Here is a 57,421-nt window from a genome sequence, read left to right as displayed (position 1 = left end):
TTGACTTCCGACTCCATCACTAAGCTGTCTTGCATTTTATTGCCTGTATAGATGATTACTCCAAAACGTTTTAGTAGTTTCATCACGTCATAAAACTCATTCATTCTTTTCACGTGCTTTCTGACAATCTATAATATGTTCTTCCGTATATATATAGGACACGGGAATATCATGTGCCTCTATATCTATATTATCGCGGATTTGGCAATCAAATGCCAGTGATATAGTTTCAAATGGAAAATTTATCAAATATCGATCGTAGTAACCGCCACCAAATCCAATGCGGTAACCAGTCTCTGAATAAACAACTCCCGGTACGATTTGCAAGTCTATTTCTTCCTGTTTTACAGATTCCGTCAATTCGTTTTTCGGTTCTTTTAAATCCATATAGACTACTTCTGTCTGGTCAAATGAATCAATCAAACGAAAATCCATTTCTCTTGTTGAAGCAATACAACGTGGAATCGCAATTCGTTTTCCAGCTTGCCAAGCGATTTCTATCAAATGATGCGTATCCACTTCCGGAAATCTTGATAACGTGATCCCGATTGTCTCTGCATACTTAAATTCATCCGAAGCAAGAACTTTTTCTACTATACTAGCTGATTTCCGTTCGTGATCAGATGGAGTTAATTGATGTAATTGCTGTATAACCTGTTTTCGAAGTTTCTGCTTTTCCACTGTACTACCTCCCGTAAGAAAAAAACCAAAACCGAAGCAGGTTTTGGTTTTACTAATTATTTTGTTTCACGGTGCAAAGTTTGCTTTTTTTCACGTGAGCAATATTTCATCATTTCAATACGTTCTGGATTGTTACGCTTGTTTTTCTTAGTAATATAATTACGCTCTGCACATTCTGTACAAGCGAGTGTTACGTTTACGCGCATTACTGTCCCTCCCACTCAATAGCTATAGATATAAGTAAAACATGAGCATGATCTATACGACTAATATATTGTACCATAGATTTACACTTTGTACAGCAGAAAGTTTCAAATATCATTCATCATTCGCTTATGGTATTATGAAGGAAACTCTAGTTATTTTGGAGGGAAAAGTATGGATATCCCCTTAATTTTACTCATAATTGGTGTATTGGCTGTCATTGCTTCCTTTTTTGTTGGGAATAGAAGACACGCGATGAATGATGAGCTGGAAAATGTTTCGATTAGTCTCCATCAAGAAACGAGTAATCTTAAAAAAAGAGTGCGGTTACTTGAAGAAGAATTGATGGTTGCGTCGCCAGCTCCAGAAACCATTGCACCTGCACCTCAAAAAACCGTTCATGCAATCATCGTCAATCAAATTACTTCACTTCACAAACAAGGCTATACAATACCGGAGATTGCAAAGCGCGCTTCACTTAGCGAACAGGAAGTAACGGAAGTACTGCATTCTAAAGGAGTGCGGTTGTCATGATCAAGGAAATATTGCGCGGCATTGGAATTGGTTGCTTACTAGCTGGTGGCATTTTGTATTTCGTACAGCAGCAAACAACTGACGGTGCTTTGCAAAAACAATTGGCCGACTCTAAAGAAGAGGTGTCGATTTTAAAAAGAGAATTGGCGATTTCTCAGACATTAACAGGAAAAGAATCGATGCGTAAACCGGAAGCTGAACAGGAAACAATTCCTGACGAAAATGAAGCAGATGAAATCGTTACAAAAAGCTTCACGGTTAAAGCCGGCATTACGCCCGCTAAGTTATCACGTGAATTAGAAAACGAAGGCTTAATAAAAGACGCTGAAGAATTCGAACTGTATATAATCGAAAATGACTATACACGGAAAATCAAAACAGGTACATATGAATTGCATTCCGATATGCGTTTTCCTGAAATCGCCAAGATATTTTTACACTTATAATAAAAAGACGAAAACCATTGGGTTTTCGTCTTTTTTTACATTCATTTCTCACTGTCATTTCTGTATTTTCACATCTGGAGTTGCACCGTCTGCTTGCGAGTTTCGCTGTCTTTTCTGTTCAAAGAATACATCCAGCGCTTCTTTCGCAAGTTCACTTGCGGTGGCAGACGGATAGCGTTTCGTATTTGTCGAAATGTACGGGACGATTACGGAATACGCGACTTCCGGCTTGTCTGCAGGAGCAAACCCTACATGGGACAAGTTGATCGTCGGAATAACGGGGTTGGATTTATTACCCGTATAGTAAAACGATTCTGCCGTTCCGGTCTTCCCTGCTCCCGTATAAGGTGCGCCTGCCAGTAATCCTGAAGCAGTACCATTTGCACCATAGTATACATAATGCATACCTTTCTTTACTTGATCAATTTCAACTTGAGAGTTTTTCAGGTGATTCAACACTTGAATAGGTGTTTCCTCGACCAACTCACCAAGTACTTCCCCATCTGGAGAAGGCTCACGGATTTCTTTCAGAATTTTTGGTGCTATTCTATTTCCGTCAGAAGCAATGGTTGCAACATATTGTGCCATTTGCAATGGCGTATACGTATCAAACTGCCCAATCGAAAAGTCGAGCAATTTTCCTGGGATGGTCTCCGTACCGGTTACCCCCGTATATTCTCCAGGTAAATCAATACCGGTCTTGACCCCCAAACCAAATGCCGCAAAGTTCTCACGGAATGTATCAAATGCTTTTACATCTATTGGCAGCCCCTGTCCTGGTCGGTAGTTTGCATTACCTAGCCCCATCGCAATGCGGAACATATAGACGTTGGAAGAACGACCAATAGCAGAGATATCATTTAGCGCCACTCGACCATTCGGATTAAATAGCGACCGCTTGTATCTACCACCAATATTGATCGGTTGGTCAATTTTTACTTCTCCGATTTTTGCAGCACCTTCATTATAGCCTGTCAGCATCGTTGCTAATTTCACTGTGGATCCCATTTCATACGCTGAAGTAAACGTTCCGAACGTGTAATCCTGTATTGCCCATTGTCCTGTCGACTCATCTTTTACAACTTTCTTACCTACCAGTGATAGAATCTCACCGTTATTCGGATCTAACATGACAAGAAACGCCGATTCCAACGCGCTTGTATTCGGACCTTGCTTCAAGCGCAATAATTTATTGGATACGACATCTTCAAGCGCTTTTTGTAAGTTGGTATCCGTAGTCAAGACTAGATCTTTTCCTGGTATTCCTTCTTTCACCGTCTTCGTCTCAACGACTTTTCCTGTACGGTCTTTGACATTTTTCACGATGGTCTTTTGACCTTTCAATAAATCTTCATAATACGACTCCAAATAACTTCTTCCTACACGATCATTACGCGAATAATCTCTTGCTAGGAAATAGTCTAAGTGGGTACGTGGAATTCCTTCTCCTGAGCTAGTCGTAGATCCGAGAATCGCACTGTCCGATTTCTTCACGCGATCCCAATCAGTGGTCGTATTGACACCGGGTAGTTGATCCAACCTTTCAGATACAACAGCAAACTCTTTATCAGTCACACCGTCACTTTTGATGATCTGAGGTGAATAAGCATACCCTGCCATCATTTCGCGATAAATTGCGAGAACTTCTAGATCTTCTGCAGATAACGCAGCTAGTTCCTCATCTGTGATTCGATCTCGTGTTAGCTGATTAATCTCTTGTTGAATTTCTTTTTGAGATTTCTTTTCATCTTTACTAAGTGCTGTTTGCTCTTCCTTAGGTACTTTGTCAGCCGCTTTTACAGGATTCAATAAAATCCAAAAATCTCGTTTGTCGCCTGTTGTTACCCGCCTAGTATCTTGATCGATCAGCTTAGAAAGTTTTCTTGCGAGCGCTAGCATCTCTTTAGTCGTCGTAGAGGATGTTTTCGTATAGGTGATGGCATTTTTAGCATCATTATCTATAAGTACTTTCCCCGTGCGGTCGAAGATTCTTCCGCGTGGTGTACTCGTATTGACCGCGATTTCCTCTGTCCGTTCAAGACTGCGCGTATAATCTTCGCCTTTAACGATTTGCATATAACCTAAACGGAATATAAGTAAGGAAAATAGGACAAAAATCGCTACAAATAAAAAATTCATTCGAAATGCAATATGTTGACGTTGACCGGTTTTTGGCGGCTCCGTCTTCTTCTGGTTTCTCTTCAACAGGAATCTCCTTTCTCAAGGTATATATGTAGTAGAATTATAGCACGAAAATAAAGAATGGCACACATCTAGACGAACTAGATGTGTGCCAGGTTTCAATTATTTATTGTCTTGGTAACGCTTTTCAACTTCATCCCAGTTTACTACGTTCCAGAATGCTGAAATGTAGTCAGGACGACGGTTTTGGTAGTTTAAGTAGTATGCATGCTCCCAAACGTCCAAACCTAGTAATGGTGTTTTACCATCCATATAAGGTGAGTCTTGGTTAGGAGTTGATGTTACTTCAATTTCACCGTTGTTCACAACAAGCCAAGCCCAACCTGAACCGAAGCGAGTTGTTGCAGCTTTAGCGAACTCTTCTTTGAAAGCGTCAAAGCTACCGAACTTCTTGTCGATTGCTTCTGCAACTTCTCCAGTTGGGTTGCCGCCACCGTTTGGTGAAAGGATTGTCCAGAACAATGAGTGGTTAGAGTGCCCACCACCGTTATTGCGGACTGCTGTACGCTTGTCCTCTGGAACTTTGTCCAAGTTTGCAACTAATTCGTCAACAGGCATGTTAAGAAGTTCTTCGTGCCCTTCTAGTGCGTTGTTCACGTTTGTTACATACGTGTTGTGGTGTTTTGTGTGATGGATGTTCATCGTTTCTTTGTCGATGTGTGGCTCCAACGCATCATATGCGTATGGTAGTTCCGGTAATGTATAAGCCATTTTCCATTCCTCCTCTAAATTATCTCTGTTTTGCCCTACCACTTCACATTATCAAAATATGAGTCAGCATTCAAAGAAAATGTACTGTTAACGGAGAAAATATAGAAAAATGACAATCATAACGACCATTAGTACGCCTTTTACTGCAACCGATGTCAAAAACCCAACAACCGAGCCGACTCCTGTTCGGAAAGCCTGTTTAATTCCCGATCGGGTGAAAATTAATTCCGCAATGATTGCACCAAGAAAAGGTCCAGCCAAAATACCAACGACCGGAATAACAAAAGGACCAACAAGCAATCCGATTGTACTTCCCCACATACCCGCCTTGCTGCCCCCGAAGCGCTTGACGCCCACTAAATTGGCGACTGTATCCGCTCCGAACAACAACACAACGAATAATATCTGAATTACCCAAAACAACCACGTTAACTCTTCAAATGAAACGAACGCGCCGTACAACAAGAAGCCTGCCAATATAAATACAACAGAAGGAATGACAGGGTAGATCAATCCGACAAACGCGATCGCGAACATAAGTATTGCCAATGTCCAACCGATCCATAACATAGCTGTCACTCCTCATTCATTATGCGTGCTTGCCTAAAATCGCTTCCGCAATATTTACTGCATGGTCACCAATTCGCTCGAGGTTCGAGACGATATCGACGAACACCATGCCGGCTTGTGCACTACAACTTCCTTCATTTAAACGAACAATATGATTTTTACGGAAGCGACGTTCCATATTATCAATTAAATCTTCTTTTTCAGAAACGACTCTCGCTAAATCTGTATCATCTTGATCCAGCGACTCAATCGCTTTTTGAACTGTTTCAATCGTCAATGTAAACATTTCTGCCAAATCGTCCATCGCATCATCTGTCAACTTTAATTTATTCGTTTCGCGTAAATCTATTAACTCGATGATGTTTTCGAAATGGTCACCGATTCGCTCGATATCCCGTACACTATCCATTAATAAAACGTGACGCCCAGATTCTGCTGGTGAAACGATAACTACGGATACTTCTACTAAATAGTCCGTAATTTTGCGATCAAGATTATTGATCGCATCTTCAATCTGATACGCAGTTTCCGCGTGTTTTTTCTGGCCAGTCTTCAAATACTCAAATGATTCTTGAAGACCTCGGACACTGAAGTCACCCATGCGGATAATTTCTTCCTTGGCTTGTCCAATCGCAACAGCTGATGATTGTGCGATAAAGCGACGGTCGAGGTGTTTCGGTTTGTACTCGATCGTGACGTCCTCGCCTGGGATCATCTTCGTAACGAGATAAGCCCAAGCACCGATGAATGGAAACTGTATAACTGTGTTCGCGATATTGAACGAACCGTGCGCAAATGCGATTTGCATCTTACTTTCGAGATTCAAGACCGACGCCATCCATTCGACGTAAGCCGTAAATGGTATGAGCAGGAGCATGAAAACGATAGTACCGACAATGTTGAATAATACGTGTACAGCTGCCGCGCGTCTCGCAGCAACAGATGCACCGAGTGCCGCAAGTACTGCAGTAATTGTCGTACCGATGTTGTCACCGAAAAGAATTGGTAGAGCGGCTTTCATTGTGACCAAATCTTCAGCGAAAAGACCTTGCAAAATTCCGACAGTCGCACTGGAACTTTGTACGATTAGTGTGAAAATTGTTCCTGCTACGACGCCGAGCAGTGAATGTTCACTCATTGCTAGTGTGAAATCAGCAAATGCTTCTAATGAACGTAGTGGCTTCATTCCGTCGCTCATTAATTCAAGTCCTAGGAACAATCCCCCGAAACCGAAGATCACTTCACCTAGGTTCTTGACTTTAGCTTTACGGACGAAGAAGATCAGGAAGGCACCGAATGCCATAATTGGTAACGCATATGCGCCGACATCCAGACCGATAATGAATGCGGTCACGGTCGTACCAATATTGGCGCCCATGATAACGCCGATCGCCTGACGGAGCGTCATGAATCCAGCACTTACCAGACCCACTGTAATAACCGTTGTTCCAGAACTTGACTGGATCAACACCGTTACGATTATACCGACAAGAACACCCATGAATGGATTGGTAGTAAAACGGTCTAGAATTGCACGAAGTCTATCCCCCGCAGCTTTCTGCAATCCGTCGCCCATGTACTTAATTGCGAATAGGAAAATTCCTAATCCCCCAAGAAATTGGAACACCACTTCTTGCCAGTTCACTTCCATTTAATTGTCAACCTCCATCAAACGTTTTATGTATGATTTCTAACTGCTCTTCACCCCTCGAAAGCTTCGTGAAGTTTCAACCTATTATGAGAGTTGTATACGTCAATTGTAAAGTACTCTACTGCAATCTTTACACCACCTTAACAAAGCGGTAATGAAATGTCATAAGAATGTCGAAATTTCTGCAAAGCCTTATGATTTAAATAAATGGTAGACTGTATGTAGAAAGGGAGGCCGGCTCCGTGAAATTCCATCAAATTTTCAAAGCTTCACTACATGAACCGAAAAAACTGGCGGCATTCCGCTTGTTATCAATCGGTAAAGTCATTCAATACATATTCGTGTTTATTTTTCTTTACACCGGCGTATCGTTTGTACAATTTGTTTTAGGAGATCACACACTATTCGAATCCTCTCCTGAGCTCGCAGAAATCGGCGAAACCATCGGCCTTTTGATCTATCCAATCGCTTTTATTCTGCAATTGGTCATTATCACGTCGTATTTATTTATTCGCATCAGTATTTTTGCTATCATAGGAGTATTGCTATTGAAACTATTGCACCGTCGTGGCGAATTCCGCTTTATGTGGCGAACAGCAGCGATTGCAGCCACATTGCCCATCTTGCTGACAATGGCTTTTGAATTTGTTCCTTCCATGCAATCATATAGCTTGTGGATCGCTTCTTTAGTACATCTACTGTATGTGTGGAGGGCCGCGGTCTATTATCCAAAACAACCGAGATGAATAGTTTACCTGTTGTCTGCATAGTGTAGAGCAGGAGGGATGTATGATGAGAATTATACTGCTTGCACTTGCTGTGTTTTGCACTGTTCACTTTGTTCGAATGGATTTAACGGAAGGGACAATCCCTCTTGCAGCCTTTTTTGAAGATGAATCGTCTTGTATAGAGGAAACGCCGAATCATTCAATTGTCATTCGAGTGGTTGAAGGTGATACAATAGAATCGTTATTCGCATTATACCCAGATCCATCTCAAAAATTTCTTGAGAGGTTGGAGCAATTTTACTCCATGAACCCTCATCTCGAACGCCAACAGTTTTTGGCTGGCGAACAAATTAAATTGCCTATCCGTGAACAAGTAGATCCTGTTTGCGAAGAAGGCGAAAAAGGATAATTCATATTCCATCTATTGATGATGGTATTTACTCATTTGAAGGAGAGAGACATAATGACTGAAATGATTCATCGTTCGAAGACCCGTCCCGTAAAAGTTGGGAACTTAACTATCGGAGGAAGCAATGAGCTGTTTATGCAAAGTATGACGACAACTAAGACACATGATGTCGAAGCGACAGTTGCAGAGATCAAACGTCTAGAAGAAGCAGGCTGCCAAATCGTACGTGTAGCATGTCCCGATGAGCGCGCCGCGTATTCTATAGGTGAAATCAAAAAGCAAATCAATATTCCTTTAGTAGTAGATATACATTTCGACTATAAATTAGCATTGATTGCAATTGAACAAGGTGCAGATAAAATCCGTATCAATCCAGGGAATATCGGTCGTAAAGAGAAAGTCGAAGCTGTTGTAAATGCAGCAAAAGCGAAAGGCATTCCAATTCGAATTGGTGTCAACGCAGGTTCACTTGAGAGAAAAATTCTTGAAAAGTACGGCTACCCTACTGCAGAAGGTATGGTTGAAAGTGCATTGCATCATATTAAGATCCTAGAAGACTTGGATTTCCACGATATTATCGTGTCACTTAAAGCTTCCGACGTGAATTTGGCAATTGAAGCGTACAAGCTTGCTGCGGCAGCATTCGATTATCCATTGCACTTAGGTATTACAGAATCCGGTACACTATTCGCTGGTTCAATCAAGAGTGCGGCAGGTCTTGGCTCCCTTCTGTCATCAGGTATCGGTAACACGATGCGCGTATCGTTAAGTGCGGATCCGGTTCAAGAAATCAAAGTAGCGAGAGAGTTACTGAAAGTATTCGGCCTATCTTCCAACTCGGCAACATTAATTTCTTGTCCAACTTGTGGCCGTATCGAAATCGATTTAATTTCCATTGCCAATGAAGTGGAAGAATATATCTCGAACATTAAAGCTCCATTAAAAGTAGCAGTTCTTGGCTGTGCGGTAAACGGACCAGGTGAAGCACGCGAAGCAGATATCGGTATCGCTGGTGCTCGTGGTGAAGGTTTGCTCTTCATGCATGGTAAAACTGTACGAAAAGTTCCAGAAGAGACAATGGTCGAAGAATTGAAAAAAGAAATCGACATATTGGCTGAAGAGTATTTCGAGAAGAAACGTCAAGAAGAAGCACTCGCAGCACAAGGTAGCGTTTCTGAATGAGGGACATTCGTTTCGGAATAGATATTGACGGAACGGTCACGACACCCACTGCCCTACTTCCGCATATCAATAAGCACTTTGGCTCTAATCTAACGCTCGCTGATATTAAAGAGTATGATTTGACGAAAGCCTTTGACGTGGATCCAACGCAGTTCGGAGAATGGTACAAAGAAACAGAAGAGCTAATTTATCAGACATCGCCTGCTCAAGAGTTTGCAAAAGAAGTATTGACGAACTGGCAAAAACAGTTTGAGTTGTATTATATTTCAGCACGCGGACGAAATGTACTAGAAACGACAACTAACTGGTTCCACGAGCAACAAATACCGTATGATCACGTAGAGTTGATTGGTACGCATCATAAAATTGAAGCGGCCAAGCAATTCAACGTTGACGTATTCTTTGAGGACAAGCATGATAATGCGGTAGGAATTCACGAAGAATTGGATATTCCAGTTTTCTTGTTTGATACCCCCTATAACCAAGAACCTATTCCTAAAGGAGTCATACGGGTAGCAAACTGGAAACAAGCTGATCAGTACGTCAGACAGTTGTTTCATGCAACCGAAATGATAAAAAGTAAATGATTGGTGGAGCATCGCATATTGCGGTGCTCTTTTTTACTGTGTGAATTCGCTATGTTCAAAATAGAACTCGATGTGCCGTAGAAGTTATGCAAGTGAAGGGGGCTAGGGCTATGAGCGGTTATGAAGCTTGATAGAGCACTCAGATAGTTTCTTAGAGCGAATAACGATATGTATAGAGCAGAAATCACATGCGTTAGAGCGGTCACAATAGTTCTATGAGCGCTTAATTCACATCAATGAGCAGAACACGCGATCTATTTATGATTTACCATTTTCCACCTGCATATTCTTCATGACAAAAGGCAGCACATCATAAACAAAATGATGTACTGCCTAGTTATTCAAACTAACCTACCTTGCACTTCGGACATCTGCCATAAATCTCAAACTTATGTCCTTCTATTTCATATTCCGACAAATTTACCGTCACACTATCCATCGGGCAAATTGGAATGGACTTCGTGCTGCCACAAGTCATACAGATGAAATGATGGTGATGGTGATCCGTCGCGCACTGCATCCGGAAAAGTCTTTCACCATTGAGTTCCGTTTCATCCAAAATCCCAAGTTTCGAAAACACGGCAAGATTTCTGTAGATTGTATCGAAACTGATACCAGGATTATCCTGCTCCACCGCCACACGAACTTCCATCGCAGTAACATAGCGGTCCGCGTCATCAAAGAAACGCAATAAAATTTCCCTATTTTTTGTCCGTTTAAAATCATATTTCAATAGAATATCCCATGCTTCATCTATCGACATATCGTTACGCCACCTTTCCTGCTTCTCATGACCGTACCTTTTTTCCAAAAAGTACTAACAGTAAAATGAACACCGACGTGACTACAATCGTTCCCCCTGGCGCGATATCTAAGTAAAACGCAGATATCAGTCCGATGACCACGGCGATTTCCCCGAATACTACCGAGTATACTAGTGCACCCTTATAGCTTTTGGCCACTTGAATAGCCGCTGCTACAGGCAATGTCATCAAAGAAGAGACTAGCAAAATTCCAACGATTCGCATCGATGCACCAATGACTAGCGCTGTGATAATCATGAACGCCGCTTGAATAACGCGTTCATTAATTCCAGACACTCTTGCATACTCTGGATCAAATGCCAGTGAAAATAACTCTTTATATAAGAAATAGATAAATGCGATGACAATAATAGCAATTAAAATGACAATGTATAAATCTTGCCGGCTCACAGCGGACACTGAACCAAATAAATAACCGACTAAATCTGTACCGAACCCTTTAGCAAGGGAAATGAATATTGCCCCAAAACCAATTCCGGCAGATAAAATGATCGGAATCGCCAGTTCTTCAAAGCTTTTATACACTCTACGCAATCGCTCAATCAATAAAGAGCCGATGACCGCTGCAGCCATCCCTAAATACACTGGGTTAAGCGCTGCAAAGAATAACACTTGCTGACTTAAATACAAACTTCCTGCAATTCCCGCAAGCGCTACGTGACTGAGTGCATCTGAGATCATCGCCATACGGCGCACGACGATAAACAGTCCAAGTAACGGAGCGATTAACCCAATAATTAGTCCCGATAAAACAGCGTTTTGTAAAAACTCATATGTGAAAATAGCTTCAATCATCTAACCGGCTCCGTTTCTTTTTGATGGAGCCGACGGATAGGATGACCATACCAGCCTGACAATTCAGCCTCACTCATTTTTTCATAATCCGCATGGACACCATGGAAGTGGATGGAACGATTCAAGCATGCAATATGTGTAGCAAGCTTCGTTACAACATCAATTTCATGTGTCACAAGCAAAATCGCTATTCCGTACTCACGATTCAATTCGCTTAGCATAGAATAAAAGGATTCAACATTCTGTCTATCAATTCCAACTGTCGGCTCATCCATGATTAGTAAATCGGGATGGCTTACGAGAGCTCTTGCTATAAAGACACGTTGTTGCTGACCGCCTGATAAATCACCGATGCTTTCATCTTTGCGGTCCGCCATTTTCACTACATGCAACGCATCGATCGCTTGCTGTTCATCCTCTTTATTGAAACGCTTGAACAGTCCTTTTTTACTCGTTAAGCCGCTTTTCACGACTTCCAAGACCGTCGCTGGGAATTTCGTCGTAAAAGCGTTGGACTTTTGAGAGACGTAGCCGATTCGTTGCTGTTGGTTAAAAGAATCTATAGGCCCGCCAAACAGTTCAATTGTTCCTTGGGAGGGTTTCAGCAACCCTAATATGATTTTTAATAATGTAGATTTACCCGAACCGTTTGGACCAATTAATGCCCAAAACTCTCCTTGTTTCACTTCTAAACTAACATCAGAAAGCGCAGTGGAATGGTTAAACTTATGCGTAATATGCTCTAAGTTAATAATGGAATTTGTCATATACATATCCCTTCCTTCAATTCGTAATCATTCCGATTACTTTATGAATTATATAGCAATCCATGGAGGGATACAACCAATTGAAAGGAATTGATGATAATGGATTTACTTCAGTTAATTCAGCAAATGAAACAATTGCATGATCAGGAGGCAGTAAATTACGCATACAGTTATGGTGTTGAATTGTCGATCGCAGAAGTGCAGCAATTACGTCCGCTGCTGGATGAAATATCCATCGCGTGGCTTTTTACCGGCATCCCACAAAAATTTATTGAAAAAGTAGCTTCTGTCATCGGCTACGAGAAAACGATGCTGTACTTAGAACAGCATAAACTGCAATAGAAAAAAGCGTTGCGAATACGCAACGCTTAAATTTTTCAGTTATGCAAGGCTTCCAGTAATTCAGGAGTAAATTGATGGTTTTTCAACATCTCAATTTCTACTGCATATGGCGCTTTTTTATTTGCTTTATCTGTTCCGATAAAAGGCGTTTCCAAGATCTTCGGTACGTTCTTAAATGTCGGGTGATGGACGATATAAGCTAACGGTTCGAAGCCGATATGTCCCATCCCGATATTTTCGTGTCGATCTTTTCCAGCACCGCAAATATTCTTACTGTCATTGACGTGAATGACAGAAATCCGGTCCAGTCCAACAATATTGTTAAATTGATCTAAGACACCAGAGAAATCATTGACGATGTCATAGCCCGCATCATGGACGTGACATGTGTCGAAACAAACGGATAGACGTTCATTATTTTTCACACCGTCCATGATCTTCGCGATCTCGTCAAAACTGCGGCCACACTCTGTTCCTTTACCCGCCATTGTTTCTAGCGCAATGCTAACATTTGCGTCTTCGGACAATACTTCATTCAAACCTTCGATAATCTTTTCAATACCGACGTCTGCTCCAGCACCTACATGGGCACCTGGATGAAGGACTATTTGATTGGCACCAAGCGCTTCAGTACGCTGAATTTCCTGTTGCAAAAAGTCCACACCCAGACGGAATGTTTCAGGCTTCGTAGTATTTGCAAGATTGATGATGTAGGGCGCATGAATAACGATATTTGATTGACCGTTTTCTTCCATACTCAGTGTGCCAAGCTCGATATTCAATTCTTCAATTGGTTTACGTCTTGTATTCTGAGGTGCTCCCGTGTAGATCATGAATGTGTTAGCTCCATAGCTAAGCGCTTCTTCACTTGAACCAAGTAGCATCTTTTTACCACTCATGGATACGTGAGAACCTAGAAGGATATCATTTGTTGTCATGATTTCTTCTTAATTCTCCTTTGTCTCTTTTTAAAGTTCTCTTTTTGTTCCGCCATCTTCTTTTTATAGCCTGGCTTCACTTTATCAGGTTTACGGACAAACGAATCCGCTTTTTTATCGATTTCGTCTATTTCACGTACACGCTTCTTACGTGCTTGGCGCTCTTTCACTTCAATCCATTCGCCATTTTTGACATCTTCATGTACAAACGGAATACCGAGCTTCTCAATTAAATTGATTGCATCTTCATCAGACGGTTCATATAACGTAATGGCATGTCCTTGCATGCCGGCACGTGCAGTACGTCCTACGCGGTGAATGAAGAATTCCAGATCATCTGGTAATTCAAAGTTAATAACATGACTGACACCCGGAATATCGATCCCTCTTGCCGCCAAATCAGTTGCCACGATGTATTGATACTCTAGATCACGGACTTGCTTCATAACGCGTGTACGTTCACGTGGCGTCAAGTCACCGTGGATTTTTCCAGGCTTATGGCCGTGCTCTGCTAAATAGTTAGCCAGACGATCAGCGTTTTGCTTCGTATTCGTGAAGATGATCGCAAGATACGGCTGAAGGGCATCCATTACATGAAGTAGTTTCTTGTTTTTATCCATACTTCTAACAGGAACTAATGAGTAATGCATATTCTCTGTCAAAGGCTTCTTATCATCCATCCGTACATGTACAGGTGAATTCATGTATTTTGACAAGAAAGGCTTGAGCTTTTCTGGAATCGTAGCAGAAAATACATACATGCTGATCTTCTCTGGCATTCTTGAAGCAAACTTATCAATATCTTCAATGAAGCCCATATCAAATGCAAGATCCGCTTCATCAATGACAAGATGTGTAGCTGTGTGGATCGGTAATGCGCCGGTTTCCGACATATCCTGGATACGTCCTGGTGTACCAACGATGATGTGCGGTGTGCTCTTCAAACGTTCAGCAGAGCGTTTTTTATCAGTACCGCCAATCAAGATCGCACTTTTGATATCCGTTCCTTCAATTAGCTTTTTCAGTTCATTATGAAGCTGAACAGCTAATTCACGTGTTGGTGCTGTAATAACCGTTTGTAGTTCGTCTTTCTCCGGCTTGATTTTTTCAACAAGTGGAATTAAGAAACTATGGGATTTCCCTGTTCCTGTATGTGCTTGTCCAATTGCACTCGTATTTTTCATAATCAACGGAATAATTTCTTTTTGTATAGGTGTCGGTTCTTCAAACCCTAATTTTTGAATAGCTTCCCTCAAAAATGGTTTGAATTGGTAATCAGTAAATTTCGACATATCGTTCCTCCTCTAGATAATTCTTATTGTACCATGATTCGGTGCCATCAGTGGTTTTTTTCGCATAGGATATAAGGGAAACAACTAAAAAAATCAGAAAGGAGTTCGTGATGAGATATCAATCATTTTATCCATTTAGCAATCAGCAACCACAGCCCAGGATGTCACCCAGTCCTCCACCTATGCAACAAAGTAGGCCTATGCCCTTCTCTCAAGGCATGCAAGGTAATCCCCAGCGTCCACAAAGTGGTGGTGCGAACATGCCGCAACAGCAGCAACCGGGTATGCAAGACACAGGTCCTTCACGGGCTGATCAATACATGCAAACCGCCAATCGTTTTTTCAATACGGCCCAGCAATTTGCACCATTAGTTCAGCAGTTTGCGCCACTTGTTCAAAATATACCCGCTATGTGGAGATTGTATAAAGGAGTACAATCCATGCCGGACGCACCGACAGCTTCTTCTGCTCCACGTCCAAGTGGTCCACAAGCGCCTGTTTCTCGACCTTCAGAAGCCATCAGTCGGCCATCTTCACCGCGTATTTTTCAACCTCCCTTCTGAACTCTTTGAATCGTCCGCGAATCTCCGCTATAATGAAAGAGAAGTTACTAGAGGAGTGGAGTGGAATAAATGAAAGTACTCAAGATATCACCTAGAGGTTATTGTTATGGTGTGGTTGATGCGATGGTTATTGCAAGAAATGCTGCGCTCGATCCAACCTTGCCGAGACCCATTTATATATTAGGCATGATCGTCCACAACAAACATGTTACGGATGCATTCGAAGAAGATGGGATCATTACATTGGACGGGGAAAACCGCCTGGACATTTTACGTAAAGTGGATAAAGGGACTGTAATTTACACAGCACACGGTGTTTCTCCTGAAGTTCGCCAGTTGGCAAAAGAAAAAGGATTGGTTGCAATTGATGCAACATGTCCTGACGTTTCTGTCACACATTATTTAATTGAAGAAAAAGTAGCAGAAGGCTATGATATTCTGTATATCGGTAAGAAGTATCACCCAGAACCTGAAGGCGCGATCGGTGTTGCACCGGATTCAGTTCATTTAATTGAACGCCTCGAGGATATTGACAATCTAGATATTACCAATGAAAAACTATTGGTGACAAATCAAACTACGATGAGTCAGTGGGACGTTGCACACCTGATGGAAGCGTTGCAACAAAAATTCCCTCAAATCGAAGTACACCAGGAAATTTGTCTAGCTACACAAGTTCGACAAGAAGCGGTAGCACAACAAGCTGGCGAAGCAGATTTACTGATTGTTGTTGGAGATCCAAAGAGTAATAACTCCAACCGCTTAACACAAGTTTCTGTTGAGATTGCAAATACACCTTCATACCGTGTCTCAGACGTCTCGGAAATCGATCCTGCTTGGTTGGAGGGTATTGAGACAGTAGCGGTCACAGCAGGTGCTTCTACGCCTACAATAATCGTCAGGGAAGTTATATCGTTCCTGAATGATTTTGATCCAGAAGATCCTACAACACATCGTCCGGAAAGAAAGTTCAAACTCGAGAAAATCTTGCCTAAAGTCAAGAACCCAACTCCTGTTATCCGGATTGAACCCTAAACATAGCAAAGCCGTCGAATTCCATTTCGACGGCTTTTTCTATTTAATATAGGAATTGAAAAGGTTCTGTTATGATGTTAGATTCAATGAATTCAACTGCCAATTTATTTTCTTCACAGAAGCTTGCCATTTGTTTCGCTACACCGGCAATCATAATTTTTTCGATATTATGACCCGGATCTACAACCGCTAAATTGAGAGCTTGTGCATCTTGCGCTACGTGATAATACATATCACCTGTTACCAATACATCCGCTCCCTTCCTCTTCGCCGCTGCGATATATTTATTTCCATCACCGCCAAGGACCGCCACTTTACGAATTTTCGAGTCTGGATCACCGACGAAGCGTAAAGCAGGAACACCGAATGATTCTTTTACATGTTGAGCAAACTCTTTCAACGTCATCTCTTTTGCGATTCGTCCGATACGACCAATCCCTTGCTCATTTGTTTTCTGCTCTAATTTGACTATATCAAATGCAGGTTCTTCGTATGGATGTGCAGCAAACATGGATTTGACGACCTTCGCTTGCTGACTTTCTCGGAAAACGACTTCAATTCGTTCCTCATCCACTAACGTCGGCTCCCCCACGTGCCCTATTGTTGGATTTGCTCCATCAACCGGTGTGAAACGTCCGGTGCCTTGTGAACTAAAACTGCATGCTTGATAATCACCGATAGCACCCGCGCCTGCACTAGCTAATTTCTGACGTAGTGCATCAGCATCGGCTAATGGGCAGAATACCGCCAATTTAATCAAATGTTCAGAGTCCGTAATATCAATCGGCTCCGTCTCTTGTATACCAAGACGTTCCGCTAACATATCATTGACACCGCCTTCTGCAATATCCAGATTCGTATGTGCAGCGTAGACCGCGATATCATGCTTAATACACTTCTCAATCATTTTCCCTTGAGGGGTATCCGTCAGAATGGATTTCACAGGACGGAACAACGGAGGATGGTGTGCAATCACTAGAGTTGCACCCTTTTCGATAGCTTCATCAATCACTTGTTCATTGACATCAAGTGTAACAAGAACTTTATCTACTGGACGATTCAATTGACCGATATGCAGTCCGATTGGATCTCCTTCAAAAGCGAGTCTCTTCGGTGACCACTTTTCAAATAGTTCAATGATCTGGTGTCCATTACTCTTCTTCATGTGCTAGCACCTTCCTGACTAATTCGATATTTTCTTGCACGTTTGCTCTTTTTTGCTTGATTTCTTCTGTTTGCTCTGCTTTTTCTAGGGCTTTTATGACTCGCTGCCATTCTTGCAATTCCCGCTCCCACTTTGCCTGGAATACGTTAGATCGTTTATGACGTAAGACAGGACCGACAAGTAAATCTGCCTTCGAGTATTCAGCCGTTCCCCTTTCGAGTACAAGCACTTCATAGATTTTACTATCTTCTAGTAAAATTTCTTCGTCGACAATACAAAATTCATTCTCCACTGCCCATTCTCGAATTGCAATGGCATGTAGATTAGGCTGTACGATGATTCGTTGTACATGCGTTAAACGATCCTTGCCCGCTTCTAAGATCGAAGTAATTAAAGTGCCTCCCATTCCTGCAATCGTCACAGTTTCGACGTGGTCGGTTTCTTCTATCGCTTGTAAGCCATTTGCCAGTCGGACTTCAATCCGGTCCGTAAATCCATTTAAAGCTACATTGCGTGAAGCGGCTTCAAAAGGACCTTTCACCACTTCTCCTGCAATTGCTCGACGAATTTTACCTTTATTCATTAAATAACACGGTAGATAGGCATGATCGCTACCGATATCCGCAAGTACAGTATCTTTCGGAACAAAACTGGCTACCATCGACAGCCGTTCCGATAATTGGTTGGTATTCATAGTTCCCCGCCTTTCATTCTTATCTATTGTATAATCGGCACTCTTTTCATGCAATGCAAAAGAGCCAGTAAACCAAGAGTTACTCTGGTTTACTGGCTCTTTAAATTAAGTAGACAATCAGTCTAATGATAAAATGTAATCAACCATTTCATCTATGTTTTCATCTGGAACAAGTCCAGCCGGCATTGCAGTTCCAGCAACACCGTTTTTGATTGCATCATGTGCTGCATCTGCATCAAGTGAGCTGTTTAGAGCTGGCCCCATTCCGCCAGTTAAGCCATCACCGTGACAACTAATACACTTCTGCTGAGCAACAGCTTCTGCGTCAAATTCGCCAGTGTTTGCACTTTCTTCTTCAGTTCCTTGCTCAGTGCCTTCTTCGTTAGCTCCAGCAATTTCTTTTTTCTGATCCAGACCATAAAGTGACATGAAGAAAACAAGTCCAATTCCAAGTGCGAAAATCAAAAGAAATGGTACAACAGGATTTTTATTCATTGGATTACCCTCCTTCATCAGAATCTATTCTGTAAAAGATACAGTATACACTTAACATTGTACTGTATCTATAAGAAAACTGAAAGTGTTATTGGGCGACTTTTCGTCTTTTGTGACAGAATCGCCATAATTCGCAGGTCAACAACCAAGTTGTCTCGCAATGACCATCCGTTGTACTTCTGAAGTGCCTTCTCCAATTTCCAGAAGCTTGGCATCTCGTAAGTAACGTTCGACTTCATATTCACGCATATAACCATAGCCACCGTGGATTTGGATCGCTTCATTGGCCACTTCCATAGCGATTTCAGAAGCATATAATTTACACATGGAAGCTTCTTTCGTGAACTTCCTTCCCTGATCTTTCAACCATGCTGCTTTATACACCATCGTCCGTGCAAGTTCGATCTTCATTGCCATATCAGCCAACTTGAACTGTGTAATCTGGAATGAAGATAACGTTTTACCGAATTGTTTACGTTCCTTTGAATATGTTAATGCGCGCTCATAGGCTGCCTGTGCAATCCCTACTGCCATAGCGCCAATTCCAATACGGCCACCGTCAAGGGTTACGAGAAATTGCTGGAATCCCTTACCGCTTTCGCCAAGTAGATTCTCTTCAGGCACTACAACGTCTTCTAGCAATAATTCAGTTGTATTAGAAGCATGCAAACCCATCTTTTCATAGTTGTCTATAATTTTGAAGCCTTTGGAATCCGTTGGAACGATAATGGCACTGATTTCTTTCTTACCATCCGTACGACCTGTCACAGCAGTCAATGCCAAGTGTTTTGCGTAGCTAGCATTTGTTATATACACTTTGGATCCATTGATCGTATACTTCCCTTCAGCGAGCACTGCAGACGTCTCTGTACCACCTGCATCGGAACCTGCATTTGGCTCTGTCAGACCGAACGCACCAAATGATTCCCCCGTACAGATCGGCGTTAAATACTTCTCTTTTTGCTCTTCGGTTCCAAATAGATTTAGCGGTGCTCCACCAAGTGAAATATGTGCGGAATACGTAATGCCTGTTGATGCACAAGCACGGCTTAATTCCTCGGTAACAATAGCAAAACTGATCGTATCTGCTCCAGCGCCACCATATTTCTCGGGAAATGGCAAGCCCATCATGCCCATTTCTGAAAGCTTTTTAAAAATCTCCACTGGAAATTTTCCAGAGCGATCCCTGTCTACTGCACCTGGTGCTACTTCCTCGTTTGCGAAATCTCTCATCAATTTCTTCACCATTTGCTGTTCTTGAGTTAAGTCAAAATTCATTAGGATCATCCTCTCTTCACATATACTACTCTATTTTCGAAAAATTGTAAGCCCTTACATAACAGTATATAGAAAAAGGACGGAAATTAGCAATACATTCATTGCGTTCCGTCCGATTCATGATAATTATATCGATAATAGTAAAAATGCGACTACTGTCAATAAACCAAGTGAACCTGAAATTGTGAAATAAAGTAACTTTAATAATCTTCCCGTAAACAACCACAAACCGCAATTCAAAACAAGCAGACCAATCAATACTGTCGTATCTCCATCAAAAAATGCAGTCCAAATCTTCAATGACATCATCAATAAAAGAAACGCCATCGATATGTAGAGGAAAGGTGCAAAACCTTTCTTTGTGAAGGTTTTTCCTGAAACGAGCAATAGGAAAATTAAAGCCAATACTGCTGCAACGAGCAAGGTAGCAGTTGGATATTCCGTCAACACGAACATTGCAACAGACGCAACACCTGCAAGCAATAAACTAATGAGCAATATCAAGATTTGTTTAGACCGCAACTTTCTACGTTCGATTTGAAGTGTGGAAGACTCTTTCTCTGCCACTTCATCCGGATCTTCACCTTGTGCATATAATGTAATGAGGAAATCACAATAATGTTCAGGAAGAAGTTTATTTGTTTTCCAATACCGGATTTCAGAAATGATGATCTGTTTCTTATCTATAGCCATCCTTTCTCCTCCAATAGTATCAATCTTCTTTTTTTTGATACAGAATAAAAAGCATCGGCTATATCAAGCCGATGCACCTATTATTCTAAGAAGTCTTTCAGTCGCTTGCTACGTGATGGGTGGCGTAACTTTCTAAGTGCTTTTGCTTCGATTTGGCGAATACGTTCACGTGTTACACCGAATACTTTACCCACTTCCTCGAGCGTTCGCGTGCGTCCATCATCTAGACCAAAACGAAGACGTAGTACGTTTTCTTCACGATCAGTTAATGTATCTAGGACATCTTCAAGTTGTTCCTTCAATAATTCATAAGCTGCATGATCTGAAGGAGACTGCGCTTCTGAGTCTTCGATGAAATCTCCTAAGTGGGAATCATCTTCTTCACCGATTGGTGTTTCCAATGAAACTGGCTCTTGAGCAATCTTCAAAATTTCTCGCACTTTTTCTGGTGTCAAGTCCATTTCTTCTCCAATTTCTTCAGGAGAAGGTTCTCGTCCTAGATCTTGGAGCAACTGACGCTGGACGCGAATCAATTTGTTGATGGTTTCTACCATATGCACAGGAATACGGATCGTACGTGCCTGGTCTGCAATCGCGCGTGTAATCGCTTGACGGATCCACCAAGTGGCATACGTACTGAATTTAAAGCCTTTTGTATGGTCAAATTTCTCTACGGCTTTAATAAGACCCATATTTCCTTCTTGAATCAAGTCTAAGAACAGCATACCACGACCGACATAACGCTTCGCGATACTGACAACTAGACGTAAATTCGCTTCTGCCAATTTCTTTTTGGCATTTTCACCACGAATAATATCTGCATCTATTTCAGGCGTCATTTTCCCTGTTTCTTCGAGCTCAGCTTCAGCTGCCAAGCCATCGATAATACGAATCGCCAAGTCTACCTCTTCTTTACCTGTCAATAAATCCACACGACCGATTTCCTTTAAATACATACGGACTGGATCGTTGATTCTGACGCCTGGCGGTACACTCAAGTCATTTAAATCGAATTGTTCTTCTTTTTCAGCCTTCGGATCAGCTTCTTCTTTTCTATCCATTTCGATTTCTTGCGCTTCTATCTGATCAAGAAACTCTTCGAATTGCTCAGGTTCCATTTCAAAAGATGCTAGTTTTTCCGTTACATCCTCTAGAGTTAGTTCACCCGTCTTTTTACCCGCTTCAATAATAGCCGCTTTTGCTTCTTCTAGGGTCAATTCTACTTCACCCGTTTGTTCTTCTTTTGTCATAGTGACTATACCTCCTTACAGAACCTTTAATGATCTCACCAGCTGGATTACTTCCGAAGCCAACTCCATTGCTTTTAGTAAGTCGTTCCTTTTTTCTGCTTCTTTTGAATCATGTCGTTTTTGATCAATTAAGCGTTTAATTTGATTTCGTTTTAAATGACGAATACAGTCATTTACTTCTTGTGTGGTATGCTCCTGTGAACGTTCAGTCAAGATGGCTTCCATGACGACTTTCTTCAGTTGCCGATCTTCTAACGTTTCTGCAAACCGCTGATAGTTTGGCAAATCATATTGTTCATAAAACGCTGCCAACTTAAAGAAGATTTTGATGACATCATCTCTGACAAATAAATCTTGAAGTTCCAGCCTTTTTTCTTCGAACAGATCTGCGTCCATCAGTAGATGCGCAAGAAGTAATTGTTCAGCACGGTCTGTTTCAGCACGATTTGCCGGAGCTTTCGTGACCTGTACCGGCCGGCTTTCTTCACGATCTGTATCTCGCGATTGTTTCGCTTTTTTTGCTATTGACTTGGTGAATTCCTGACCAAGTGACTCTTTTGAAGCATGTGTCTCACTGTGGAGTTGCTGGATCAATAAATCTTTCTCAATTGGAGAACAACGGTGAGCCAGTTCATCAAATACTTCATGTACATATTGCTTGATATCATGATCAACGGATAAATTCTTATCTCTTCTATAGTAGGCTGCTACGAAAGAAATATAAGATAACGCCTGATCAAGCACTTTTTCTGAAAATACCTCTGCACCATGTTGACTAATATAGTCATCAGGATCCATTTTATCTGGTAATGTAGCAACCAGTACGTCCATTCCGCTATCCATTAAATGATCGGCAAAGCGTTTGGCAGCCTCCCAACCAGCTGAATCACCATCACAGCAAATGACTACTTTTTTCGCCATTCGCTTCAATTTCACGATATGATGTCCAGATAACGCAGTACCCATGACAGCTACTGTGTTTCCTATTCCACCACGATCTGCTGCGATAGTGTCCATGAAACCTTCGAATAGTACTACTTTACCCGTTTTCCGAACATTAAGACGTGCTCGATGAAAATTAAACAAAATCTTGCTCTTTTCAAAGACGGGCGTTTCCGGACTATTGATATATTTAGCGTCAGAAGAAGAATCCTCCAGCCTTCTGCCGGAGAATGCGATGGTTGCACCATTATCATCCTGGATCGGAAACATAATTCTTCCTCTAAAGCGGTCATAATAACCTGTGCCATCTTCTTTATGAAAACAAAGCCCAGCCGTTTCCATTTCCTTCATATCAAAACCTTGTCTCACGAGCAGTGCAGATAAAGCATCTGACTGAACAGGAGACCATCCTATTTCATACTGTTCTATTTCGTCACGCGTAAATCCTCTTTTTTCTAGGTATTCTAATGCTTTTTCGCCTTCTATGGTGTTTAAGAGCAGATGACTATAAAAATTAGCAGCTAGTGTATAGGCTTTCAGCATTTTTTGATTAGATGAGGATTTTGACGCTTGATTGTCAGTTTGGGAACTTTCTAATTCCATTCCCATTCGGCTACCCAGTTTGACGATCGAATCAATGAATGACCGATTTTCCATATCCATCATGAACGTGATCGCATTACCGCTTGCTCCGCAACCAAAACAATGGAATAATTGTTTGTCTTCAGAAACGGAAAAAGACGGACTACCTTCTTCATGAAATGGACACAGTCCAAACCAGTTCTTCCCTCTTTTCGCTAATTGAACATATTCACTGATCAAATCGACAATGTCGGTTCCTGAACGGATTTCCTCAATTGTGTCATCAGATATTCTTGTCATTCTATCACCATTTCCACTCTATATACATAAATTCTAGACGTTTTACAAAAATCCTTCTTTATCAACAACATTCGCTAGTACTTTTTTTAGTATCTACATTCATGCCATTTTTATGACATGTTGAACTAACAGAAGACGCACAGAAAAAAGAAGACCCAACTGGTTTGTTCAGTTGGCCTTCCTTGCTGAAAGTGTTTTGAGAATGGTATTGGCTGTTTCTTCTACCGCACGATTCGTCACATCAATGACGTCGCAACCAATGCGTGTAGTGATTTCATTGAAATAATCTATCTCTTGTTGAATACGTGTTATTTTCGCATAGTTTGCGTCATCTTTCAAGCCTAATGTTTCTAGACGTGATTTCCGAATTGAATTCAATTGCCCAACAGAAATATACAAACCAAAACATTTCATTGGATCAACGGAAAATAGTTCTGACGGTGGATCCACTTCTGGGACAAGCGGCACATTTGCTACTTTAAATCCTTTATTAGCAAGGAATTGAGACAAAGGCGTTTTAGAAGTCCGTGAAACACCTAGTAATATGATATCCGCTTCCAACATACCTCGTGTATCTCTTCCATCATCGTAACGAACCGCAAATTCGATCGCTTCAATTTTTTTGAAATACACATCATCCAACTGCCTGACCAGTCCAGGCTCTTCAAATGGTTCCTGTTTCAACTGCTGCCCAATTGTATCTATTAATGGACCGAGTAGATCCACCGAAGGTACTTTCAACTCTTCGCAAAGTAAATGAAGCTGCTCTCTCATTTCACTTTTAACCAATGTAAAGACAATCAATGCTTGTTGTTGCTTCGCCAAGAACACAATTTCCTCTAACTGCGAGTTTTCCTCTATATAAGAAAACCTTTTTATCGAAATCGTCTCCAAATCATGACGGAACTGGCTAGCGGCTGCTTTTGTCACAAGACCTGCAGTTTCTCCAACAGAATCCGAAACGATGAATAATGTGAATTTTGTCATGCAGTCACTCCTCATACATCCTGATCTTCCACTAAGGAAAGAAAAGCGGCAGTAATATTTGTTTTTGTCACTCGCCCCATTACTTCAAGTCCATTATCGCGTTCTTGAATTATAGGTAAAGAATCAATTTGGCTGTCCATCATTTTTTTGGCAACCGAGATGAGTGTATCTTCTTTTTTGCAATATGTAACATTCGGCATTCTTGTCATAATGACATGCACGGGAATCTTTTCTAATTCTGTTCTTCCGATGCTTGTCCTCAGCAAGTCTTTACGTGACACAACCCCTGTCAATAACGACTGTTGATCCACTACGAATAATGTACCCACATCTTCCAAGAACAGCTGGCAAATCGCGTCATATACAGATAGATTTTCAGTGATGACAACTGGTCTAGATTGATAATTGGCTACAATCATGTCTACCATGCCATCCGCGACGGATTTAATAGGCTTCTTGCCAGAATAGAAATATCCTACACGAGGTCGTGCATCCAAAAAACCAGCCATCGTCAAGATTGCTAAATCCGGCCGGATCGTAGCGCGCGCCAAATTCAAACGGTCAGCTATTTGTTCTCCTGTAATCGGACCATTTCCTTTGACGATGTCGAGGATTTCATTCTGACGTGTATTTAATTCCAAACATGTCACCGCCTTCAGACTTCAAAGTTGTATTTACTTACTAATTATATATCAATGCGCTCGCTATTGCGAAGAAAGGAGAACCATGCTAAACTAATTTTGAATGAAGTAAACGAAGAACGGTCAATAAGTAGTGTAATTTTTGAGCGAACAGGGATAGTGAAAGCCTGTAACTACACGAAAACGGCAGCCGGGAGTTGAAATGTTCATTGTGAAAGTGGGTTGAAAAACCAATCGGGGTGGAACCGCGGGTTATCATGCACTCGTCCCCGGACATGATTCTATGTCCGGAGACGTGTGCTTATTTTAATTGGAGGCGTTTAGAATGTTATCTATGGAACAAGTAGTCAATCTTTCAAAACAACGGGGATTTGTATTCCCAGGGTCTGATATTTATGGTGGTTTGGCGAACACTTGGGATTACGGTCCATTAGGTGTCGAACTAAAAAACAACATCAAGCGCGCTTGGTGGCAAAAATTTATTCAGGAATCACCTTATAACGTAGGTCTTGATTCCGCTATTCTGATGAACCCGAAAGTTTGGGAAGCATCCGGTCATATTGGAAACTTCAATGATCCGATGATCGACTGTAAAAAATGTAATACCCGTCACCGTGCTGATAAATTAATTGAAGAAGCATTGGATGCAAAAGGAATCGAAATGGTCGTTGATGGCCTACCGTTTGATAAAATGTTCGATTTGATTCAAGAACATGAAATCAAATGTCCAACATGTGGCGCATTGGATTATACAGAAATCCGTCAATTCAACTTGATGTTCAAAACAAGTCAAGGTGTAACAGATTCATCAGCAAACGAAATTTTCCTTCGTCCGGAAACGGCACAAGGGATCTTCGTGAACTTCAAAAATGTTCAACGCTCTATGAGAAAGAAAGTACCTTTTGGTATTGCACAAGTAGGGAAGAGTTTCCGTAATGAAATCACACCGGGTAACTTCACATTCCGTACGCGTGAATTCGAACAAATGGAACTTGAATTCTTCTGTAAGCCTGGCGAAGATGAGCAATGGTATAAGTACTGGATTGATCAGTCTGAAGGATTGCTATTGAACCTTGGTTTGAAGAAAGATAATATCCGTCTTCGCGAGCACAATGAAGATGAACTATCCCACTATTCTAAAGGAACTGTGGATATCGAATACAAATTCCCATTTGGTTGGGGAGAGCTTTGGGGAATCGCGAACCGTACGGACTTCGATTTGAAGCGTCATATGGAATATTCAGGCGAAGATTTCCACTATCAAGATCCAATCACGAATGAAAAATACGTACCATACTGTATCGAACCTTCCGTTGGTGCTGACCGCGTAACGTTGGCATTCCTATGTGACGCATTCGATACAGAGGAACTTGAAGACGGCGATACACGTACTGTACTTCGTTTCCACCCAGCACTTGCGCCGATCAAAGCTGCTGTACTTCCATTGTCTAAAAAACTTGCGGACGATGCACAAAAAGTATACGCAGAGCTTTCGAAGCATTTCCCGGTACAATATGATGATTCCCAATCCATCGGACGTCGTTACCGTCGTCAAGATGAAATCGGAACGCCATTCTGTATCACATTCGACTTTGATTCATTAGAAGATCAGCAAGTGACGGTTCGTCATCGTGATTCTATGGAACAAGAACGTATGCCAATCGCAGACGTCACAGCATACATCCAAAAACACTTATTATTCTAATCATAAAAAGCCCAGGAGAAGTCGGCATTAGCCTTCCTCTTCTGGGCTTTCTTTTGGTTGTTCTTTCGCTTTCTGCAATTCAGGTGTACGTTCGAGTTGTTCAATGAACTTTCTAGATTTCAAAAAGATCCCTGTTTGTTCCTGATATATCGTTGAAATAAGCTTCGCCATAAAGGTCTTCGTCGTTTTTTTCAACGTTAACTTACCAATCTGATCAAGGGGTACATTATAAAACATACGAATCAACTTGATCTGAGTAGGTGACAGACGAATGATGTACGGATCGACGTTAAAACAGCGATGACAAAGGAAACCGATTTGTTGGAAAGAAAAAGCGAATTCCCCTTCAGTTGCCCCACAGTTTGCACATTCGTGGAGAATAGGATGTATACCTGCTACCGGCAACATTTTCCACTGAACAAACAGTGAAATCGCTTCTGCATCATAGCCTTCTTCCATCGCATTAAACGATTCGTCAAGCAGACGGAATATACTAGCATTCGGCTGTTCTGCTTCCGTTAAGCGATCGAGTAATTCTACAATTAAACCCGCATATGCCGTCGTCTCTAGATCTGAGCGAATATGACGAACACTGCTGATCAGCTCACCTTGTTCAAGCGACCCCATGCCTCGGCTTGCACGGACAAGAAAATAGCCGTGAGTAAAGGTTTGCGTAATGGCAGCCAAACGACTTGCCGGTTTTTTCGCACCTCTAGCCATCGTCGTAATTTTCCCTGCTTCTTTCGTATAAATCGTTACAATTTTATTGGACTCCCCGTAAGGGATACTTTTGATAATAAAGCCTTCCAATTTATTCAGCAACGCGCTCTCTCCTTCAACAAGAAAGACAGCTTAATAGTCTTCTTCGTTAAATCCGAATTCTTTCAAACGACTTGGACGATTACGCCAGTCTTTTTGGACTTTTACCCATAGCTCTAAATAGACTTTCTCACCGAGTAACATTTCAATGTCTTTTCTCGCTTTCACGCCGACTTCCTTTAACAACTTGCCGCCTTTACCGATGACAATTCCTTTTTGCGAATCACGCTCAACGATAATGGTCGCACGAATATGCATTTTATGTGTTTCCGGGTCTTGTTCCATACTTTCAATCGCTACCGCAATGGAGTGTGGTATTTCTTCGCGTGTCGTATGCAATACTTTTTCTCGGATCATTTCAGAAACGATGAAACGTTCAGGGTGATCCGTCACTTGTTCAGCATCATAAAACTGAGGTCCTTCATTCAAATAGCTTTCAATTACTTCCACTAGACGTTCGATATTATTACCGTTCAGTGCAGAAATAGGAATCACTTCTGTGAACTTCATTTCGTTTGTATACGACGTAATAATCTCAAATAATGTGTCGGGGTGCACAAGATCTATTTTATTGATGACCAAAAATACAGGCGTCTCGGATTTAGCGAGCCATTCCATAATGAAACGATCTCCTGTACCAATTTTCTCATCCGCATTGACCATGAACATGATCACGTCCACTTCACTTAACGTACTACGTGTCACTTTTAACATAAAGTCACCTAGACGGTGTTTCGGTTTGTGAACACCTGGTGTATCGATAAAAATCATCTGAGACGTATCCGTTGTGACGATTCCTTGTACTTTGTTTCGTGTAGTTTGTGGCTTGTCACTCATAATGGCAATCTTTTGCCCAACCATGCGGTTAATGAATGTAGATTTCCCTACATTTGGACGTCCGATAATGGATATAAAGCCTGACTTAAAGTTGTTCTTCTGCATAATCTAAATCCTCCTTGGAAAAAGCACCAGGTAATAACTGTTCTACCGTTGTTTCTTGCACATTGCCTTTCAAGTTCGTCAAGTACACAGGCATCTGCGGAGCACAAAATTCCGCAATGACTTGACGGCAAGCACCACATGGAGAGATTGGACCTTCAGTATCGCCAATGATTGTAATGGACTTGAACGACTTGACACCTTCAGATACGGCTTTAAAGATAGCTGTTCGCTCTGCACAGTTAGTTAATCCGTACGACGAATTTTCGATATTACATCCATGATAAATGATGCCGTCTTCAGTTTCTAATGCAGCACCTACTGGAAATTTTGAATACGGAACATATGCCTTATTCATGGCCTGTTTTGCTTCGTTCACTAATTGTTCTACACGCATCTAGTTCTCTCCTCTTCATTCAATCTTATCATCCAAACCATTTTGGAAAGAAAATTATACATCCGACGATCACACTTGCTATAGCGTACACAAGAACCGATCCCGCCGCGATATCTTTAGCTTTTTTAGCTAGTGGATGGAACTCCGTTGTCACAAGATCTACAACGTATTCCACTGCTGTATTCATTAATTCGAGCGCCATCATACCTGCAATGACGATGAAAATGATCATCCATTCTATTTGTGAAAGACCAGTAAACAAGCCGGCAATTACTACAATCATTGCTGATAAACCATGAAATTTCATATTACGTCCATGCGCAAAGCCATCCAAAATACCTTCCCATGCATAGACGAATGATTTCAAGAATCTTTTCATACACTCACTGACGCTCCAGCCCGAATGCAGTCAAAATCTCCGTCTGTCTGCTGAACATTTCACGTTCTTGTTTTTCATCTAGATGATCATATCCGAGCAAATGCAAGAATCCATGTAATGCAAGAAACCCAAGTTCACGCTCGAACGTATGATTATATTCCGCTGCTTGGCGCTTTGCAGTATCGATGGAAATAATGATATCCCCGAGCACAACTGGCATGTCGCTTTCGTGAATAATCGCCACTTCCCCTTCAGACAATTCTTCAAGCGCAAATGAAATAACATCAGTTGGGCGATCTTTTCCTCTATACTCGGCATTCACTGCCTGAATAGATTCATCATCCATAAATGTAATGGACAACTCATATAAACCTTCCATTTTTTCCATTATGGATGCATGAGTCAACAGGTCCTTGATCAATGTCTCTGAATTCGGGTCCACGCTTTCCGTTTCATCTTCGAAATAAAAATCTATCATAGTTGCTTTGCTCCTTTGTTATTGGGGATATTCAATACGGTTATGGAATATTCCATTCAATGTTTCATTAATTGAAATTTTTACTTGTTTAATTTCTTTTAATGACAGATCACATTCATCAAACTGATCGTCCTCTACTTTTCCTCGCACAATTCCTTTAACCAGTGCGGAAATTTTCTCCGGTGTCGGTTCTTTCATGGATCGCACCGCTGCTTCTACACTGTCGGCAATCATTATGACCGCGTTTTCTTTCGTTTGTGGTTTCGGACCTGGATAGCGGAAGTCATTTTCATTTACATCGGGATTCGATTCTTTCGCTTTCATATAAAAGAATCTGACACTACTCGTCCCGTGATGCTGTCTCGCGATGGCGACAAGCTCTTTCGGCATACGATGCGTTTCCAACATTTTTGCGCCGTCTTCCGCGTGGGCTATAATCATATCACGACTTTTCTCAGGTGTCAGTGCATCATGCAAATTCCGGCCATTATGCTGATTTTCAATGAAAAAACCGGGGTGAATAGTTTTTCCGATATCATGGTAATAGCTACCGACACGCGCGAGTAATCCATTCGCACCAATCGCTTCACATGCTGCATCTGCTAGATTCGCAACCATAATACTGTGATGATATGTCCCTGGCGTTTCGACTAATATTTTTTTCAATAATGGATGGTTAGGATTGGAAAGCTCTACTAAACGCATATTGGAAAGCAAACCGAAACTCGACTCGAAAAATGGTAATAATCCCATTGTCAATGCTCCCGACAATAAACCCGAAGAGATCGCTGCGACGGCATAGAATATCAGCTCTGGTGTCGTGTAGCTAGTTTGTGTCATTAATAAATAAAATATGATAAACATAATATTCGATACCGCGACACCGAGACTTGTCTGCAGTATTGTCGAACGTCTACCATGTTCGCTTAGTAAATAAATACTAACAATACCGCCAAATAAAATATACAGTGCGACTTCCATTTGCATGATGGCGGCCAGACCTTCTTGCAACATGATACCTGCTGTTGCCGAAGTAATAATCGTGGCGAGTACTGCCGATCGTTCATTGATTAATAACTTGATCAACATCGGCACTAGCGCTGTCGGGAATAAAAATGCAATTAGAACATCAAACTCATGGTCGATATAGCTGACAATCTTCATCAAAACGACCGCAAGCAATAAGATGATATAGAAAATAACGAGTGCTTTCTTTTTGAAAGTTTCTTCCCTTTTCGACTTGCCAAAGTGTATAGTAATCAATCCTGAAACAAATAATACAAACAGCATAATTCCAAGGGTTGGTTTGAGTGAAGATTGATTAGTAAGAACACCTGAAAGTTGTAGTTGATGGTATACATCACGATCAATCAACTGTCCTTCACGAACGATGACCTGTCCTTGTAAAATACGGATGGATTCAACCGCGGCCCGTGCATCCGCCTGGTTCTTCGCTGTTAAAGCTTCATCAATCACTTCGGTTTCCACTACTGCCATACGTCCTAGTGATAGTGCTATATCATGCAAATCTCTTGGCAATGTATTGGTCTGTCGTATTCTCCGCTCCACTTCATAGCGATGCATGGGTACTTGTTCGACTTTAAATGGAATGGCTAATTCTCTTCCCACTACAAGCGTCAACAGTTCCTGTAAATTGTTCAAATCAATTTGTTCGGCTGCCAGTAACTGTTTAAGTTGATCATCTGTAACAAGCAAGAATGTTTCTTCGTTTTCAAGCCCTTGCAATTTCTTTTGAAGCAGTTTTATTTGTTTACCCGAGGTCAAGTCAAGATCATCTTTTGTTTCTAATTTGACATCACTAACTGCGTTAAAGATCGAGCCAAGAATAGCTTGGCGGTTTTTCATAATATCTTCTGAGAAGCGATAAGAATTTGGGACCGCTTGTTCCGCCCGCACACGTTCGAGTTCGGTTTTCTCGGTGTCTTCTATTGTTTTAGGGGAACGAATGGTTTTTGGCGAAATTTCAAAAACAGAAATTTCATATGTTTCGTTCTGAGTGCTCCCGTACATAAGAAAAAACAACAGCACACTGGAAAGGGAGACGACAAGAAGCAAAAGAAATGTAAATTTCACTTTTCTTAGGTGTGAAAGTAGTTCCTTTAAAACTGTCATATAGTTGCCTCCTTTTCAGCAAATGATTGGTACATGATGGATGGACTATGTATCTTCCGCATTCAAAAAAGCAGTCAATTAATTAGTTGACTGCTCGTTTTCATATGCATCAATGATCTTCGCTACAATCGGATGTCGGACTACATCACCTTGTTCTAAATACATAAATTGAATATCTTGTACATTTTTCAAAATACTTTCTGCAACAATTAATCCTGATTCCGCACCGCGCGGTAAATCAATCTGTGTTTTATCACCTGTGATGACCATCTTCGATCCAAAGCCGAGACGTGTTAAAAACATCTTCATCTGTGCTTTGGTTGTATTTTGCGCTTCGTCCAGAATTACGAATGCGTCGTCAAGCGTTCTTCCACGCATATAAGCAAGTGGTGCAATTTCGATCACGCCACGTTCCATCAACCGTTCGGTATGTTCAGCTCCTAACACGTCGTGGAGCGCGTCATAAAGTGGTCGAAGGTATGGGTCCACTTTTTCTTTTAAGTCGCCTGGAAGGAACCCTAGGCTCTCTCCAGCTTCAACAGCAGGACGAGTCAATACTATTCGTTTGACAGAACCCGTTTTCATGGCTTGAACCGCCATCACGACAGCCAAATAGGTCTTTCCTGTTCCCGCAGGTCCAATACAGAATACTAAATCTCTCGAACGAATTGCTTGAACATACTCTCTTTGTCCAATGGTTTTCGCACGGATGACTTTTCCTTTTGTATTGCGGGCAATTTCTTCTTCATAGAGAGAAGAGAAATATTCAATCGTACCGTTCTTTGCCATTTCAATGGCCGTTGCCACATCTCGTAGATTGATGTTGATCCCTTTACGGATGACTTTCAGTAACTGTTCGAGCAATACTTTAGCTGCTTCTGCTTGTTCTTGCTCTCCACTGATCGAGATCGTTTCACCTCTAGTGTGGATCGAGATTTTTAATTCCTCTTCGATCAGATTCATGTTCTGATCGGAAATGCCAAGAAGCATAATCGCTTCGTTAGGTTCTTCGATATGAAGTTGAAGTACATTTTCGCTCAATATATTCAGTCTCCTTGAGTTATAGGTCGTTTTTCAGCAATGTTTTCGTTAACTAAAAATAGTATAGTCCCACTCACTTTATCATTAGTGAAGGACACATGTAAAATGTTTTCTTCTTTAATTATGCGCTCATTCGTCTTCTTTGACAATAAATCATACTTGATTAAGGGAAGGATGATCGTCTTTTCCATTCCTTTTTCCAAAAACACTTCTTGTGTATGATTCTCTTTCGTCTTATCAAGAATAACAGGATTTCTAAAACCTATGTTTTTTATCTGATTACCTATCCACGGCTTTTGCCAACTGATAGTAAGATTTTCTTCTCCTTGAATCGAATAACTAATCGTTCTAGGTAATTCAAAATGACATTCTAACCAGTAGTCAGCAAATACTTCCCCATCTGCCCCTACTACAGTCGTCTTTTCTCCTTGTTCGAGAATACCCGTTGCCAGCATATCACCCTTTTTAACAGTTTGATGAATAACACTTGCTCTTTCTCCCCGCGTTAATGCAAAGCGTGTGATGACACCTCCTGTTTTCGCTACGAGATGTGATGGCTTTTCATTCACTTCTTCTTTAATTTCCGTAGACAATGGCGCAAGCATCGGTGAAACAATCAACGAAGTACCGGTTTGAGAGAATCGAATCCATGACAATGAAGGTTCATCCTGCATCAGCAGTCGGCGAATTTCGTCTTCTTCTGGTAATTTAGATAATAAAGAGGGCGCGATAATTTGTGCTTTCACCATCTTACTCTCCATTCGTTGTGCAATTTCAGGCACATCACTCTCTACGGTAATGTCCCATAGAAATAGTGAAGCAATGAATGGAATAAAACAAACTATCAAGAATAACAAAGATGCGAATAACCGGTGCTGGACAGTATCCAAACCTTTACGTCTAATTCGGACTTTCACACGATAATTCCTTCTGAAACGGCGGATGACTTTAATTCCCTTAGTGTCCGTCTCAAAAAATACAGCACTTCCAGAGACATACAAACTGCTGATTTTGACACGCTCTCGCTGTAATTTGCTAAGGAAAATAGAACCGTTGCGCACATCTGTCACTTGAACTTCGAATCGTTTAGGACTCATAGCTGTTTCCCTCTTCGGGTGTGAAACGCACCGTCACTTCTTGCAATTCATCGATCGATATATGGGCGTGTTGTTCAGTCAGCAGTAGAACTGTTACATCTTCTCCTTTGATGGTCATGACATAGTCATTCGTTTGAAAAGATACGGATTGTTCGCTTAAAGCGAGTAAGCGATAATTGCCGGTAATCCGCAATGAGTTGAATTCATCTAGGATAATGGATGGATGAAGTGCGAATAATTTTTTCATGAAAAAACCCCCTGTCTCATCCTATGAAAAGACAGGGGGTGGCATGATTACCGTTTTGATTTTGGTGGACCTAAAATTTCAGCATAGACAATCCCTTGCATGATTTGCTGGGGTGTTCTAGGGATCAAGTCTTCCTGCAAGATTGGTTCATCTTCCTGCATGATCATTTGATCTTTTAGCCTGCCTCTGCCCATTTGACGCTCTGGACGTGGTGTTGAAGCCGGCTTAACCGGTTTCTTTGGCTCCGCATAAAAGATTTCAGACTGGGGCGCCTGTGACTTTACAGGGCGCTCAGGTTCTTTAACCTCTTGCTGAATATCCTGAAATTCTTTTTGAATATCTTCAAAGAGACTTCTGGATAATTCCTTCAGCGAACGCGGCTTCTCTACTGGAGCAGCATTCGTACGCTGAGGTTCTCTTTGTTTCATTTCACTTTGTGTCGGTTGGGCAGGCCATTGCTGGCTGGGCGGACGTTTCGGTTGTTGTTTTGGCTGATTCTGTTGATCTTTATCTTTCTTCTTACCGAATAACGATCCCAGCGCCAACATGATACCCAAAATAATCAGTTGTTCCATTATGCATCCCCTTCCCGGGAATTCATCTTGTTATTATTGATCTTTCTTTGGTTGTTGATCCGAACCTGTTTTGCTGATTGAATCCCGCATGCTTGTATCTGCTTGGATATTTTTGTAATTCATATAATCCATAATTCCAATATTTCCTGAACGTAAAGCTTCAGCCATAGCTAAAGGTACTTCAGCTTCTGCACCCACAACTTTCGAGCGCATCTCCTGAGTTTTTGCCTTCATCTCTTGCTCATTAGCAACAGCCATTGCGCGACGTTCTTCCGCTTTTGCCTGTGCAATGTTTTTATCTGCCATTGCTTGTTCAGTCTGAAGTTCCGCACCGATGTTTTTACCGATATCCACGTCAGCAATATCAATCGAAAGAATTTCAAAAGCTGTACCTGAGTCCAATCCTTTTTTCAGAACTGTTTGGGAAATCAAATCTGGATTTTCTAGTACTTTCGCGTGACTGATCGAAGAACCGATTGTTGATACGATACCTTCACCAACACGGGCAACAACTGTTTCTTCACCCGCACCACCGACGAGACGGTCGATGTTTGCACGAACTGTAATACGCGCTTTTGCTTTTACTTCAATACCGTTCATCGCAACACCTGCGATAAATGGTGTTTCGATCACTTTCGGGTTAACGGACATTTGAACCGCTTCTAATACGTCACGTCCCGCTAAGTCGATTGCTTGTGCTCTTTCGAACGACAACTCGATATTCGCACGTTGCGCAGCGATTAACGCATTGACAACGCGGTCTACGTTACCACCAGCTAAGTAATGACTTTCCAGCTGGTTGATTGACACTGTCAGACCCGCTTTATGTGCTTTGATCAACGGATTAACTACTCTGCTTGGAATTACTCGGCGTAAACGCATACCGATTAATGTGAAGATACTTACACGAACGCCTGCCGCAATAGCGGAAATCCAGAGCGTTACTGGAACGAATGTAAAGAATATCGCCAGTACGATGATGATAATAAAGACCGCTGCTACCAGTCCGATTGTTCCTAGTCCCATCATAAGCCTTGTTCCTCCTCTTTCTTCTCTCTTACTACAATTCTAAAGCCTTCTACCGCTACAATTACGACCTCTTTACCACTTGCGATGTAACGACCTTCTGATACTACATCGATGCGTTCACCATCTACTTCAGCGACGCCAGATGGATAAAGTGGAGTAATCGTTGTTGCTACCTTCTGCAATAACTCATTACGATTTTTATTGGAAACGTAACCGCTTTCCGTATCCATCGTATCCATTAAAATGATTTTATTCAATAGATGGAGTTTTTTACCGAAGAATTTCATAATAACCACCGCTCCTATCAATGCTACGGCTATCGCAATTAGCACCGAAACTGCCATGAATGCCAAGTTTGTGCCTGCCAGTAAAATACTTCCTATGATAGCCAAGACCCCGAAGATACCAGCTATCCCTCCTGCAACAAAAAATTCGGCAATAATAAGTGCTACGCCGAGCACGAACAATAACAATGTCTCATAACCTGCTAGACCTGCTACTGTGTGTCCGTAGAAGAATAAGAATAGAGCTGTAAGCCCCATGCTCCCCGGCACACCAAAGCCTGGTGAATATAATTCTACAATCAGTCCGAGACTCGCAACGGAAAGTAAAATCGGTACAACGACTGGGTTGGTGATGAATCGAGCCATTTTCTCTGTAAACGTTTCCGCTGTAGAGATGACTTGCGCATCTTCCAAGTCCAGCTTCTTCAGTAACTCGTCAAATGAAGCTACTGTCCCTTCACTGTACCCTACCTTTTCAGCTTCGTCAGCAGTGAGTGTCAGAAGTTCGCCTTTTTGTGCACGTAAGTCCGGCAGATCAATTTCAGGATTTGCCATCGCCAATGCATATTGCGGATCACGGCCATTGTGCTTCGCGGCATTTTTCATTTGTGCCAACCAGTAACTATTGGCTTTCGTCTCTGCTGCATTTCCAGAACCGTCAATGACTTGTGCAGCCCCGATGGAACCGTTTGGCGTCATGTAGATTTCATCTGCATAAAGTGCAAGAAACGCACCTGCGGATAGCGCGCGATCGTTGATGAACGCGACGATTTTGACATCGTCAGTTGTTTTCATCAGCTTTGCGATTTGATCGGCAGCATCTACAAAGCCTCCAGGAGTGTCTATATCCAGCACAATCGTCTCTGCACCTTCTGCCTTAGCTTCTTTAAATGAACGCTGTAGGAAGGCATGCAGCCCCTTTTCTACTTCTTGATGAAGGGGTACTTGATATACTTTTGTTTCAGCTGCGTCTGAGTGTATAAAAGGCAATGCGATTGTACCGATGAATAAAATGAGCAGAAAAACGGACCTAATCATTTTAGACATTATGTTCTCACCTCTCTCTACTGCCTATTATACTTACTATTTACGTTTGAAGAAGCATTTGGTTTCATTTAATTGCAATTAAATAAAAGTTTTTCTTTCGTTGCGTCATGGCTTGTTAGTATATGGATTATATATGGACATTCATGAGCATAATTATTGAAGTTGTGTTGAAAGTTATGAAAGTTGGGAGGTGAATTAGCGTTTGTGAGGGGATGCAAGCTCCAGTTGGGGGACGCTTTTTCCCATGGGCCCGCGGTGAGCCAGCGGGAAGAGCCGTAACGAAGAACGGCTTTTGCGAGTAAAAGCGAAGCGTTAGGAGCACATCTTTGCACTAGGGGTGTGGTTCACCGCTCGCCCATAAGACAAACGTCTCCTCCGAAGCATAAATCCCTACCCAAACACTCTTAAACCTTCACCATCTACGTCCTATATACTAATTCTCACCTAAGCACTAATTCTCTATACTAGCCTTCTTTAAATACTTTATTCAGAACTACTTTGAAATTCCAGACAATAAAATAAACCGAAGATCCAGTGAAGGATCTTCGGTTTATAAGAAATTACATTAGTAGTTATTGTCAAAATTCAATGTAGGCAGAAATTAGAACTTGCGCTTACGAGCAGCTTCTGATTTCTTTTTACGTTTCACACTTGGCTTATCATAGAATTCGCGCTTTCTACTTTCTTGCATTGTACCACTCTTGGATACGGTCTTTTTGAAGCGGCGAAGAGCGTCTTCAAGTGATTCATTTTTGCGAACGACTGTTTTAGTCATATCTCTTGTCCCTCCCTCCAAACACACACTTCGAACATAGCACTTTGCTATGTACTAGAAAATTATAACGCATATTTTCTGATTGGTCAATAAAAACTATTAGAATATCATGAAAAAATCCAGATTTTTTTCTAGATAATCAATAGTCAGCAGATGATGACAGACCTTGCACGATGGAAACACCCGAACTTGCCCCGATGCGTGTAGCACCTGATTTGATCATGCGATCCACGTCTTCTGCGCTACGTACTCCACCACTTGCTTTTACACCAATTGCCGGCCCCACAACAGAACGCATCAATTTTACGTCTTCAGGTGTCGCACCGCCAGTTGAGAATCCAGTAGATGTTTTGACGAAATCTGCTCCTGCGAGTACAGCAAGTTCACAAGCTGAACGCTTTTGAATATCATCCAGCAATGATGTTTCGATGATCACTTTTACAAGTGCTTGATCTTTTGCTGCTTCTACAACCGCTTCAATATCTTTTCGCACCTGTTCAAGTAACCCACTTTGAAGCGCACCGATATTGATGACCATATCTACTTCTGTTGCACCGTTAGCAATCGCGTCTTTCGCCTCGAAAGCTTTTACTTCAGGCGTGTTTGCACCTAGCGGGAAACCGATGACTGTACACACTTTTACTTCGGTACCTTGTAAAGCTTCTGCAGCTGTCCTTACCCACGTCGGATTAATGCACACTGAAGCAAATGAATACTTTTTCGCTTCTTCACATAAATCCAGTATTTGCTGTTTCGTCGCTTCTGCCTTTAACAACGTATGATCAATATAAGCGGCATAATTTGTAGTCAATGAAAGCGCTCCTTTTGCACATCGTTTTTTTCAGTATATCAAAGCTTTCAATTCGTTGCACGAAAAAGACCACCCATTACAGGTGATCTTTTTACATCGATATTTTTTCTTCTGTAAGGACACGTACAGGTTGACCTTCATTGTAAGGATAGCCGGCTTTCGTGATTTTCACTTTAATGATTTTTCCAATCATCGTTTCATCTGCTGGCATCACTACTTTTAAGTAATTATCTGTATAGCCTACGTATAGATTGTCGTCACTATCTAGTTTATAGCGCTCTTCAGGAATGACTTCTAGCACTTCGCCTTCAAAACGAGCGGCATAATTTTTCGCTAATTGGTCGTTCAATGTAATTAAGCGATGAACGCGCTCATTTTTCACATTCTCGTCTACCTGATCTTCCATACGTGCAGCAGGCGTGCCTGTTCTCTTCGAATAAGGGAACACGTGGAGTTCAGAAAACTTATGGTCGCGAATAAAGTTATACGTTTCCATAAATTCTTCTTCCGTCTCACCTGGGAAACCTACGATGACGTCTGAAGTAATTGCAAGGTCAGGCAGTGCTTCATTCAGACGCTTTAAACGATCTGAGAAGAATTCCATCGTATATTTACGACGCATGCGTTTCAGTACAGTATCCGAACCCGATTGAATCGGGATATGCAAGTGACGTACGACAATGTTGGAATTACGCAACACATCGATGACTTCATCTGTTAATTGGCTCGCTTCAATCGAACTGATACGAAGACGTTTCAATCCTTTTACCTGCGTTTCCAAATCACGTAACAGACGAGCTAAATTATAGTCTTTTAAATCTTCACCGTAACCACCTGTGTGAATACCTGTTAACACAATTTCGAGGTAACCCGCATCGACAAGTTGCTGTGCTTGGCGGATAACTTCTTCCGGATCACGTGAGCGCATTAATCCCCTAGCCCACGGAATGATACAGAACGTACAGAAGTTATTACACCCTTCCTGAATTTTCAATGAAGCCCGTGTACGGTCTGTAAACGAAGGCACATCAAGTTCTTCATAGACTCGGTTTTTCATAATATTTCGTACCGCGTTGATCGGCTGGCGCTCTTCACGGAACTGTTCGATCAATCCAAGCAATTTAGAACGATCTTGTGTACCTACGACAATATCCACACCGGGAATTGCCATAATTTCTGCCGGAGATGTTTGGGCGTAACAACCTGTTACACAAATGACTGCGTCCGGATTTTTCCGGATAGCGCGACGAATTACTTGTCGGCTCTTCTTATCACCGGTGTTTGTAACGGTACATGTATTAATAACATAGACATCAGAATTCTTATCAAACTCTACTCTTTCATAACCTGCTTCTTGAAACAATTGCCAAATAGCTTCTGTTTCGTAGTGATTCACTTTGCAGCCTAGTGTATGAAAAGCAACTGAAGACATAAGTTGTTCACTTCTTTCATTCAAATTCATAAGACATAGCGGACAATACATACAAAGGAGCTGTTTCCGTACGCAGGATTCTAGGTCCAAGCGACACCGGAAGGAAGCCGGCTTGTTGCAGTAAATCGGCTTCTTCACGCGCCAATCCGCCTTCCGGACCAAAAACAACTACTATCGATTGTCCATGATACACGTTTTTGAGACGGTCCGCAATCTTATGCGGCACATCACTTTTCGCATCTTCTTCATCCGCAAACATTTTGACATCAAAAGAATCCGTATACGTGATCAGTTGCTTGATGCTCTGGACAGATAAAATCTCTGGCACATGATTACGATGACATTGCTCAGCAGCTTCCTTGGCAATTTTTTGCAAACGATCTATGCGCTTATCAACTTTTTTTGCGTCCCATTTAACGATAGATCGGCTCGCAGCAAAAGGAATCAACTGACTCATACCGAGCTCGGTGCTCTTTTGTGTAATTAAGTCGAGCTTATCGCCTTTAGGTAAACCGCAGGCAATCGTTACGGAAATCGGCAACTCATTGTCTTTGTCTAGTTGTTTCTTTTGAGAAACGATCACCGCATCTTCACTCATGCTATCTATGATCGCAATAGAAGCAACGCCATCATAAACCGTCACTACTTCCTGACCTGGCGTCATACGCATGACTTTGACGATATGCTTATAATCATCTCCGCCAATCTCAACTCGACCTTGTTCATCAAATGGATGATTTAGAAAATAGCGTTGCATGATTATTCACTACCTTTGCGCGCGATGATGACTACCCAGTCTTCCATGAGAACCGTTTCCAAAATCTCAAAACCTTGTGCGATTAGATCATTACGCACTTCATCGCGTTTGGCTCCAATGATCCCCGACGTGATGAATAAGCCCCCTGGTTTGACAAGTTGATAGGCATCTTGAGAAAACGACATGATAACGTCCGCTAAAATATTCGCGATAATTAAGTCCGGTGGCTCTTCGATTGAATCGAGAAGATTACCCTTCAAAACCGTAATGCGATCATCGACATGGTTATACGTAACATTTTCTTCTGCAGCGCGAACAGCTACTTCATCTAGGTCAAGTGCTGTAATGTGTTTGGCACCAAGTAAAGCAGCACCAATCGCAAGCACGCCCGAACCAGTTCCTACATCGACAATTGTCTGGTTAGGTTCAAGATACTTTTCGAGAGCTTGCAAACAAAGGACTGTAGTAGGGTGTGTACCTGTTCCAAAAGCCATACCGGGATCTAGTTCAATGATCAATTCATCCGATTCCACTGGGGTATACTCTTCCCATGTAGGGACAATCGTGAACCGCTTTGATATTTTCACAGGATGGAAGTATTGTTTCCATGAGTTGGCCCAATCTTCTTCATCTACTTCTGTAATGCCAATAGTAAAGCGACCAGGATTTAATGAAAACTGACGAAGGCCTTCTATTTCCAGTTCAAGGTTTTCAACTGTTTCGTTGATGAAACTAGTGACAGGCAAATACGCTTTGATGATGACTCCTTCGTTAGGAAAATCATCTTTATCGAGTGCATATATTTCGCCAAATTGATCCACTCGCTCTTTATCAAATTCTTCAGAGTCCTCAATGACAACTCCGCTCGCTCCTGCTTCATGCAAGATATTTGCGACTGCCTCAGTTGCTTCATGCGTCGTGTGGACGGAAACTTCAGACCATTTCACAGCTAGTCATCCTTTCATTCACCTTTAAAAGTGCGTTTAATTTTATCGAAGAATGAGCTGGAATACTCATCTGGTGATTCCCCTTCGATTGATGCGAACTCACGCAATAATTCTTTTTGTCGCTCTGTCATCTTCTTCGGTGTTGTTACTTTGATGATGACATGTTGATCGCCTGTACCGTGACCGTGTACGTTCGGAACTCCTTTGCCTCGAAGGCGGAATGTCGTACCGTTTTGTGTACCTGCCGGAATTTTCAACTTTACTTTGCCGTGTACTGTTTGAACTTCGAGCTCGTCTCCGAGTGATGCTTGTGGGAACGTCAAGTTCAATTCCAGGATAATATCATCTTCTTCACGAATGAAACGTTTATGTGGACGTACATTAAAGACGATATATAAGTCTCCAGGAGGTCCTCCATTTATACCCGCTTCACCTTGACCGCCTACACGCAGTCGTTGGCCTTGGTCTACACCAGCAGGAATGGTTACTTTAATGACTTTGTTTTTCGTTACGCGGCCTTTACCTCGGCATGTTTCACATTTTTCTGGAATGATTTTACCTGTTCCCTGACATGTAGGACATGTTCTGCGATTGACCACTTGACCGAATGGCGTGTTTTGAGCAAATGAAATCTCGCCCGATCCATTACATTCCGTACATGTTTTGACGCTTGTGCCTTTTTTAGCACCTGTACCGTCACATGTATCACATTCTTCTTCACGTGGAATATCAATTTCAGTTTCTTTACCAAAAATAGCGTCCATGAAGTCGACTGTCATCGTATATTGCAAGTCATTACCTTTTTGTGGGGCATTTGGATCTCTTCTTCTTGCACTACCGCCGAAGAACGTGCTGAAAATATCTTCGAAACCGAAGCCATCTCCACCACCGCCACCGAATCCACCAAATCCGGCACCTGGTCCATTATGTCCGAATTGATCGTATTCGGCTCTCTTATTCTCGTCGCTTAATACTTCAAATGCTTCTGTTACCTCTTTGAATTTCAATTCTGCATCCGCTTCTTTGTTCAAGTCCGGATGGAACTTTTTAGAAAGTGTACGATATGCTTTGCGGATTTCTTCTTTCGTTGCAGATTTAGAAACGCCTAGCACATCATAGTAATCTCGTTTACTCATTCATTGCACCCCTCATCGCATTTTACCTGTTGTCCATTGTAACACGTTGATATCGAATTTTGTTAAGTTAACAAACGAAAAAGTCAAAGCCGGAATTTCGGACTTTGACTTTTCCGTCAATAGCTATTTCGAATTACTTATTTAGTGTCTTTGTCGTCTTCTACTTCTTCGAAATCTGCGTCCACTACACCATCATCTTCTTGGCCTGGTTGTGCATCACCTTGTGCAGCTTGTGCTTCTGCAGCAGCTTGCTCATATAGTTTTACAGATAGAGCTTGTACTAATTCGTCAAGTTTTTCTTTCTTCGTACGAATTTCTTCAAGATCTCCAGATTCATTAGCAGCTTTCAATTCTTCCAATGCCGCTTCAGCTTCTTTCACTTCTGCTTCATCCACTTTACCTTCTAGGTCTTTAAGTGTCTTTTCAGCCATGAATACTAACTGATCTGCTTCGTTGCGAAGTTCCGCTTCTTCTTTACGCTTCTTATCATCTTCAGCGTGAGCTTCTGCGTCTTTAACCATTTGATCGATCTCTTCATCAGAAAGGCCTGAACTAGACTGGATCGTGATGTTTTGTTCTTTTTGTGTACCCATATCTTTCGCTTTAACATTTACAATACCGTTTTTGTCGATATCGAATGTTACTTCGATTTGTGGAACGCCACGTGGTGCTGGTGGAATATCCGTCAATTGGAAACGACCTAATGTTTTATTGTCAGTCGCCATCGGACGCTCACCTTGCAATACGTGGATATCTACTGCTGGCTGGTTGTCTGCCGCTGTAGAGAACACTTGTGATTTGCTTGTAGGGATTGTCGTGTTGCGGTCGATTAGCTTAGTGAAAACAGAGCCCATCGTTTCGATACCTAGTGATAGAGGCGTTACGTCAAGAAGTACTACGTCTTTAACGTCTCCAGTAAGGATAGAACCTTGAACTGCTGCACCCATTGCTACTACTTCATCAGGGTTTACGCCTTTGAATGGCTCTTTACCTGTTACTTTTTTGATTGCTTCTTGTACTGCTGGAATACGTGTAGATCCACCAACTAAGATTACGCGATCGATTTCAGCTGCTGAAAGATCTGCGTCTTTAAGCGCTTGGCGAGTCGGAATCATAGAACGTTCTACTAAGTCCGCTGTCAACTCATCGAATTTACCGCGAGTTAAAGTGATTTCCATGTGTAGAGGTCCTGCTTCTCCAGCTGTAATGAACGGAAGAGAGATTGAAGTAGATGTTACACCTGACAAATCTTTCTTCGCTTTTTCAGCTGCATCTTTCAGACGTTGCATAGCCATTTTATCTTTAGAAAGATCAATGGAGTTTTCTTTACGGAATTCTTGTACTAAGTAATCCATAATAATATCATCGAAGTCGTCTCCACCAAGTTTATTGTCACCTGCTGTTGAACGTACTTGGAATACTCCGTCACCTAGTTCAAGGATAGATACGTCAAACGTACCGCCACCTAGGTCATATACTAGAATTGTTTGATCTTCTTCTGTCTTATCCAAACCGTAAGCAAGTGCAGCTGCTGTTGGCTCGTTGATGATTCGCTCTACTTCAAGACCCGCAATTGTACCAGCATCTTTTGTTGCTTGACGCTGCGCATCGTTAAAGTACGCAGGCACTGTAACAACAGCCTTCGTTACTTTTTCGCCCAAGTATTCTTCAGCGTAGCCTTTCATGTATTGAAGGATCATAGCTGAAACTTCTTGTGGAGAATATTCTTTGCCGTCTACTTCTACTTTAAAGTCCGTACCCATATGTCTTTTAACAGACATAATTGTGTTCGGGTTTGTGATCGATTGACGTTTAGCTACTTCCCCAACTTGTCTTTCTCCGTTTTTGAATGCGACAACGGATGGTGACGTTCTGTTACCTTCAGGATTCGGAATTACTTTCGCTTCTCCGCCTTCATATACTGCGACTACTGAGTTTGTTGTTCCTAAGTCAATACCAATAATTTTACTCATTTTTGATTTTCCTCCTATAATGTGAAAAAATTAGTTTTTTTATTCGTTTACTTTAACCATGGATGGTCGAAGTACACGCTCTTTAAGTTTATATCCTTTTTGCAGTTCTTCCAAAACAATTCCAGAATCTTTCTCTTCTTCATTGCCTGTCATCACTGCCTGATGGAAGTTTGGATCGAATTCTTGATCAAGTGCTTCAATTTCTTCGAGTCCGTCAGATTTTAACGCTTCTACTAATGAACGATAGACCATTTCCATCCCTGTTAAGAGGGCCTTCGTCTCTTCTTCTTTTGCTTCAACCGCAAGTGCACGTTCGAAGTTATCCAGTACAGGCAAAATATTCACCATTACGTTTTGTGCACGGTATGTTTGCAACGTTTGATAGTCTAGTGCAGCTCGTCTTTTGACGTTTTCCATATCCGCCAATACGCGTAATTTCTTACCCTCTTCTTCTTCAAGAGCTTTCGTTAATTCATCTATTTTTTTCTCAAGTTCTTGTTCTGTAGTGAGTACTTCCACGACTTCTTCAACCTCTGGCTGATCTGACGCTTCAGTAAGCTCTTGCTCATCTTCGGAAAGATTTTCATCTAGATGCTCTTCAAACTTTTCGTTTTCTTTCACGTGTCTTGCCTCCCGTTCCCGTCTTGCCCGATGGTTAACCGATGTAGTGCAGAAGATAGATCACTGCTAAGTATGTCTAGCAATGTAATGACTCTTCCGTAATCCATACGCTTCGGACCGATAATTGCGATGGAACCTTCCATATTCTCTCCTGCCGAGTATGTGGAAGTGATCACGCTGTAGTCTTCCATTTCAATCACGTTGTTTTCTGAACCGATACGAACTTGTATACCTTGCTCGTTATTTTTGAAAAGCCCCATGGCAGGATTGCCTTTCTCTATCAATTCAAAAAATGATTGCATCTTTTGGAAATCGTGAAATTCCGGTTGTTTCCACATATTCAATTTCCCGCCGAAATACAATTGCTCTTCAGGCTCCACTGCCATTGCTTGCTGCAGCGAGCTGAATAGTTGCTCAGCTTGGTGAATATGCTGTTCAAATACATGTTTCGCCTCGAGCTGCAATTTTTTCTGCAACTGCACAAGCGATGTGCCGATTAGGCGTTCATTTAAAATATTTACCGTCTTCTCAATTTCCGAAGCAGTGAGGCCAGGTGGTACATCGAAAATCCGATTTTCCACATGTCCATTATCTGTTACGATAATTGCCACTGCTCGCTGTTGATCAAGTGGAACTATAGAGAATTTCTTGACGGCATGCGTAGAAGTATCAGGTCCAAGTAGAATGGACGTATAATTCGTCAAGTCCGATAAAATCGTTGCGGACTTCCGTATCAATTCCTCAGACTCTCCGACTTTTTCCTGAAACACTGTACGCAACTGCAAGCTGTCTTCAAGACCTAGGGCTTGTGGCTGTAATAAATGATCCACAAAGAACCTATAGCCTTTTTCTGAAGGCACTCTTCCAGATGATGTGTGAGTCTTTTCTAGATAACCCATATCTTCCAGATCCGCCATGTCATTCCGAATGGTTGCCGAACTAAATGGCGCTTCCGGTTTCTTTGACAGTTGTCTGGAACCAACAGGTTGAGCAGACTCAATAAAATCTTTCACTGTCAATTGTAGTATGAGCAATTGTCTGTTTGTCAACATGATCATCACTCCTGTTAGCACTCATTAACTGCGAGTGCTAATACTACTTTATAATTTATCAAATTCTATTTTATATGTCAACGAATCAAACTCAATCACCTAATAAAAATTCTTGAAACACTGTATTCCCTAGAAAAACACCTTTTCGTGTCAGGCGTAGAAGATCACCATCGATGTGAAGCAGCCCTTGTTGTTGCAGTTTTTCAATCGGTTTACCGAATACTTCTTTGATCGGTCGGTTGAATTTCTTCTGGAATTCCTGCATAGAAACTCCTTCAACTATTCGCAAACCAAGGAACATTTCTTCTTCCATTGATTCTGCCAGTGTCACTTCATGAACGTCCTTGCGAGGTAACTTGCCTTCTTCTAAGTGGTCGATATAGTGCATTAACGGACCAACGTTTGAATAGCGTTCTTTGCCGAGATAGCCGTGAGCACCTGCACCAATACCTGCATATTGGGAGTTTTCCCAATAAATCAAGTTATGAAACGAAGGATATTCAGGTTTTGCGAAGTTGCTGATTTCATATTGTTCCCTGCCTGCTGCATTCATGCGTTCAATGACCATCTCAAACATTTCAGCTTCGACATCTTCTCCAGGCAACGGTAATTTCCCTTTAACCATTCGATTGTAAAATACCGTTTTTGGTTCAACAATTAATGAATAGGCGGAGTAATGCGGCAAATCAAGCGCCAATGCCCGATCGAGCGTCTCTTCCCATTCGCTTACAGTCTGCGTCGGTAAGCTGTACATTAAATCGATACTGATATTCTCGAAACCGACACTACGTGCAGCCGCAATGACACGTTCCACGTCTTCGTTGGAATGCGTGCGTCCGATTTGCTTCAGTAATCGTTCATTGAAAGTTTGAACGCCGATTGATAAACGATTGACACCTTTTTCTTTCAAAATAGATAGTTGTCCTTCTGACAGGTCGTCAGGATTTGCTTCGGTTGTGAATTCTTTTAACGTTGTCACATCTATGTACTGTGAAACAATCGTCAGTAACCGGTCAAGTTGTTCGACGCTAAGCGCTGTTGGCGTGCCACCACCTAAGAATACCGTTTCCACTTCTTCAAATGAATGGCCGGCTTCTTTCATATAATAAAACTCTTTACCAATCGCTTCGATATATCGATCGACCGGCTGGTTTTTCAAAAACACTTTATTAAAATCACAGTAATGACAAATTTGCTGGCAAAACGGTATATGGATATACACTCCCCGCATGCTGTCACATCCTTTATATGAGTATGTAAACGGCAAAAAGAGGGCGATTTGCCCCCTTTTTGCTGAGTTCAATTAATCTTCATCCATCTTCAAAACAGCCATGAACGCTTCTTGTGGAACTTCCACCGAGCCGACTTGTTTCATTTTTTTCTTACCTTCTTTTTGCTTATCAAGCAATTTACGTTTACGGGAAATATCTCCACCGTAACATTTTGCTAAAACGTTTTTACCCATTGATTTAATAGTAGAACGCGCAACGATTTTTTGACCAATCGCTGCTTGAACAGGAACTTCGAACTGTTGTCTTGGAATTAACGACTTCAGTTTTTCAACGATTGCTTTTCCGCGCTCGTAGCTGAAGTCATTGTGCACAATAAAGCTCAGTGCATCGACATTTTCACCGTTCAACAGAATATCCATCTTCACGAGTTTCGAACGCTTATAGCCAATTAATTCATAATCCAACGAAGCATAGCCTTTTGTGCTGGATTTCAATTGGTCAAAGAAATCATAGACAATTTCCGCCAATGGCAGTTCATAGATGATATTGACACGTGTGCTGTCCATATAATCCATTGTAATGAAATCTCCACGCTTACGTTGACATAGTTCCATGACAGCACCTACATAATCATTTGGCACCATGACAGACGCTTTAACATATGGTTCTTCTACGAAATCTACTTTTTGTGCAGAAGGCATCATCGATGGATTATCCACATTCATCGTTGAACCATCCGTTAAGTTTACTTTATATATAACACTTGGCGCTGTTGTGATCAAATCGATATTGAATTCACGTTCGATCCGTTCCTGAATAATTTCCATGTGCAATAGGCCGAGGAACCCACAGCGGTAACCGAATCCTAGTGCTTGGGATGTCTCTGGCTCATATTCAAGTGCAGAGTCATTCAGTTCTAGCTTTTCAAGCGCTTCACGCAAATCGTTGTATTTAGACGTATCGATTGGGTACAATCCGCAGAACACCATCGGATTCATACGACGATAACCTGGTAATGCTTCATCTGCAGGGTCATTGGCAAGTGTAATGGTATCTCCGACTTGTGTATCCCCTACCGTTTTAATAGAAGCAGACAAGAAACCTACGTCCCCTACAGTCAATTCATCGCGAGGAGAAATTGTCGGAGTAAAGACTCCTGTTTCAAGCACTTCAAATTCTTTACCTGTAGCCATCATACGAATTTTATCGCCTGGCTTTACTTTCCCTTGAACAATTCGGATATTGACGATAACGCCTTTATACTGATCGTAATGGGAGTCGAAAATCAACGCTTTTAATGGCGCTTCAGGATCTCCTTCAGGCGCTGGCACTTTTTCTACGATTTGCTCCAGAATTTCTTCAATGCCAATTCCAGCTTTTGCTGAAGCTAAAACCGCTTCTGAAGCATCCAATCCGATAACTTCTTCAATTTCTTTTTTTACACGTTCCGGATCAGCTGCCGGTAAATCGATTTTATTAATGACAGGTAAGATTTCCAAATCATTATCTAGCGCCAAGTAGACGTTCGCCAATGTTTGGGCTTCGATACCTTGTGCAGCGTCTACAACCAAAATAGCGCCTTCACAAGCTGCCAAACTTCTCGATACTTCATATGTGAAATCGACGTGTCCTGGTGTGTCGATCAAGTGAAACGTGTAGTCTTCACCATTCTTTGCCGTATATACCAATTGAACGGCATTCAATTTAATGGTAATCCCGCGTTCACGTTCCAGGTCCATCGAATCCAATGATTGCGATTTCATATTACGTGTTTTCACTATTTCCGTTTTTTCTAAAATCCTATCAGCCAGCGTGGACTTTCCATGGTCGATATGGGCGATGATAGAAAAATTTCGGATGTTTTTTTGACGTGCTGCTCTCTGCTCTTGATTCATCACTGTTCACTCCTACATGTACGTACCTATTTAAGCTACTTGAATTATAGCAGTGAACGGTTCAGACTTCAATATTTGAAAGATTATTGCACGATCATCATAGCGGAAATAGATTCACCAACGACAGATATCGTTTGATTGATTTCCATTTCAGTATTACCTACGCCACCCATTTCGATCAAAATGATGCTTGTATTTAAATCTTGATTGTATTTACCGTCTACTCCACGGCCACCTTTGATGATGATCTCTCGCGTGATACCCGGCACTATTTTTTCCATTTCACTTTTCAATTGCTTCGCTTTGGCCAAATTCCGTTCGTAATACGGGTGGTCTCTTCCAATGACAAATGCCACTTTTGCATAGCGTTGACCAGCGTGAGTTATGGTCGTTTTAGAAGGACCGAGCGAATCCCTGTGCATGTCGATGACTAAATCATAAGATTGTTCGTTAACCTTCTTTTCCACATACGGCCTGATCGCAGCATACGAGCGATGATACGGTATCTTCTTTTGTTGCATAATTTTCACAATATCGATATCGAGTTGTTCTGCCCCAAGACCATGTGATATTAAATTCTCTTTTAGCCGCGCGCCCACTTTTATTATATTCTCCGAATGATGAGACACTGCAACTTTACCATCCGCTGCTTTCGTAATCGGTTCATACGCTTCATGTGAATGAGTCGAATAAATTAAAACATTACCTTTCACTTTAGGACGAATATCCTCTTCCAATACATTGGATGCGTAAACTATTGTGCTTGGTTCCTTTAACGAGAGGGCGGTGGGGATGGTCGGCTGTTTAGGAATGTACTGCAGTACGACAGGGAAGATGAACAATACAAAAATAACGCTCATCCAGATTTGCAAAGTTTTTTTCATAGTAATCCCTCCATCTTCCACAATATGCAGAAGAAAAAAGGTCAATGACTAGTTCACGTATTTACTTTATGAATCCAACTAATTAATGAAGAAGACAATGCCGTGGCATAGTTCGCTACCCACGAATCAATTTCTTTTGGCGATATAAATGTCGACAATTCCTGATTGGTCAGTACTTCTTCAAATAATTTAATTCGTTCTTCATGCGTCCATGATGACCAATCACCGAATATAGGTCCAAGCGCTGTGCGATCTGCCTCTTTTGTGATGCGTTGAGGAAAACGACCCGTTGAGAGTTTAGACGAAGGCATACTATCCTCTTCAATTTTCGTTGCGATATAGCCAAACATCGTGTCAATCGCATCCGCCACAAGTACAGGGCCGTCCACTACTGTCGGCACGCCTATCGCAATGACGGGGATGCCGAGACTTTTTTCTGATAACTCTTTGCGGCTGTTCCCTACACCTGAGCCCGGATGAATACCCGTATCTGTTAGCTGAATCGTACGGCAAAGCCTTGCGCTACTTCTCGCAGCAAGCGCATCGACGACGAGTAACAGATCCGGCTTACTTTGATCCACGATTGCTTTTACGAAGGAAGCAGTTTCTAAACCCGTCTGAATCGTTACCCCCGGTGCATAAACCATCACACCACTTTCATCTGCTTCGTAATAATCAGGTATCACTTCTTTCACATAATCCATAACAGCGGGCCCAACAGCATCAGGCGTAATTTCTCGGTTACCGAGACCGACACATAACACTTTCTTTACGTCTCCCGGTATTTTTTCTTTAATTAAGGTGTCCATTTTTTTAACCACAAGTTCACATAATATTTGAATCTCATCGATTTCGTGAACAGCAAGTGTCGGAATCGTCAGCGTAATATATGTACCTTTCGCTTTCCCGATTTCTTCCTCACCTTCTGCTGTCACTTTTACCGTAGTTGCTTTAATTCGACCAATTGTTTGTTCTTCGACACGTATTCCGGACATTTCCTTCAATTTCTTTTCTTCTTGATCCGTCTGATGCCTGACAAACTCATCACTTTCATCAATTAAATCCGTTCGATAGTAGTTGATTTCGCTCATTTTTTTCACCTCTACTAGCCAGTTTGTGCAATTAATCGGCGATTATTCAGGAATAGATTGCTGTAAAGATGAATCACTTTACTTTTTTTCTTGCAATCTGTCATGAGCTTTGTTAAAATTATGCTTGTTGTAAAGAGATGTCCGGATGATTGTGGAAACACTCTTGCCTTACCTGAAAGCTGGAGGTGAATGAAATGCCAAACATTAAAGGTGCTATCAAACGCGTGAAACAAAGTGCTGCTGCTAACGAAGCAAACTCGCACGTTAAAGCTTCTATGCGTACTGCAATCCGTAAAGCGGATGCGGCTCTTACGAATAAAGAAGAGAACGCTGAAGAACTTTTGAGAAATGCTGTGAAACAATTGGATACTGCTGCCCGTAAAGGTCTTATCCCAAAAAACACTGCTGCTCGTCAAAAATCACGTCTAACTAAAAAAGCTCAATAATGACATGTTAAAAGACTGCCTCCTCGTGACGGCAGTCTTTTTTTGCGTTTTTATAGACCATTCATTAAAAATAATTCTAGTTTACGCTGGCGATTGCCACTCGTGGTTTTCAATTGCAAATCAATCGTCGCCAAATCATCCAACGCCTTTAATAAAACTGGTAAAGGCGGCAGTTTTCGTTGCATCATCAACTTGACGCGATACGGATGGATATGAAGGGTGGTGGCGATCTGTTGTTGCTGATAGCCTTTTTTACGGAGATTTGTCACATGGATCATTAAACGTACTTGGCTTGCGATGAGTGACGCCATCATGATCGGCTCTTCACCATTACGCAATAAATCATGATAGACAGCAAGTGATTCCGCACGTTTGTTATTAACGAATGAATCCGTCAGGCGGAATACATCCATTTCGGGCGTTCTAGCAACCAATTGTTCAATCATATCGACGTCGACTGTGCCACTGAATGCCAAATATCCCGCTAGCTTGTCCACTTCAGTAGAAAGAGTCAGCAAATCAGTTCCTGACATCTCCATGAGGAATTCAGCTGTCTTTTTATCAAACGCAATCCCTTTATCTTTCCCTTGTTGCATGATCCACGTAGATAAGTCTTGTCCTTGCAAAGCCACAGCTTCTACGACAACTGCATGCTTTTTAATTTTCTTCGTAATTTTCTTTCGTGCATCTAATTTTTCATATGGCGCCACAAATACTACCGTTGCGGTAGGCGATGGATTTTCCAGCCACTTTTCCAACAATTCTAATTGATGGTTCTGTTTTTCTTTTGAATTATCGGTTGCTTTCAAAAACGAGCAGTTTTTTGCGACAATTAATTTATGATCGACTAAAAACGGAAATTCATTCGCTACTTCAAGAACTGCCTGGATAGGTATCTCTTCCAAATCAAAGCGATTCACTTCAGATGATGTCATGCCGGGCACTGCCTTGATCAATTTCTTTATCGTTTCATCCAATAAATGTTGCTCAGTACCAGTCAGTAAATAAACTGGTTGCACATCGCCTTTTTCAATTTGACTCCAAATTTTCGTAACCACTTTCTTCACCTCTGTTAACGAGTACTTGCATGTAAAAACCTGTGCTAACTATACATGATAATCAATTATTTCTCCATACTAGCGAGTAAAGGAGGTTTATTGATGAAAAAATCTAAGCGTCTAGAAGTAAATACTCGTAAAAATTCAAAACCTGAGGAGAAAGAAGAAATCTCTTTGGAATTGGCCGAACTTGGTCACTTGACACCGAAGCAAGAACCGATGACACCAAACCATCGCGAAACAGCAGAAAAGGACAGATACTATTAACTAGAATCAATGAAGCGGAAATGGCCATATGCGTTTCCGCTCTTTTAACTTATAATTCACTTACTCTATGAACAAATTGTGTCAACATACATTGCAACACCTAAAAACGTCGATTTATATGGATTTTTCTTTCACTTTCATCTATACTTAGTATGGAATTAGGAGGTGTAGCAATGAATGAATTTGAACATGATGTCCAATCCAAACGTAATGACGCGATTGATAGTGGCATCGGCTTTATAGTTGCGTTTATCGGTTTTTCGGCAATTTTTGTTGTTGCTACGATCATCGATATCGTCGCTCGCTAATCAACTGTTTTATAAAGTAGACACATCCACCTAATTGGCGGATGTGTCTATTTGTTTTTAGCGACTAGATGTGGTCGTATACATACCATCCTTTACACGTAATTCAATAGTTCCTTGTTCCGCTGTCGACCAAAACTGAATGTCATGCTCAATGAAACGATTCACTACTTCTGCATGCGGATGTCCATAGCGACTATTTCTTCCTGCCGAAACAATAATAAACTCGGGCTGTAAGAAATTGATAAAAGGCTCTGTACTCGATGTTTTGCTGCCATGATGACCTGCTTTTAGCACAACACGTTGAAAATCTGCAGAGCGATACCTTTGCAAAAATCGCTGTTCTCCCTCTTTCTCCAAATCTCCAGGAAAGATGAAATGAAGATCATTCTTCTTCATGACCAGTATGAGTGAACTGTCATTGCCGTCATACATACGTTCTTCAGGCGCTACATATTGAAACTGATAATCACCTATATTCCAATTAAAGCCTTCCCCAACGAGTTGCACTGGAACTTTTTGTTCATTGGCCAATCGTAACACGTCTTCCATCGCTTTCTCTTGTTCGCTTCCAGGCGGTATATGAATCTCCTTCACGCGTAACTCTTCCATGACTTCATCCGCACCTTCCATATGATCAAGATCGGCATGAGAAATCATCAATCGGTCGATTTTCGTAATACCTTTTGCTTTTAAGTACGGCACAACGATATTTCGTCCAATTTCAAATGGCTGCTCAGGAGTTTTCCAATTCGCTTCACCAAAATGAACAACGCCACCAGTATCTATCATATACACTGCTTTTTTAAAAGGCATCTCGATAATCGTACTGTCCCCTTGTCCCACGTCGACGTACGAAACGATCGCGTCCCGATGTAGTATCGGTTTGATTTCCAAATAAAATGCCGGTAACAATAAGCCAGCGACACCTAGCGCAATACATTTTCTTCGTTCCAAAGAAACTAGAAATAGTAAGATCCCAAGAACCGCAAGCGCAGAACCTATTCCATCCGGCTGTCCCGGTGTCCACATTTGGTACGGAAATGAAGCAAACCAAGTGGTCATGCTAGCTATCCATTGTCTGATTGGTTCATACATGTGAAAAAGTAAACTGGCTAGCGGAGGGATTGTATACGTACAAACTAACAGTAATAAATTGGCTGGCAAAATAAATATGGAATACAAAGGGACATAGAACAAATTCGCGATAAAAGAAGAAATCGACAACTCAAAGAAGTGATACAACAAAATAGGATAAAGCGCGACTTGAGTAATGACGGTGACAAGAAAAGATACAACGAAACCATTTTTTGCCTGGCTTAAAATAGCGGACGAATACAATAAAGAGAATGCAGCTAAATAAGATAGCTGAAATCCAGGCTGGAATACGATATGGGGTTGCATCACGATAAAGAACAATGCGCTCATAGCCAGTGCATCATCTAGGCGCAATCTCAAATTCCCTGTAACCGCAAGTAATACAATCATCGTGACAGTGGCCGCACGCCAGACAGAAGGTGCTCCGCCAGCAATACATGCGTAAGTCGGCAAAAACACCAGTAATCCGTAGGTCACCCATTCTTTTCGAAAACCAACTCGCAAGAAGATTACCCGTATGAAAAACGTCAACAGTCCGACATGCAAACCAGAAATGGCAAACAAATGCGTGATCCCAAGCGTTTGATATTCTTTCTGCAAGAGTCGATCCATACTAGAACGGTCTCCGATCAATAATGCCTCTGCTTCCGTGACAAGTGAAGACGGAAAGTGCTCGTGAATATGTTGTTTGATAGAAAAGCGGTAATGCGAGAGTCGCGTTCGAAGTGTTGTGAGGGGCTGACTAGATGTGATACGCGTGGCTTCTAGAATTCCCGCTGCACCGTTCATTCGTAAATAGCGTGCCATATCGAATGAATAGTCATGGGCTGCCGGTTCCAATTCTTTCGGCTCCACTTCAGCTGTGAACAAAAACGTAGATAATCGCGCAGCTTGGAAGCGTTTCTTTTCGTGTTCGGAAGTTAGCGTATACATCATATAGACAATTGTACCGTCATGTAATGTAGCAAAACCCTTCACTTTAGCTCCATCGATCTTCACTTGATCTTTCCACTGAAATGTCATGACAGAATCGTTAGGAAGTGCTGTAGAATGACTGGAGAAATAGAAAAAAGAGAAACTAGCAAGAAGTGAGCAAAGAATTAGATGTAGATAATCTTTGCGCAAAAAGTAGAATGGTATGAGGAATAAAACATTTAAAAATAAAAGCGATCCTGAAAGCTCAGCTGCAAACGCAGAAATCGCTACAGGAATCGCTATATACATCCATCGTATCGATCGGATTAATTGCCAAATAAGTGATTCACCCTTTGTAAAAGGGCATCTAGTTCTTCAGGTTCAGCGCCAAGCTCTTGCATTTTCGTCAACATTTCGTTGAATAGTGAAAATTTCTCTTCACTGGCGAAGTCAATAGATCGCTCGTCAAACGGCACTTTTTCAATCTCGACACCCGCTTGCGCAAACAACTCGAGTGCATACTCGCTATTTCGGTAATCTTCCGCGTATTTAACACGTTCAATACCTGCCTGAATCAATGCTTTACTACATTGTAAACACGGGAAGTGTGTGACATAAATAGTTGCCTTTGCGACCGGTATGCCGTATTTAGCACATTGTAGTAATGCATTCATTTCTGAGTGTATCGTTCGAACGCAATGATTGTCCACGACATAACAGCCGTGTTCAATACAATGGTCTCCACCCGAAATTGAACCATTATAGCCGCCAGCAATAATACGCTGATCACGTACTAAAATGGACCCCACTGAGAGCCGTGTGCACGTGCTACGCATCGCCAGCAAATGACTTTGCGCCATGAAGAACTGATCCCAAGTAATTCGCTCCATACGGTTGCCTCCATCAATTAAGAATAATAAGTGGTTCTAATTTTTCAAATGTCTTGTCACCAATGCCTGACACATTTTTTATTCCATCCAATTGCGAAAAAGCGCCATGCTCTTCACGGTATTGTACAATCGCCGTAGCTTTTGCTGGACCGATGCCAGGAAGCGTTTGAAATTCACT

At 41.7% G+C, this 57,421-nt stretch carries 63 protein-coding genes (2 of these 63 only partly in view); 13 read left to right on the top strand and 50 right to left on the bottom strand.

Features of this window, described 5'->3' with window-relative positions; genetic code table 11:
* The 3 genes in view from CSV76_RS11790 to rpmG are tightly spaced (at most 56 nt apart) and all read right to left on the bottom strand, a layout consistent with a single transcriptional unit that may run on beyond the window.
* A protein-coding gene (locus CSV76_RS11790; protein ID WP_369823328.1) for a YqgQ family protein crosses the window boundary here: on the bottom strand, positions 1-83 show its 5' portion. The gene continues 82 nt to the left of window position 1, outside the view; only the first 83 of its 165 coding nucleotides appear in the window; the start codon lies at positions 81-83; the stop codon falls past the left edge of the window.
* A 13-nt stretch (positions 84-96) separates the two neighbouring features.
* Positions 97-681, bottom strand: coding sequence for a 5-formyltetrahydrofolate cyclo-ligase (locus CSV76_RS11785; protein WP_099625697.1), 585 nt, complete (start codon positions 679-681; stop codon positions 97-99).
* A gap of 56 nt (positions 682-737) precedes the next feature.
* Positions 738-887: a 50S ribosomal protein L33 gene (gene rpmG / locus CSV76_RS11780; RefSeq protein ID WP_029054517.1), complete on the bottom strand. Its 150-nt coding sequence runs from the start codon at positions 885-887 to the stop codon at positions 738-740.
* Positions 888-1,059: 172 nt separating this feature from the next.
* Here rpmG and CSV76_RS11775 point away from each other — a divergent pair, with 172 nt between their 5' ends.
* Complete coding sequence (locus CSV76_RS11775; RefSeq protein WP_085426054.1) at positions 1,060-1,419, top strand: hypothetical protein; 360 nt, start codon at positions 1,060-1,062, stop codon at positions 1,417-1,419.
* Entirely contained in the window at positions 1,416-1,865 is a 450-nt protein-coding gene (locus tag CSV76_RS11770) for a hypothetical protein (protein WP_085426053.1), read from the top strand. The genes CSV76_RS11775 and CSV76_RS11770 overlap by 4 nt, the downstream gene beginning before the upstream one ends.
* Before the next feature lie 54 nt (positions 1,866-1,919).
* On the opposite strand, the gene CSV76_RS11765 is transcribed toward CSV76_RS11770, so the two are convergent.
* From CSV76_RS11765 to CSV76_RS11750, 4 genes are all read right to left on the bottom strand, one after another.
* Entirely contained in the window at positions 1,920-4,070 is a 2,151-nt protein-coding gene (locus CSV76_RS11765; RefSeq protein ID WP_233204466.1) for a peptidoglycan D,D-transpeptidase FtsI family protein, read from the bottom strand.
* Between the two features lie 99 nt (positions 4,071-4,169).
* The gene (locus tag CSV76_RS11760; protein WP_029054514.1) at positions 4,170-4,778 is read right to left on the bottom strand and encodes a superoxide dismutase; all 609 of its coding nucleotides are present in this window, start codon (positions 4,776-4,778) and stop codon (positions 4,170-4,172) included.
* Positions 4,779-4,865: 87 nt separating this feature from the next.
* On the bottom strand, positions 4,866-5,348 hold the full coding sequence (locus CSV76_RS11755; RefSeq protein WP_085426051.1) for a DUF456 domain-containing protein: 483 nt from the start codon (positions 5,346-5,348) through the stop codon (positions 4,866-4,868).
* Positions 5,349-5,367: 19 nt separating this feature from the next.
* Positions 5,368-6,999 carry a Na/Pi cotransporter family protein gene (locus CSV76_RS11750; protein WP_085426050.1) on the bottom strand — a complete coding sequence of 544 codons (1,632 nt, stop codon included), beginning with the start codon at positions 6,997-6,999 and terminating at the stop codon, positions 5,368-5,370.
* Between the two features lie 242 nt (positions 7,000-7,241).
* Here CSV76_RS11750 and CSV76_RS11745 point away from each other — a divergent pair, with 242 nt between their 5' ends.
* Genes CSV76_RS11745 through CSV76_RS11730 form a run of 4 tightly spaced genes read left to right on the top strand, consistent with a single transcriptional unit; the run spans position 7,242 to position 9,905 of the window.
* Positions 7,242-7,745, top strand: coding sequence for a DUF1189 family protein (locus CSV76_RS11745; RefSeq protein ID WP_158232797.1), 504 nt, complete (start codon positions 7,242-7,244; stop codon positions 7,743-7,745).
* A 46-nt stretch (positions 7,746-7,791) separates the two neighbouring features.
* Positions 7,792-8,136, top strand: a complete 345-nt coding sequence (locus CSV76_RS11740; RefSeq protein WP_099625696.1) for a hypothetical protein — start codon at positions 7,792-7,794, stop codon at positions 8,134-8,136.
* A 54-nt stretch (positions 8,137-8,190) separates the two neighbouring features.
* Positions 8,191-9,318: a flavodoxin-dependent (E)-4-hydroxy-3-methylbut-2-enyl-diphosphate synthase gene (ispG, locus tag CSV76_RS11735; RefSeq protein WP_085426047.1), complete on the top strand. Its 1,128-nt coding sequence runs from the start codon at positions 8,191-8,193 to the stop codon at positions 9,316-9,318.
* Positions 9,315-9,905 carry a 5' nucleotidase, NT5C type gene (locus CSV76_RS11730; RefSeq protein WP_085426046.1) on the top strand — a complete coding sequence of 197 codons (591 nt, stop codon included), beginning with the start codon at positions 9,315-9,317 and terminating at the stop codon, positions 9,903-9,905. Before ispG ends, CSV76_RS11730 begins: the two co-directional genes overlap by 4 nt.
* 346 nt (positions 9,906-10,251) lie before the next feature.
* Here CSV76_RS11730 and CSV76_RS11725 read toward each other — a convergent pair whose 3' ends face one another.
* From CSV76_RS11725 to CSV76_RS11715, 3 genes are read right to left on the bottom strand one after another with little or no spacing between them, the layout of a single operon-like run.
* The gene (locus CSV76_RS11725; protein WP_085426045.1) at positions 10,252-10,668 is read right to left on the bottom strand and encodes a Fur family transcriptional regulator; all 417 of its coding nucleotides are present in this window, start codon (positions 10,666-10,668) and stop codon (positions 10,252-10,254) included.
* Positions 10,669-10,693: 25 nt separating this feature from the next.
* On the bottom strand, positions 10,694-11,524 hold the full coding sequence (locus CSV76_RS11720; RefSeq protein WP_085426044.1) for a metal ABC transporter permease: 831 nt from the start codon (positions 11,522-11,524) through the stop codon (positions 10,694-10,696).
* Entirely contained in the window at positions 11,521-12,291 is a 771-nt protein-coding gene (locus tag CSV76_RS11715; RefSeq protein ID WP_085426043.1) for a metal ABC transporter ATP-binding protein, read from the bottom strand. The genes CSV76_RS11720 and CSV76_RS11715 overlap by 4 nt, the downstream gene beginning before the upstream one ends.
* A 99-nt stretch (positions 12,292-12,390) precedes the next feature.
* Between CSV76_RS11715 and CSV76_RS11710 the strand changes: the two genes are divergently transcribed.
* Entirely contained in the window at positions 12,391-12,633 is a 243-nt protein-coding gene (locus CSV76_RS11710) for a hypothetical protein (RefSeq protein ID WP_085426042.1), read from the top strand.
* A gap of 35 nt (positions 12,634-12,668) precedes the next feature.
* Here the strand turns inward: CSV76_RS11710 and CSV76_RS11705 are convergent, their stop codons facing one another.
* The gene (locus CSV76_RS11705) at positions 12,669-13,571 is read right to left on the bottom strand and encodes a deoxyribonuclease IV (protein ID WP_099625695.1); all 903 of its coding nucleotides are present in this window, start codon (positions 13,569-13,571) and stop codon (positions 12,669-12,671) included.
* Positions 13,568-14,863, bottom strand: a complete 1,296-nt coding sequence (locus CSV76_RS11700) for a DEAD/DEAH box helicase (RefSeq protein WP_085426041.1) — start codon at positions 14,861-14,863, stop codon at positions 13,568-13,570. Before CSV76_RS11700 ends, CSV76_RS11705 begins: the two co-directional genes overlap by 4 nt.
* Positions 14,864-14,973: 110 nt before the next feature.
* On the opposite strand from CSV76_RS11700, the gene vrrA reads away from it, so the two are divergent.
* Together vrrA and CSV76_RS11690 are read left to right on the top strand one after the other, a co-directional pair.
* Entirely contained in the window at positions 14,974-15,426 is a 453-nt protein-coding gene (vrrA, locus tag CSV76_RS11695) for a VrrA/YqfQ family protein (protein WP_099625694.1), read from the top strand.
* Positions 15,427-15,495: 69 nt separating this feature from the next.
* Positions 15,496-16,461 (top strand): 4-hydroxy-3-methylbut-2-enyl diphosphate reductase, encoded by a 966-nt coding sequence (locus CSV76_RS11690; RefSeq protein ID WP_085426039.1) that lies wholly within the window; start codon positions 15,496-15,498, stop codon positions 16,459-16,461.
* A 43-nt stretch (positions 16,462-16,504) separates the two neighbouring features.
* Here CSV76_RS11690 and CSV76_RS11685 read toward each other — a convergent pair whose 3' ends face one another.
* The 9 genes from CSV76_RS11685 to ccpN form a co-directional block, all read right to left on the bottom strand.
* The gene (locus tag CSV76_RS11685; RefSeq protein ID WP_099625693.1) at positions 16,505-17,626 is read right to left on the bottom strand and encodes a Nif3-like dinuclear metal center hexameric protein; all 1,122 of its coding nucleotides are present in this window, start codon (positions 17,624-17,626) and stop codon (positions 16,505-16,507) included.
* Positions 17,613-18,320 carry a tRNA (adenine(22)-N(1))-methyltransferase gene (locus tag CSV76_RS11680; RefSeq protein ID WP_099625692.1) on the bottom strand — a complete coding sequence of 236 codons (708 nt, stop codon included), beginning with the start codon at positions 18,318-18,320 and terminating at the stop codon, positions 17,613-17,615. Before CSV76_RS11680 ends, CSV76_RS11685 begins: the two co-directional genes overlap by 14 nt.
* 117 nt (positions 18,321-18,437) lie before the next feature.
* Positions 18,438-18,815, bottom strand: coding sequence for a c-type cytochrome (locus CSV76_RS11675; protein WP_199173057.1), 378 nt, complete (start codon positions 18,813-18,815; stop codon positions 18,438-18,440).
* Positions 18,816-18,953: 138 nt separating this feature from the next.
* A complete protein-coding gene (locus CSV76_RS11670) occupies positions 18,954-20,093 on the bottom strand; it encodes an acyl-CoA dehydrogenase family protein (protein ID WP_085426035.1) in 1,140 nt (379 codons plus the stop codon).
* Positions 20,094-20,219: 126 nt separating this feature from the next.
* Positions 20,220-20,786: a hypothetical protein gene (locus tag CSV76_RS11665; protein WP_099625690.1), complete on the bottom strand. Its 567-nt coding sequence runs from the start codon at positions 20,784-20,786 to the stop codon at positions 20,220-20,222.
* A gap of 80 nt (positions 20,787-20,866) precedes the next feature.
* The gene (gene rpoD / locus CSV76_RS11660) at positions 20,867-22,036 is read right to left on the bottom strand and encodes an RNA polymerase sigma factor RpoD (RefSeq protein WP_099625689.1); all 1,170 of its coding nucleotides are present in this window, start codon (positions 22,034-22,036) and stop codon (positions 20,867-20,869) included.
* Between the two features lie 15 nt (positions 22,037-22,051).
* Positions 22,052-23,860 carry a DNA primase gene (gene dnaG / locus CSV76_RS11655; protein WP_099625688.1) on the bottom strand — a complete coding sequence of 603 codons (1,809 nt, stop codon included), beginning with the start codon at positions 23,858-23,860 and terminating at the stop codon, positions 22,052-22,054.
* A 168-nt stretch (positions 23,861-24,028) separates the two neighbouring features.
* Complete coding sequence (locus tag CSV76_RS11650) at positions 24,029-24,847, bottom strand: pyruvate, water dikinase regulatory protein (RefSeq protein WP_085428929.1); 819 nt, start codon at positions 24,845-24,847, stop codon at positions 24,029-24,031.
* Between the two features lie 11 nt (positions 24,848-24,858).
* Positions 24,859-25,497: a transcriptional regulator CcpN gene (gene ccpN / locus CSV76_RS11645; RefSeq protein ID WP_085428928.1), complete on the bottom strand. Its 639-nt coding sequence runs from the start codon at positions 25,495-25,497 to the stop codon at positions 24,859-24,861.
* 316 nt (positions 25,498-25,813) lie between these two features.
* Here ccpN and CSV76_RS11640 point away from each other — a divergent pair, with 316 nt between their 5' ends.
* Positions 25,814-27,193 carry a glycine--tRNA ligase gene (locus CSV76_RS11640; protein ID WP_085428927.1) on the top strand — a complete coding sequence of 460 codons (1,380 nt, stop codon included), beginning with the start codon at positions 25,814-25,816 and terminating at the stop codon, positions 27,191-27,193.
* A gap of 27 nt (positions 27,194-27,220) precedes the next feature.
* Here the strand turns inward: CSV76_RS11640 and recO are convergent, their stop codons facing one another.
* The 25 genes from recO to gpr all read right to left on the bottom strand — a co-directional run bounded on the left by recO (position 27,221) and on the right by gpr (position 52,264).
* Positions 27,221-28,015, bottom strand: a complete 795-nt coding sequence (gene recO, locus CSV76_RS11635; RefSeq protein WP_099625687.1) for a DNA repair protein RecO — start codon at positions 28,013-28,015, stop codon at positions 27,221-27,223.
* A 30-nt stretch (positions 28,016-28,045) separates the two neighbouring features.
* Entirely contained in the window at positions 28,046-28,954 is a 909-nt protein-coding gene (era, locus tag CSV76_RS11630) for a GTPase Era (RefSeq protein WP_085428925.1), read from the bottom strand.
* Entirely contained in the window at positions 28,935-29,348 is a 414-nt protein-coding gene (locus tag CSV76_RS11625) for a cytidine deaminase (protein ID WP_099625686.1), read from the bottom strand. Before CSV76_RS11625 ends, era begins: the two co-directional genes overlap by 20 nt.
* Positions 29,349-29,376: 28 nt before the next feature.
* Positions 29,377-29,727, bottom strand: coding sequence for a diacylglycerol kinase family protein (locus CSV76_RS11620; RefSeq protein ID WP_099625685.1), 351 nt, complete (start codon positions 29,725-29,727; stop codon positions 29,377-29,379).
* Positions 29,728-29,731: 4 nt separating this feature from the next.
* Positions 29,732-30,205 (bottom strand): rRNA maturation RNase YbeY, encoded by a 474-nt coding sequence (gene ybeY, locus CSV76_RS11615; RefSeq protein WP_085428922.1) that lies wholly within the window; start codon positions 30,203-30,205, stop codon positions 29,732-29,734.
* Positions 30,206-30,223: 18 nt separating this feature from the next.
* Entirely contained in the window at positions 30,224-32,338 is a 2,115-nt protein-coding gene (locus CSV76_RS11610; protein WP_099625684.1) for an HD family phosphohydrolase, read from the bottom strand.
* Positions 32,339-32,416: 78 nt separating this feature from the next.
* On the bottom strand, positions 32,417-33,328 hold the full coding sequence (locus CSV76_RS11605; protein WP_085429124.1) for a PhoH family protein: 912 nt from the start codon (positions 33,326-33,328) through the stop codon (positions 32,417-32,419).
* A 56-nt stretch (positions 33,329-33,384) separates the two neighbouring features.
* Positions 33,385-34,476 carry a sporulation protein YqfD gene (locus CSV76_RS11600; protein ID WP_099625682.1) on the bottom strand — a complete coding sequence of 364 codons (1,092 nt, stop codon included), beginning with the start codon at positions 34,474-34,476 and terminating at the stop codon, positions 33,385-33,387.
* A complete protein-coding gene (locus CSV76_RS11595; protein ID WP_085428919.1) occupies positions 34,466-34,723 on the bottom strand; it encodes a YabP/YqfC family sporulation protein in 258 nt (85 codons plus the stop codon). The genes CSV76_RS11600 and CSV76_RS11595 overlap by 11 nt, the downstream gene beginning before the upstream one ends.
* A 47-nt stretch (positions 34,724-34,770) precedes the next feature.
* Complete coding sequence (locus CSV76_RS11590) at positions 34,771-35,298, bottom strand: hypothetical protein (protein ID WP_099625681.1); 528 nt, start codon at positions 35,296-35,298, stop codon at positions 34,771-34,773.
* Between the two features lie 33 nt (positions 35,299-35,331).
* Complete coding sequence (floA, locus tag CSV76_RS11585; protein WP_085429123.1) at positions 35,332-36,324, bottom strand: flotillin-like protein FloA; 993 nt, start codon at positions 36,322-36,324, stop codon at positions 35,332-35,334.
* Positions 36,324-37,658 carry an NfeD family protein gene (locus CSV76_RS11580; protein ID WP_085428917.1) on the bottom strand — a complete coding sequence of 445 codons (1,335 nt, stop codon included), beginning with the start codon at positions 37,656-37,658 and terminating at the stop codon, positions 36,324-36,326. The genes floA and CSV76_RS11580 overlap by 1 nt, the downstream gene beginning before the upstream one ends.
* 601 nt (positions 37,659-38,259) lie before the next feature.
* A complete protein-coding gene (gene rpsU / locus CSV76_RS11575; RefSeq protein WP_085428916.1) occupies positions 38,260-38,433 on the bottom strand; it encodes a 30S ribosomal protein S21 in 174 nt (57 codons plus the stop codon).
* 139 nt (positions 38,434-38,572) lie between these two features.
* Positions 38,573-39,244 carry a deoxyribose-phosphate aldolase gene (deoC, locus tag CSV76_RS11570; protein WP_099625680.1) on the bottom strand — a complete coding sequence of 224 codons (672 nt, stop codon included), beginning with the start codon at positions 39,242-39,244 and terminating at the stop codon, positions 38,573-38,575.
* A 91-nt stretch (positions 39,245-39,335) separates the two neighbouring features.
* Entirely contained in the window at positions 39,336-40,676 is a 1,341-nt protein-coding gene (gene mtaB, locus CSV76_RS11565) for a tRNA (N(6)-L-threonylcarbamoyladenosine(37)-C(2))-methylthiotransferase MtaB (RefSeq protein WP_099625679.1), read from the bottom strand.
* Positions 40,677-40,692: 16 nt separating this feature from the next.
* A complete protein-coding gene (locus tag CSV76_RS11560; RefSeq protein WP_099625678.1) occupies positions 40,693-41,433 on the bottom strand; it encodes a 16S rRNA (uracil(1498)-N(3))-methyltransferase in 741 nt (246 codons plus the stop codon).
* Between the two features lie 2 nt (positions 41,434-41,435).
* A complete protein-coding gene (prmA, locus tag CSV76_RS11555; protein WP_099625677.1) occupies positions 41,436-42,380 on the bottom strand; it encodes a 50S ribosomal protein L11 methyltransferase in 945 nt (314 codons plus the stop codon).
* A gap of 14 nt (positions 42,381-42,394) precedes the next feature.
* On the bottom strand, positions 42,395-43,516 hold the full coding sequence (gene dnaJ, locus CSV76_RS11550) for a molecular chaperone DnaJ (protein ID WP_085428911.1): 1,122 nt from the start codon (positions 43,514-43,516) through the stop codon (positions 42,395-42,397).
* 137 nt (positions 43,517-43,653) lie between these two features.
* Complete coding sequence (gene dnaK, locus CSV76_RS11545; RefSeq protein ID WP_085428910.1) at positions 43,654-45,489, bottom strand: molecular chaperone DnaK; 1,836 nt, start codon at positions 45,487-45,489, stop codon at positions 43,654-43,656.
* Positions 45,490-45,528: 39 nt separating this feature from the next.
* Entirely contained in the window at positions 45,529-46,110 is a 582-nt protein-coding gene (gene grpE, locus CSV76_RS11540; RefSeq protein ID WP_085428909.1) for a nucleotide exchange factor GrpE, read from the bottom strand.
* Positions 46,107-47,162 (bottom strand): heat-inducible transcriptional repressor HrcA, encoded by a 1,056-nt coding sequence (hrcA, locus tag CSV76_RS11535; RefSeq protein WP_085428908.1) that lies wholly within the window; start codon positions 47,160-47,162, stop codon positions 46,107-46,109. Before hrcA ends, grpE begins: the two co-directional genes overlap by 4 nt.
* A 91-nt stretch (positions 47,163-47,253) precedes the next feature.
* Positions 47,254-48,393 (bottom strand): radical SAM family heme chaperone HemW, encoded by a 1,140-nt coding sequence (gene hemW / locus CSV76_RS11530; protein ID WP_099625676.1) that lies wholly within the window; start codon positions 48,391-48,393, stop codon positions 47,254-47,256.
* A 72-nt stretch (positions 48,394-48,465) separates the two neighbouring features.
* Positions 48,466-50,289: a translation elongation factor 4 gene (gene lepA / locus CSV76_RS11525; protein ID WP_085428906.1), complete on the bottom strand. Its 1,824-nt coding sequence runs from the start codon at positions 50,287-50,289 to the stop codon at positions 48,466-48,468.
* 83 nt (positions 50,290-50,372) lie between these two features.
* Positions 50,373-51,173: a stage II sporulation protein P gene (gene spoIIP, locus CSV76_RS11520; RefSeq protein WP_232319560.1), complete on the bottom strand. Its 801-nt coding sequence runs from the start codon at positions 51,171-51,173 to the stop codon at positions 50,373-50,375.
* Between the two features lie 53 nt (positions 51,174-51,226).
* The gene (gpr, locus tag CSV76_RS11515) at positions 51,227-52,264 is read right to left on the bottom strand and encodes a GPR endopeptidase (RefSeq protein ID WP_099625675.1); all 1,038 of its coding nucleotides are present in this window, start codon (positions 52,262-52,264) and stop codon (positions 51,227-51,229) included.
* A 194-nt stretch (positions 52,265-52,458) separates the two neighbouring features.
* On the opposite strand from gpr, the gene rpsT reads away from it, so the two are divergent.
* On the top strand, positions 52,459-52,710 hold the full coding sequence (gene rpsT, locus CSV76_RS11510) for a 30S ribosomal protein S20 (RefSeq protein ID WP_085428904.1): 252 nt from the start codon (positions 52,459-52,461) through the stop codon (positions 52,708-52,710).
* Between the two features lie 50 nt (positions 52,711-52,760).
* On the opposite strand, the gene holA is transcribed toward rpsT, so the two are convergent.
* Entirely contained in the window at positions 52,761-53,768 is a 1,008-nt protein-coding gene (gene holA / locus CSV76_RS11505) for a DNA polymerase III subunit delta (RefSeq protein ID WP_085428903.1), read from the bottom strand.
* 102 nt (positions 53,769-53,870) lie between these two features.
* Here holA and CSV76_RS17340 point away from each other — a divergent pair, with 102 nt between their 5' ends.
* Both CSV76_RS17340 and CSV76_RS11500 read left to right on the top strand, forming a co-directional pair.
* The gene (locus CSV76_RS17340; RefSeq protein ID WP_158232796.1) at positions 53,871-54,035 is read left to right on the top strand and encodes a hypothetical protein; all 165 of its coding nucleotides are present in this window, start codon (positions 53,871-53,873) and stop codon (positions 54,033-54,035) included.
* A gap of 173 nt (positions 54,036-54,208) precedes the next feature.
* Entirely contained in the window at positions 54,209-54,343 is a 135-nt protein-coding gene (locus tag CSV76_RS11500; RefSeq protein WP_085428902.1) for a YqzM family protein, read from the top strand.
* Between the two features lie 57 nt (positions 54,344-54,400).
* Here the strand turns inward: CSV76_RS11500 and CSV76_RS11495 are convergent, their stop codons facing one another.
* From CSV76_RS11495 to CSV76_RS11485, 3 genes are all read right to left on the bottom strand, one after another.
* Positions 54,401-56,461, bottom strand: a complete 2,061-nt coding sequence (locus tag CSV76_RS11495) for a DNA internalization-related competence protein ComEC/Rec2 (protein ID WP_158232795.1) — start codon at positions 56,459-56,461, stop codon at positions 54,401-54,403.
* 218 nt (positions 56,462-56,679) lie between these two features.
* Complete coding sequence (locus tag CSV76_RS11490) at positions 56,680-57,243, bottom strand: ComE operon protein 2 (RefSeq protein ID WP_085428900.1); 564 nt, start codon at positions 57,241-57,243, stop codon at positions 56,680-56,682.
* A gap of 13 nt (positions 57,244-57,256) precedes the next feature.
* Positions 57,257-57,421, bottom strand: partial view of a helix-hairpin-helix domain-containing protein gene (locus CSV76_RS11485; RefSeq protein ID WP_232319558.1) — the final stretch only. The gene runs 492 nt beyond the window's last position; the window shows 165 of its 657 coding nt (coding positions 493-657); its start codon lies off the right edge, out of view; it ends in the stop codon at positions 57,257-57,259.

This window comes from Sporosarcina sp. P17b (assembly GCF_002743115.1).
Taxonomy (GTDB): Bacteria; Bacillota; Bacilli; order Bacillales_A; family Planococcaceae; genus Sporosarcina; species Sporosarcina ureae_C.
The sequence above is the reverse complement of the archived record's forward strand: the minus strand, read 5'-3'. Positions and strand labels throughout refer to the sequence as shown.

Excerpts from the sequence above, each read along its gene's own strand:
- rpmG (WP_029054517.1), bottom strand. The coding sequence starts at position 887 with ATGCGCGTAAACGTAACACTCGCTTGTACAGAATGTGCAGAGCGTAAT.
- CSV76_RS11775 (WP_085426054.1), top strand. The coding sequence starts at position 1,060 with ATGGATATCCCCTTAATTTTACTCATAATTGGTGTATTGGCTGTCATT.
- CSV76_RS11770 (WP_085426053.1), top strand. The coding sequence starts at position 1,416 with ATGATCAAGGAAATATTGCGCGGCATTGGAATTGGTTGCTTACTAGCT.
- CSV76_RS11760 (WP_029054514.1), bottom strand. The coding sequence starts at position 4,778 with ATGGCTTATACATTACCGGAACTACCATACGCATATGATGCGTTGGAG.
- CSV76_RS11755 (WP_085426051.1), bottom strand. The coding sequence starts at position 5,348 with ATGTTATGGATCGGTTGGACATTGGCAATACTTATGTTCGCGATCGCG.
- CSV76_RS11750 (WP_085426050.1), bottom strand. The coding sequence starts at position 6,999 with ATGGAAGTGAACTGGCAAGAAGTGGTGTTCCAATTTCTTGGGGGATTA.
- CSV76_RS11740 (WP_099625696.1), top strand. The coding sequence starts at position 7,792 with ATGAGAATTATACTGCTTGCACTTGCTGTGTTTTGCACTGTTCACTTT.
- ispG (WP_085426047.1), top strand. The coding sequence starts at position 8,191 with ATGACTGAAATGATTCATCGTTCGAAGACCCGTCCCGTAAAAGTTGGG.
- CSV76_RS11730 (WP_085426046.1), top strand. The coding sequence starts at position 9,315 with ATGAGGGACATTCGTTTCGGAATAGATATTGACGGAACGGTCACGACA.
- CSV76_RS11725 (WP_085426045.1), bottom strand. The coding sequence starts at position 10,668 with ATGTCGATAGATGAAGCATGGGATATTCTATTGAAATATGATTTTAAA.
- CSV76_RS11720 (WP_085426044.1), bottom strand. The coding sequence starts at position 11,524 with ATGATTGAAGCTATTTTCACATATGAGTTTTTACAAAACGCTGTTTTA.
- CSV76_RS11715 (WP_085426043.1), bottom strand. The coding sequence starts at position 12,291 with ATGACAAATTCCATTATTAACTTAGAGCATATTACGCATAAGTTTAAC.
- CSV76_RS11710 (WP_085426042.1), top strand. The coding sequence starts at position 12,391 with ATGGATTTACTTCAGTTAATTCAGCAAATGAAACAATTGCATGATCAG.
- CSV76_RS11705 (WP_099625695.1), bottom strand. The coding sequence starts at position 13,571 with ATGACAACAAATGATATCCTTCTAGGTTCTCACGTATCCATGAGTGGT.
- CSV76_RS11700 (WP_085426041.1), bottom strand. The coding sequence starts at position 14,863 with ATGTCGAAATTTACTGATTACCAATTCAAACCATTTTTGAGGGAAGCT.
- vrrA (WP_099625694.1), top strand. The coding sequence starts at position 14,974 with ATGAGATATCAATCATTTTATCCATTTAGCAATCAGCAACCACAGCCC.
- CSV76_RS11690 (WP_085426039.1), top strand. The coding sequence starts at position 15,496 with ATGAAAGTACTCAAGATATCACCTAGAGGTTATTGTTATGGTGTGGTT.
- CSV76_RS11685 (WP_099625693.1), bottom strand. The coding sequence starts at position 17,626 with ATGAAGAAGAGTAATGGACACCAGATCATTGAACTATTTGAAAAGTGG.
- CSV76_RS11680 (WP_099625692.1), bottom strand. The coding sequence starts at position 18,320 with ATGAATACCAACCAATTATCGGAACGGCTGTCGATGGTAGCCAGTTTT.
- CSV76_RS11675 (WP_199173057.1), bottom strand. The coding sequence starts at position 18,815 with ATGAATAAAAATCCTGTTGTACCATTTCTTTTGATTTTCGCACTTGGA.
- CSV76_RS11670 (WP_085426035.1), bottom strand. The coding sequence starts at position 20,093 with ATGAATTTTGACTTAACTCAAGAACAGCAAATGGTGAAGAAATTGATG.
- CSV76_RS11665 (WP_099625690.1), bottom strand. The coding sequence starts at position 20,786 with ATGGCTATAGATAAGAAACAGATCATCATTTCTGAAATCCGGTATTGG.
- rpoD (WP_099625689.1), bottom strand. The coding sequence starts at position 22,036 with ATGACAAAAGAAGAACAAACGGGTGAAGTAGAATTGACCCTAGAAGAA.
- dnaG (WP_099625688.1), bottom strand. The coding sequence starts at position 23,860 with ATGACAAGAATATCTGATGACACAATTGAGGAAATCCGTTCAGGAACC.
- CSV76_RS11650 (WP_085428929.1), bottom strand. The coding sequence starts at position 24,847 with ATGACAAAATTCACATTATTCATCGTTTCGGATTCTGTTGGAGAAACT.
- CSV76_RS11640 (WP_085428927.1), top strand. The coding sequence starts at position 25,814 with ATGTTATCTATGGAACAAGTAGTCAATCTTTCAAAACAACGGGGATTT.
- era (WP_085428925.1), bottom strand. The coding sequence starts at position 28,954 with ATGCAGAAGAACAACTTTAAGTCAGGCTTTATATCCATTATCGGACGT.
- CSV76_RS11625 (WP_099625686.1), bottom strand. The coding sequence starts at position 29,348 with ATGCGTGTAGAACAATTAGTGAACGAAGCAAAACAGGCCATGAATAAG.
- CSV76_RS11620 (WP_099625685.1), bottom strand. The coding sequence starts at position 29,727 with ATGAAAAGATTCTTGAAATCATTCGTCTATGCATGGGAAGGTATTTTG.
- ybeY (WP_085428922.1), bottom strand. The coding sequence starts at position 30,205 with ATGATAGATTTTTATTTCGAAGATGAAACGGAAAGCGTGGACCCGAAT.
- CSV76_RS11610 (WP_099625684.1), bottom strand. The coding sequence starts at position 32,338 with ATGACAGTTTTAAAGGAACTACTTTCACACCTAAGAAAAGTGAAATTT.
- CSV76_RS11605 (WP_085429124.1), bottom strand. The coding sequence starts at position 33,328 with ATGCTTCTTGGCATTTCCGATCAGAACATGAATCTGATCGAAGAGGAA.
- CSV76_RS11600 (WP_099625682.1), bottom strand. The coding sequence starts at position 34,476 with ATGAGTCCTAAACGATTCGAAGTTCAAGTGACAGATGTGCGCAACGGT.
- CSV76_RS11595 (WP_085428919.1), bottom strand. The coding sequence starts at position 34,723 with ATGAAAAAATTATTCGCACTTCATCCATCCATTATCCTAGATGAATTC.
- CSV76_RS11590 (WP_099625681.1), bottom strand. The coding sequence starts at position 35,298 with ATGGAACAACTGATTATTTTGGGTATCATGTTGGCGCTGGGATCGTTA.
- floA (WP_085429123.1), bottom strand. The coding sequence starts at position 36,324 with ATGGGACTAGGAACAATCGGACTGGTAGCAGCGGTCTTTATTATCATC.
- CSV76_RS11580 (WP_085428917.1), bottom strand. The coding sequence starts at position 37,658 with ATGTCTAAAATGATTAGGTCCGTTTTTCTGCTCATTTTATTCATCGGT.
- rpsU (WP_085428916.1), bottom strand. The coding sequence starts at position 38,433 with ATGACTAAAACAGTCGTTCGCAAAAATGAATCACTTGAAGACGCTCTT.
- mtaB (WP_099625679.1), bottom strand. The coding sequence starts at position 40,676 with ATGTCTTCAGTTGCTTTTCATACACTAGGCTGCAAAGTGAATCACTAC.
- CSV76_RS11560 (WP_099625678.1), bottom strand. The coding sequence starts at position 41,433 with ATGCAACGCTATTTTCTAAATCATCCATTTGATGAACAAGGTCGAGTT.
- dnaJ (WP_085428911.1), bottom strand. The coding sequence starts at position 43,516 with ATGAGTAAACGAGATTACTATGATGTGCTAGGCGTTTCTAAATCTGCA.
- dnaK (WP_085428910.1), bottom strand. The coding sequence starts at position 45,489 with ATGAGTAAAATTATTGGTATTGACTTAGGAACAACAAACTCAGTAGTC.
- hrcA (WP_085428908.1), bottom strand. The coding sequence starts at position 47,162 with ATGTTGACAAACAGACAATTGCTCATACTACAATTGACAGTGAAAGAT.
- hemW (WP_099625676.1), bottom strand. The coding sequence starts at position 48,393 with ATGCGGGGAGTGTATATCCATATACCGTTTTGCCAGCAAATTTGTCAT.
- lepA (WP_085428906.1), bottom strand. The coding sequence starts at position 50,289 with ATGAATCAAGAGCAGAGAGCAGCACGTCAAAAAAACATCCGAAATTTT.
- spoIIP (WP_232319560.1), bottom strand. The coding sequence starts at position 51,173 with ATGAAAAAAACTTTGCAAATCTGGATGAGCGTTATTTTTGTATTGTTC.
- gpr (WP_099625675.1), bottom strand. The coding sequence starts at position 52,264 with ATGAGCGAAATCAACTACTATCGAACGGATTTAATTGATGAAAGTGAT.
- rpsT (WP_085428904.1), top strand. The coding sequence starts at position 52,459 with ATGCCAAACATTAAAGGTGCTATCAAACGCGTGAAACAAAGTGCTGCT.
- CSV76_RS17340 (WP_158232796.1), top strand. The coding sequence starts at position 53,871 with ATGAAAAAATCTAAGCGTCTAGAAGTAAATACTCGTAAAAATTCAAAA.
- CSV76_RS11500 (WP_085428902.1), top strand. The coding sequence starts at position 54,209 with ATGAATGAATTTGAACATGATGTCCAATCCAAACGTAATGACGCGATT.
- CSV76_RS11495 (WP_158232795.1), bottom strand. The coding sequence starts at position 56,461 with ATGACATTTCAGTGGAAAGATCAAGTGAAGATCGATGGAGCTAAAGTG.
- CSV76_RS11490 (WP_085428900.1), bottom strand. The coding sequence starts at position 57,243 with ATGGAGCGAATTACTTGGGATCAGTTCTTCATGGCGCAAAGTCATTTG.